General features: G+C 35.6%; 56 protein-coding genes, 1 tRNA gene and 1 pseudogene (2 of these 58 running past the window's edge). 29 read left to right on the top strand and 29 right to left on the bottom strand.

Translation table 11 applies throughout. The features are described from left to right. The 6 genes from gldN to CLU97_RS24135 form a co-directional block, all read left to right on the top strand. Positions 1-445: the end of a gliding motility protein GldN gene (gldN, locus tag CLU97_RS22520; protein ID WP_121490092.1), read on the top strand. 494 nt of this gene lie to the left of the window's left edge; the window shows 445 of its 939 coding nt (coding positions 495-939); the start codon falls outside the window, past its left edge; it ends in the stop codon at positions 443-445. A 139-nt stretch (positions 446-584) separates the two neighbouring features. After that, entirely contained in the window at positions 585-1619 is a 1035-nt protein-coding gene (locus CLU97_RS22515) for an NAD(P)/FAD-dependent oxidoreductase (RefSeq protein ID WP_121490091.1), read from the top strand. A 35-nt stretch (positions 1620-1654) separates the two neighbouring features. Further along, positions 1655-1915 (top strand): SemiSWEET transporter, encoded by a 261-nt coding sequence (locus CLU97_RS22510; RefSeq protein WP_121490090.1) that lies wholly within the window; start codon positions 1655-1657, stop codon positions 1913-1915. A gap of 100 nt (positions 1916-2015) precedes the next feature. Continuing rightward, positions 2016-2447, top strand: coding sequence for a hypothetical protein (locus tag CLU97_RS24145; RefSeq protein WP_228437552.1), 432 nt, complete (start codon positions 2016-2018; stop codon positions 2445-2447). A gap of 14 nt (positions 2448-2461) precedes the next feature. Then, positions 2462-2923: a DDE-type integrase/transposase/recombinase gene (locus CLU97_RS24140; RefSeq protein WP_228437912.1), complete on the top strand. Its 462-nt coding sequence runs from the start codon at positions 2462-2464 to the stop codon at positions 2921-2923. A gap of 2 nt (positions 2924-2925) precedes the next feature. Then, positions 2926-3312 carry an integrase core domain-containing protein gene (locus tag CLU97_RS24135; RefSeq protein WP_228437911.1) on the top strand — a complete coding sequence of 129 codons (387 nt, stop codon included), beginning with the start codon at positions 2926-2928 and terminating at the stop codon, positions 3310-3312. A gap of 60 nt (positions 3313-3372) precedes the next feature. Here CLU97_RS24135 and CLU97_RS22500 read toward each other — a convergent pair whose 3' ends face one another. Further along, positions 3373-3807 (bottom strand): META domain-containing protein, encoded by a 435-nt coding sequence (locus tag CLU97_RS22500; RefSeq protein WP_121490089.1) that lies wholly within the window; start codon positions 3805-3807, stop codon positions 3373-3375. 34 nt (positions 3808-3841) lie between these two features. Next, the gene (locus tag CLU97_RS22495) at positions 3842-4234 is read right to left on the bottom strand and encodes a multicopper oxidase domain-containing protein (RefSeq protein WP_121490088.1); all 393 of its coding nucleotides are present in this window, start codon (positions 4232-4234) and stop codon (positions 3842-3844) included. Positions 4235-4881: 647 nt separating this feature from the next. On the opposite strand from CLU97_RS22495, the gene CLU97_RS22490 reads away from it, so the two are divergent. From CLU97_RS22490 to CLU97_RS22455, 8 genes are all read left to right on the top strand, one after another. Further along, positions 4882-5268 carry a hypothetical protein gene (locus CLU97_RS22490; RefSeq protein ID WP_121490087.1) on the top strand — a complete coding sequence of 129 codons (387 nt, stop codon included), beginning with the start codon at positions 4882-4884 and terminating at the stop codon, positions 5266-5268. 145 nt (positions 5269-5413) lie between these two features. Then, positions 5414-6496, top strand: coding sequence for an efflux RND transporter periplasmic adaptor subunit (locus tag CLU97_RS22485; RefSeq protein WP_121490119.1), 1083 nt, complete (start codon positions 5414-5416; stop codon positions 6494-6496). Between the two features lie 21 nt (positions 6497-6517). Continuing rightward, positions 6518-9709, top strand: a complete 3192-nt coding sequence (locus tag CLU97_RS22480) for an efflux RND transporter permease subunit (RefSeq protein WP_121490086.1) — start codon at positions 6518-6520, stop codon at positions 9707-9709. Further along, positions 9681-11138: a TolC family protein gene (locus CLU97_RS22475; protein WP_121490085.1), complete on the top strand. Its 1458-nt coding sequence runs from the start codon at positions 9681-9683 to the stop codon at positions 11136-11138. Before CLU97_RS22480 ends, CLU97_RS22475 begins: the two co-directional genes overlap by 29 nt. A 710-nt stretch (positions 11139-11848) precedes the next feature. Next, the gene (locus tag CLU97_RS22470) at positions 11849-12193 is read left to right on the top strand and encodes a hypothetical protein (protein ID WP_121490084.1); all 345 of its coding nucleotides are present in this window, start codon (positions 11849-11851) and stop codon (positions 12191-12193) included. Positions 12194-12358: 165 nt separating this feature from the next. Next, positions 12359-13123 carry a type I methionyl aminopeptidase gene (map, locus tag CLU97_RS22465; RefSeq protein ID WP_121490083.1) on the top strand — a complete coding sequence of 255 codons (765 nt, stop codon included), beginning with the start codon at positions 12359-12361 and terminating at the stop codon, positions 13121-13123. Between the two features lie 407 nt (positions 13124-13530). Further along, positions 13531-15063: a M20/M25/M40 family metallo-hydrolase gene (locus tag CLU97_RS22460; protein ID WP_121490082.1), complete on the top strand. Its 1533-nt coding sequence runs from the start codon at positions 13531-13533 to the stop codon at positions 15061-15063. 370 nt (positions 15064-15433) lie between these two features. Next, positions 15434-16129, top strand: a complete 696-nt coding sequence (locus tag CLU97_RS22455; RefSeq protein WP_121490081.1) for a hypothetical protein — start codon at positions 15434-15436, stop codon at positions 16127-16129. Between the two features lie 178 nt (positions 16130-16307). On the opposite strand, the gene CLU97_RS22450 is transcribed toward CLU97_RS22455, so the two are convergent. The 3 genes from CLU97_RS22450 to CLU97_RS22440 form a co-directional block, all read right to left on the bottom strand. After that, positions 16308-18353, bottom strand: coding sequence for a hypothetical protein (locus CLU97_RS22450; protein WP_121490080.1), 2046 nt, complete (start codon positions 18351-18353; stop codon positions 16308-16310). A gap of 299 nt (positions 18354-18652) precedes the next feature. Continuing rightward, complete coding sequence (locus CLU97_RS22445; RefSeq protein ID WP_183084665.1) at positions 18653-19444, bottom strand: DUF2490 domain-containing protein; 792 nt, start codon at positions 19442-19444, stop codon at positions 18653-18655. Between the two features lie 386 nt (positions 19445-19830). Further along, the gene (locus CLU97_RS22440) at positions 19831-20247 is read right to left on the bottom strand and encodes a hypothetical protein (protein ID WP_121490078.1); all 417 of its coding nucleotides are present in this window, start codon (positions 20245-20247) and stop codon (positions 19831-19833) included. Positions 20248-20500: 253 nt separating this feature from the next. On the opposite strand from CLU97_RS22440, the gene CLU97_RS22435 reads away from it, so the two are divergent. From CLU97_RS22435 to CLU97_RS22425, 3 genes are all read left to right on the top strand, one after another. Continuing rightward, on the top strand, positions 20501-22966 hold the full coding sequence (locus tag CLU97_RS22435; RefSeq protein WP_121490077.1) for an EndoU domain-containing protein: 2466 nt from the start codon (positions 20501-20503) through the stop codon (positions 22964-22966). Between the two features lie 2 nt (positions 22967-22968). Continuing rightward, a complete protein-coding gene (locus tag CLU97_RS22430) occupies positions 22969-23307 on the top strand; it encodes a hypothetical protein (protein ID WP_121490076.1) in 339 nt (112 codons plus the stop codon). A 284-nt stretch (positions 23308-23591) separates the two neighbouring features. Beyond that, positions 23592-23807, top strand: coding sequence for a hypothetical protein (locus CLU97_RS22425; RefSeq protein ID WP_105702632.1), 216 nt, complete (start codon positions 23592-23594; stop codon positions 23805-23807). Between the two features lie 123 nt (positions 23808-23930). On the opposite strand, the gene CLU97_RS22420 is transcribed toward CLU97_RS22425, so the two are convergent. Both CLU97_RS22420 and CLU97_RS22415 read right to left on the bottom strand, forming a co-directional pair. Then, positions 23931-24017, bottom strand: a tRNA-Ser gene (locus tag CLU97_RS22420). A gap of 55 nt (positions 24018-24072) precedes the next feature. Continuing rightward, the gene (locus CLU97_RS22415) at positions 24073-25089 is read right to left on the bottom strand and encodes an asparaginase (protein WP_121490075.1); all 1017 of its coding nucleotides are present in this window, start codon (positions 25087-25089) and stop codon (positions 24073-24075) included. Positions 25090-25249: 160 nt separating this feature from the next. Between CLU97_RS22415 and CLU97_RS22410 the strand changes: the two genes are divergently transcribed. Then, positions 25250-25930 carry a TrmH family RNA methyltransferase gene (locus CLU97_RS22410; protein ID WP_121490074.1) on the top strand — a complete coding sequence of 227 codons (681 nt, stop codon included), beginning with the start codon at positions 25250-25252 and terminating at the stop codon, positions 25928-25930. Positions 25931-25980: 50 nt separating this feature from the next. Here CLU97_RS22410 and CLU97_RS22405 read toward each other — a convergent pair whose 3' ends face one another. From CLU97_RS22405 to tsaD, 3 genes are read right to left on the bottom strand one after another with little or no spacing between them, the layout of a single operon-like run. Further along, on the bottom strand, positions 25981-26676 hold the full coding sequence (locus CLU97_RS22405; RefSeq protein WP_121490073.1) for an RsmE family RNA methyltransferase: 696 nt from the start codon (positions 26674-26676) through the stop codon (positions 25981-25983). Continuing rightward, positions 26673-27068, bottom strand: coding sequence for a hypothetical protein (locus CLU97_RS22400; RefSeq protein WP_121490072.1), 396 nt, complete (start codon positions 27066-27068; stop codon positions 26673-26675). The genes CLU97_RS22405 and CLU97_RS22400 overlap by 4 nt, the downstream gene beginning before the upstream one ends. Beyond that, the gene (gene tsaD / locus CLU97_RS22395) at positions 27065-28081 is read right to left on the bottom strand and encodes a tRNA (adenosine(37)-N6)-threonylcarbamoyltransferase complex transferase subunit TsaD (protein WP_121490071.1); all 1017 of its coding nucleotides are present in this window, start codon (positions 28079-28081) and stop codon (positions 27065-27067) included. Before tsaD ends, CLU97_RS22400 begins: the two co-directional genes overlap by 4 nt. Before the next feature lie 4 nt (positions 28082-28085). Between tsaD and CLU97_RS22390 the strand changes: the two genes are divergently transcribed. From CLU97_RS22390 to CLU97_RS22380, 3 genes are all read left to right on the top strand, one after another. Next, complete coding sequence (locus tag CLU97_RS22390) at positions 28086-32876, top strand: translocation/assembly module TamB (RefSeq protein WP_121490070.1); 4791 nt, start codon at positions 28086-28088, stop codon at positions 32874-32876. Positions 32877-33010: 134 nt separating this feature from the next. Beyond that, entirely contained in the window at positions 33011-33481 is a 471-nt protein-coding gene (locus CLU97_RS22385; RefSeq protein ID WP_034696982.1) for an Lrp/AsnC family transcriptional regulator, read from the top strand. 69 nt (positions 33482-33550) lie between these two features. Then, complete coding sequence (locus tag CLU97_RS22380) at positions 33551-33928, top strand: hypothetical protein (RefSeq protein WP_121490069.1); 378 nt, start codon at positions 33551-33553, stop codon at positions 33926-33928. Between the two features lie 84 nt (positions 33929-34012). Here CLU97_RS22380 and gwsS read toward each other — a convergent pair whose 3' ends face one another. The 6 genes from gwsS to CLU97_RS22350 form a co-directional block, all read right to left on the bottom strand. Then, positions 34013-35083: a grasp-with-spasm system SPASM domain peptide maturase gene (gene gwsS / locus CLU97_RS22375; protein ID WP_121490068.1), complete on the bottom strand. Its 1071-nt coding sequence runs from the start codon at positions 35081-35083 to the stop codon at positions 34013-34015. A gap of 58 nt (positions 35084-35141) precedes the next feature. Next, positions 35142-35948 carry a GLPGLI family protein gene (locus CLU97_RS22370; RefSeq protein ID WP_183084664.1) on the bottom strand — a complete coding sequence of 269 codons (807 nt, stop codon included), beginning with the start codon at positions 35946-35948 and terminating at the stop codon, positions 35142-35144. A 249-nt stretch (positions 35949-36197) separates the two neighbouring features. Then, a complete protein-coding gene (gene gwsG, locus CLU97_RS22365) occupies positions 36198-37100 on the bottom strand; it encodes a grasp-with-spasm system ATP-grasp peptide maturase (protein ID WP_121490066.1) in 903 nt (300 codons plus the stop codon). Between the two features lie 57 nt (positions 37101-37157). Beyond that, positions 37158-38048: a hypothetical protein gene (locus tag CLU97_RS22360; protein ID WP_121490065.1), complete on the bottom strand. Its 891-nt coding sequence runs from the start codon at positions 38046-38048 to the stop codon at positions 37158-37160. A 60-nt stretch (positions 38049-38108) separates the two neighbouring features. Beyond that, positions 38109-38309: a grasp-with-spasm system A modified peptide gene (locus CLU97_RS23870; protein WP_183084663.1), complete on the bottom strand. Its 201-nt coding sequence runs from the start codon at positions 38307-38309 to the stop codon at positions 38109-38111. A gap of 601 nt (positions 38310-38910) precedes the next feature. Further along, positions 38911-40761 carry a hypothetical protein gene (locus tag CLU97_RS22350; protein WP_121490063.1) on the bottom strand — a complete coding sequence of 617 codons (1851 nt, stop codon included), beginning with the start codon at positions 40759-40761 and terminating at the stop codon, positions 38911-38913. Positions 40762-40999: 238 nt separating this feature from the next. Between CLU97_RS22350 and CLU97_RS22345 the strand changes: the two genes are divergently transcribed. The 7 genes and pseudogenes from CLU97_RS22345 (at position 41000) to CLU97_RS22320 (ending at position 44738) form a co-directional block, all read left to right on the top strand. Continuing rightward, positions 41000-41320, top strand: a complete 321-nt coding sequence (locus CLU97_RS22345; RefSeq protein ID WP_121490062.1) for a DUF4870 domain-containing protein — start codon at positions 41000-41002, stop codon at positions 41318-41320. A gap of 18 nt (positions 41321-41338) precedes the next feature. Beyond that, positions 41339-41800, top strand: coding sequence for a hypothetical protein (locus CLU97_RS22340; protein WP_121490061.1), 462 nt, complete (start codon positions 41339-41341; stop codon positions 41798-41800). 29 nt (positions 41801-41829) lie between these two features. Continuing rightward, a complete protein-coding gene (locus tag CLU97_RS22335) occupies positions 41830-42783 on the top strand; it encodes a DUF3829 domain-containing protein (protein ID WP_121490060.1) in 954 nt (317 codons plus the stop codon). A gap of 25 nt (positions 42784-42808) precedes the next feature. Beyond that, positions 42809-42985: a hypothetical protein gene (locus CLU97_RS23865; RefSeq protein WP_183084662.1), complete on the top strand. Its 177-nt coding sequence runs from the start codon at positions 42809-42811 to the stop codon at positions 42983-42985. Between the two features lie 97 nt (positions 42986-43082). After that, positions 43083-43616 (top strand): annotated as a pseudogene (locus tag CLU97_RS22330) (DUF4303 domain-containing protein). 146 nt (positions 43617-43762) lie between these two features. Beyond that, positions 43763-44242, top strand: a complete 480-nt coding sequence (locus CLU97_RS22325; RefSeq protein WP_121490059.1) for a hypothetical protein — start codon at positions 43763-43765, stop codon at positions 44240-44242. Further along, complete coding sequence (locus tag CLU97_RS22320; protein ID WP_228437909.1) at positions 44220-44738, top strand: hypothetical protein; 519 nt, start codon at positions 44220-44222, stop codon at positions 44736-44738. Before CLU97_RS22325 ends, CLU97_RS22320 begins: the two co-directional genes overlap by 23 nt. Positions 44739-44928: 190 nt before the next feature. Here CLU97_RS22320 and CLU97_RS22315 read toward each other — a convergent pair whose 3' ends face one another. From CLU97_RS22315 to CLU97_RS22305, 3 genes are all read right to left on the bottom strand, one after another. Then, entirely contained in the window at positions 44929-45873 is a 945-nt protein-coding gene (locus CLU97_RS22315) for a transketolase family protein (RefSeq protein WP_121490058.1), read from the bottom strand. 99 nt (positions 45874-45972) lie between these two features. Beyond that, on the bottom strand, positions 45973-46857 hold the full coding sequence (locus tag CLU97_RS22310; RefSeq protein ID WP_228437914.1) for a transketolase: 885 nt from the start codon (positions 46855-46857) through the stop codon (positions 45973-45975). A 77-nt stretch (positions 46858-46934) separates the two neighbouring features. Beyond that, on the bottom strand, positions 46935-47453 hold the full coding sequence (locus tag CLU97_RS22305; RefSeq protein WP_121490117.1) for a hypothetical protein: 519 nt from the start codon (positions 47451-47453) through the stop codon (positions 46935-46937). 329 nt (positions 47454-47782) lie between these two features. Between CLU97_RS22305 and CLU97_RS22300 the strand changes: the two genes are divergently transcribed. Beyond that, positions 47783-50017, top strand: coding sequence for a reprolysin-like metallopeptidase (locus tag CLU97_RS22300; RefSeq protein ID WP_121490056.1), 2235 nt, complete (start codon positions 47783-47785; stop codon positions 50015-50017). 71 nt (positions 50018-50088) lie between these two features. On the opposite strand, the gene CLU97_RS22295 is transcribed toward CLU97_RS22300, so the two are convergent. The 10 genes from CLU97_RS22295 to CLU97_RS22250 form a co-directional block, all read right to left on the bottom strand. Further along, positions 50089-51648 carry a sodium:solute symporter gene (locus CLU97_RS22295; protein WP_121490055.1) on the bottom strand — a complete coding sequence of 520 codons (1560 nt, stop codon included), beginning with the start codon at positions 51646-51648 and terminating at the stop codon, positions 50089-50091. Positions 51649-51833: 185 nt separating this feature from the next. Next, a complete protein-coding gene (locus tag CLU97_RS22290) occupies positions 51834-52121 on the bottom strand; it encodes a GNAT family N-acetyltransferase (protein WP_171006298.1) in 288 nt (95 codons plus the stop codon). Position 52122: 1 nt separating this feature from the next. Further along, on the bottom strand, positions 52123-52518 hold the full coding sequence (locus CLU97_RS22285; protein WP_121490054.1) for an OsmC family protein: 396 nt from the start codon (positions 52516-52518) through the stop codon (positions 52123-52125). Next, complete coding sequence (locus CLU97_RS22280) at positions 52518-52736, bottom strand: (4Fe-4S)-binding protein (RefSeq protein ID WP_121490053.1); 219 nt, start codon at positions 52734-52736, stop codon at positions 52518-52520. The genes CLU97_RS22285 and CLU97_RS22280 overlap by 1 nt, the downstream gene beginning before the upstream one ends. A 1-nt stretch (position 52737) precedes the next feature. Continuing rightward, positions 52738-53316 (bottom strand): TMEM175 family protein, encoded by a 579-nt coding sequence (locus CLU97_RS22275; protein ID WP_121490052.1) that lies wholly within the window; start codon positions 53314-53316, stop codon positions 52738-52740. After that, positions 53317-53847, bottom strand: coding sequence for an NADPH-dependent FMN reductase (locus CLU97_RS22270; protein ID WP_121490051.1), 531 nt, complete (start codon positions 53845-53847; stop codon positions 53317-53319). 17 nt (positions 53848-53864) lie between these two features. Continuing rightward, positions 53865-54764 (bottom strand): pirin family protein, encoded by a 900-nt coding sequence (locus tag CLU97_RS22265; protein WP_121490050.1) that lies wholly within the window; start codon positions 54762-54764, stop codon positions 53865-53867. Positions 54765-54821: 57 nt separating this feature from the next. Further along, positions 54822-55133 (bottom strand): GNAT family N-acetyltransferase, encoded by a 312-nt coding sequence (locus CLU97_RS22260; RefSeq protein WP_121490049.1) that lies wholly within the window; start codon positions 55131-55133, stop codon positions 54822-54824. Positions 55134-55287: 154 nt separating this feature from the next. After that, entirely contained in the window at positions 55288-56163 is an 876-nt protein-coding gene (locus tag CLU97_RS22255; protein ID WP_121490048.1) for a pirin family protein, read from the bottom strand. 124 nt (positions 56164-56287) lie between these two features. Further along, positions 56288-57671, bottom strand: partial view of an MFS transporter gene (locus CLU97_RS22250; protein WP_121490047.1) — the 3' portion only. The gene runs 20 nt beyond the window's last position; 1384 of the gene's 1404 nt are visible here — the last part of the coding sequence; its start codon lies beyond the right edge, outside the window — the gene reads right to left on this strand; the stop codon is at positions 56288-56290.

The raw sequence follows: 57671 nt of genomic DNA, 5'->3' as shown, positions 1-57671 counted from the left end.
TAAGACCACTACAGACAAAGTAAAAGTTCTTAAAATTATGGGTATGTGGTTTATTGATAAGAGAGACGGGCAAATGAAATACAGACCTCTTGGTATTGCTGCAATGGGACCAGATCCTGCAGTACAGGGAGTTATTGGCCCGGATGGTAAGCCTATTGCAGGTAACGATGAGCTTATTGACCTTTTCTGGATCTATTATCCAAGTGCTCGTGATATCTTAGCAAACAATTTTGTTTTCAACAGAAAAAATTCATCTGCTGATTTATCTTTCGATGACGTTATCAATGCAAGAAGATTCTCTTCTATCATTTATAAGTCTTCAGCTGGTTTAGGAGACGGTACTATTAAGGACTATATCCCTAAAAATGCTGATGAGCAGCTTGAAGAAAGCGATAGAATCAAAGCACAGATTCTTAACATGGAAAATGATATGTGGAATTACTAAATTTCACTTGATATTTATAGAAAACCTGAGTATTTTTACTCAGGTTTTTTTATTATGAAATCGCCCTTTATTTATTGCTAATCAATAATCAGTAATACAGGCGATTACATATGACCTTTAAATAAATGAAATTTCTCATATGAAAAATGTAGAGTATATTATTGTAGGAGACGGATACGCGGGGCTTTTTCTGGCTCATCAGCTGATTAAGAATAATAAGTCCTTTGTAATCTTTTCTGAAGGGAGAAAAAGCGCTTCACAAGTTTCAGCAGGAATTATCAATCCGGTTGTGCTAAAGAAGTTTACCACATTCTGGAAAGCACAGGAGCAAATAGACTTCCTTAAAGATAGTCTGAAAGAAATAGAATCGTATACCGGAGAAAACTATCTCATCAATGCTCCTATTCACAGGATTTTTCATGATGAGAATGAGCAGAACTTGTGGCTGAAAAAATCGGGAAATGACGAATTATCTGCTTTTCTTGATAAAAATTTTGATCGATTAGAGCTTGTAAAAAACGACTTTCAGACCGGAAAGGTGAATCAGTCTGCCAGGCTGAATGTTAATGGATTTTTCACAGGTTTATTCAGTTATTTTGAGAAAAATGATCATTTGGTAAAAGAAAAGTTCGATTACACTCAATTGAACCCTTCTGAATCTGCATATAAAGATATTACTTTCAAAAATATGATTTTCTGCGAGGGAATGGGAGTGAAAGATAATCCATACTTTTCAGAAATTACAGTGAACCCAAATAAAGGGCATCATATAAAAGTGAAGCTCTCACAGCCAATTCCTGAAAACATAACGATCAAGAAAAAACATTTCTTATTCCCTACCGGAAACGGACTTTATTTCTATGGTGGAACATATGACAGGGAACAGCTTCATCATCATATTGACGAATCAGCGGTTGAACAATTAGTGAAAGGACTTTCAGAGTTCTATCCTTATGATTTTGAAGTCGCAGAAGTACATTTTGGCTTCCGCCCCACAGTGAAAGACAGAAGACCTATCATTGGCAGGCATGAAACATGGAATAACTTATATGTTTTTAACGGATTAGGAGCCCGTGGCATTCTGAATGGCTGTTATTTTGCAAGAGATTTATTCAGATTGATAGAAGAATGTATTCCGTTACATGAAGAAGTTTCAATGAACAGATTTCATTAACATATTTTAGTATACCTATCCAAAATATAACATGTATGAATGAAAATATATTAGGTATTATTGCCGGAATTCTTACTTCAGTTTCTATGATTCCGCAGCTGGTAAAAGTGATCAGGGAAAAGAATGTAGAAGATATTTCTCTGCTCATGCTTTTAGTCCTCATTTCAGGGCTTTCATTGTGGGTATGGTATGGTTTTGAAAAGGAAGAATTACCTATTATCTTATCCAATGCATTTGCTGTTCTGGTGAATGTAAGCCTTCTGATCTGCTATATAATTTACAACAAAAAAAAGTAGAGCAGTATTCATAAAAAAGACGCCTCACGAATGGGGCGTCTTTTTTTATTTAAGTGAATGTCTCGTCCTAACATATCGTTACAACTAAAAAAGTAATGTTATGGAACAATTTAATAATCAGTATGTAAAGCGTAGTCAAAAAGATTACAGTTTATCCTTTAAACTAGCCGTAGTGGGTGAAGTAGAAAGTGGTTCGATTGGAAATCGGGCAGCAATGCGCAAATATGGTATCCAGGGACATGGTACTATTACCGAATGGCGTAGAAAATATGGTAACTTTGATCTGGATAACCGTTCACAAAGTAAAGCTATGCAAACCCCGGAACAAAAAATCAGAGAACTTGAAGAGAAGCTAAAACGTTTGGAGCACCAGAATCGATTCTTAGAGAACCGCTTAGTAAAATCTGAAGATAAAGCTTCTATTCTGGATAAGCTGATTGATTTAGCCGAAGAAGAATACCTGATTCAGGTAAGAAAAAACTTCTCTCCCGATCAATCCAATATATCAGCAAAGAAAACAAAAAAGCGATAAGCTATCTTTGCGGATTGGTCGGGATTAGCCGACAGCGCTATTATCGAAGCTTCTGGATTACAGAAAGCAAAAGAGCCAAAGCTGATCAGGTGATTCAGCTTGTCAATAGCTTACGGGTGGTGATGCCTCGTCTGGGCACAAGAAAGCTCTATCATATGCTGGAACCCTCGTTACAGTCCTTACATGTAGGCAGAGATAAGCTTTTCCGTATATTGAAAGCTAATGATATGCTTATAAAGCCTAAAAGAAACTACTGGATAACCACTGATTCCCATCATCGATTCAGAAAACATAAAAATCTGATAGAAGACATGCTGCTGGAACACCCTGAACAGGTATGGGTTTCGGATATCACTTATATTGGGGGTAGAGACCGTAATTGTTATCTGTCTTTGGTCACTGATGCTTATTCTAAAAAGATAATGGGATATGATGTTTCTAATAGTCTGGCAGCTCAGGGGCTCTTAGTGCATTGAATATGGCTATAAAGCAGAGAATGTATAAGGAAAGCTTAATTCATCATTCTGACAGGGGTTTTCAGTATTGTAGTATGGATTATCAGAAAATACTGAAAAAGAAAAACATTAGTCCTTCAATGACCGAGAGTTACGATCCTTATGCAAATGCAATTGCAGAAAGGGTAAATGGGATACTTAAACAAGAGTTTCTATTGGAAGACTATCATGTTAATATACAAACAATGAAGCTATTAGTAGAAGATGCCATCACAATTTATAATACTAAAAGACCACATTGGTCGTGTTATATGAAAACACCTGAACAAATGCACAAACAGAATAGTGTAAAAATAAGAACCTATAAAAACAAATATAGTTGTAAGGATAGCCCTACAACTATATCATAAATATTAGTATTTTTATCTTATTAATCTGTAACGATTATTTAGGACTAGTCAGAAATAATATTATTGAAGAACAAATTTTGCTAAAGGAGCCATTCTTGCTTTATTTAAAGTAAGCGTATTTCCATTTACAGAATAGTTATCTGCTGCAAGGATTGCTTTTGTAAATTGGTTTTCAATATCCAGATCTTCACAAGCCATCATGGTAGACATTCCCTGGTTGAATTTTATTCTCATCATCTCAGGTTTGATCTCGAAAGTTCCTCCCAAACCATTGCATCCTGCATGTCCCTGGTATCTCATACCATTCATATCAAGTTTGAAATAAGGATTGTTCTTAGGATTTTTAAGATCGATCGGCTTTCCGTTAAGCTCAGTAAGCTTCCATGTTTTTCCTGTGATATCATTAGCTGTTTTTTGTGCATTTTGAGTTTTACAGGAAACGAATAAAAACGTTGCGATAACAAGTGCCGATAAATAATAACATAAACTTTTCATAATACTTATTTTTTAATGAATGCTGTTCAATATGCTAATAAGATGCCATTTTCGCCGGGCCAGACTGTTTTTTTGCCTGTTTAAGATGGAACAGGACCATATCTGCATTCTTCTTCAGGAAAGTTATATTTCCCTTAATATCAGAATATTGATACTCTTCATTAGAGGCTGTGTACTCCGGTAGAGCATCACTTTTTTTAAGGTCAAAAGTTTTACCGTTTAAATGTATTGTTGCGGTATTTTTGGTGTTGTTGATGGTTACTTCTATCTTTTCTCCATAGCTGTCAACATACACATTTTTGGAAATGTCGTCTGCATTTTCTGGGGCAGCAGCGGTAAAGGTTTCAGCTTCTTTTCCGGGATGCTTACACGCTGTTAGGGAAACAATGGTCAATCCAAAAAGGACTGGTACTAATAATTTTTTCATAGTGAGATGTGATTTTAAAGTGTTTCATGAATAATGATATTAATGCCTTATAAATTTACAAATATTTTTAATAAATATATGTTAAATTTTCATAAACTAACGGAAAGTATAAATTAAAGTAGATTTATCTCACTGTTTTATGAATCGTTTTTCAGGAAACCAAAAATAATATTTATCGTATAAAAATTAGAGAGATAGGGGTTAATAAGGGATTTTTAAGCGTCTTATTTTCAGGAAGATATTGTAGTTTCTTTTCATTTGTTTGTGTTAATTTTTGGCAAAAGTAATTCAAAAAAGAAAGAGAGACAATAAGTTAATATTAATAATCTGGAATCATGATAAAAGTTAGGTTAAGTTATTTTAATTCAATAATAAAACATACTTCAAATGAAAGGTAAACAGCCTTTAAAAATGTCTAAAAAAGCAATAGATTTATGTCTATAAGTTTTTCAGGATATAAAATTTGGCTTGATTTTTGAAAATTGAAACCTACACAGATGGAATATCACGATTGTTCCTATAGTGCTTGAATAAAGGATTTATTCGCAATTTATTAAATTTTTTATTCAGGTATTTTAAAGGATAGTTAAATTTTGTTAATCCATGATGGAAATATCATAATCTGGGTGTACATTTGCAACTTCAAAATGAGAAACTTCGTAGTATACTTTTTAACCGGTCTTTTTCTGCTCTTTGTAGTAGAAAGTAGAATTGATGTTAAGACTCTTCGAAATGACTATACTGGTCATTCTTCTCATCATATGCCCAAAAGAGTTAACCGCCTGAATCAGACTTTTGAAAAGCTGTCTGTTCAGCAAATGGCTGATAATATAAACACCTCCACCTTTGAACTTACAGAAAATGATTTCCAGTTATCTGATGTATGGCAGGCTATTGTCCTTTTCACAGGAGTTTTCAGTTTGATTTATATTTTCGGATTAAAAAGCTTTAAACGGTCAAAACCGGATATTCATGGCTTTGTTCTTGGTTTGGCGACCAAAAGATTTATTCTTATCCGTTCTATTAGAATTTAAAATTTCTCCGTTCTATTTATTTTCTGCCTGATTCCGGGTAGAAAGAACTTGCGTTGTGTATGCCGGTAATCATCACAACGTACCTTTCTTATTACCGTTTTATTTCTACAAAACATTAACGATTTATATAAACTCTAGAATTATGATAAAAAGAGTTGCTTCGGGAATTGCGCTGAGTGCCCTTCTGTTGGCGGTTGGCTGCAATAAGAAAAAAGAAGAAAAAGAAGAAGTTACCGTATATCCGGTGACGTCCCCTGTGGTAATGGATACCGTAATCAACAAAGAATACGTAGCCCAGATTCAATCTGTAAAAAACATTGAAGTAAGAGCTCAGGAAAAAGGTTTCCTGGAAAAAATCTTTGTAGATGAAGGACAGTACGTACAGGCCGGGCAAACATTGTTCCGAATTATGCCTAAACTGTATCAGGCAGAATTATTAAAAGCACAGGCAGAGGTAGAACAGGCTTCTATTGAGCTGAAAAATGCAAGTACATTGGCAGGAAACAACATTGTTTCCAAAAATGAAAAAGCAATGGCAAAAGCCAAACTGGATGCCGCTAATGCTGAGATGAAACTGGCTCAGATTCACCTTTCATTTACTGATATTAAAGCACCATTCTCCGGCATTATCAACAGGATTCCTTTGAAACTAGGAAGTCTTGTAGATGAAGGAGATCTTTTGACATCCTTGTCAGATAATACCAATATCTATACGTATTTCAATGTTTCTGAGCCTGAATATTTAAGTTATCAGACTCACGCTGCAGACAGAGGAAGCAATCAGGTATCCCTGATCACTGCCAATGGAGAAATGTATACCCAAAAAGGAGAGATCCAGACCATTGAAGGAGAATTTGATAACGAGACCGGAAATATTGCTTTCCGTGCCAAGTTCCCTAACCCTGATAAGCTTCTGAGAAATGGCGAAACAGGAAAAATACAGATGACAGTACCTGTTCATAACGGTTTGATTATTCCACAGAAATCTACCTATGAAATTCAGGATCAGAAATATGTATTTGTTATTGACAAAAACGGAGTAGCAAAATCCAGAAATATTAAAATTGCTTACGAACTGCCGGATCTCTATATTGTAGGTTCAGGAATCTCAAAAGGAGATCAGATTCTTCTGGAAGGAGTTCAGAAGGTAAAGGATGATCAAAAGGTGAAGACAAAATTCCAGGATCCTAAGAAAGTTCTTCAATCATTGAAATTAAAAGCAGAGTAGTGGTCTCTAAAATGAAGCAGTATGTTTAAAAAATTCATTCGCAGACCTGTTCTGTCAATAGTAATCTCATTGATTATTGTATTTATGGGGGTTTTGTCATTGGTAAAACTTCCGGTGACTCAGTTCCCATCTATTTCTCCGCCTAAAGTAAATATTACCGCAGAATATCCGGGAGCTAACAACGAATTGTTGATTAAATCCGTGGTAATCCCTCTGGAAAGAGGATTAAATGGAGTTCCGGGTATGAAATATATGACCTCAGATGCAGGAAATGACGGGGAAGCTTCCATTCAGCTTGTATTTGATCTGGGGACAGATCCCAATGTAGCTGCAGTAAATGTGCAGAACCGTGTATCTTCGGTGGTGAATAAACTTCCGCCTCTTGTAGTGCGTGAAGGGGTAAAGATCACGCGTGAGGAACCCAACATGTTGATGTACATTAACCTGTACAGTGATGATCCTAAAGCTGACCAGAAATTCCTTTTCAACTATGCAGATATCAACGTAATGTCTGAATTGAGAAGGGTAAGCGGGGTAGGTTTTGCCGATATCCTGGGAACCCGTGAATATGCAATGCGTATCTGGCTTAAGCCGGACAGGTTAACAGCCTATAATATCTCAGCAGATGAAGTAATGGAATCTCTGAATGAGCAAAGTTTAGAAGCATCTCCGGGTAAAACAGGAGAAAGCTCCGGAAAACGCTCTCAGTCATTTGAATACATCTTAAAATATTCGGGTCGTTTCAACAATGAAAAAGATTACGGAAACATTATTCTAAAGGCAAAACCGGATGGAGAATCTGTAAGATTGAAAGACGTAGCTGATATAGAATTCGGAAGCTCCATGTATGATATTTATTCTACATTGAACGGGAAGCCTTCTGCTGCAATTACCGTAAAACAATCCTATGGATCCAATGCAAGTGACGTTATTAAAAACGTAAAAGCATTGATGAAAGATCTTGAAAAGAATAACTTCCCTAAAGGAATGCATTACGATATCAGTTATGACGTTTCCAGATTCCTGGATGCATCCATGGAAAAAGTAATTCACACATTATTTGAAGCTTTCGTTTTGGTAGCCATCGTGGTATTCTTATTCCTTGGAGATTGGCGTTCTACATTAATTCCGGCGCTAGCCGTTCCGGTTTCATTAGTAGGAACATTCGCTGTGATGTCCGCATTCGGGATTACGCTGAATATGATTTCCCTCTTTGCCTTGGTAATGGCGATCGGGGTTGTAGTAGATGATGCGATTGTAGTAATTGAGGCCGTTCACGCTAAGATGGAAGAAAAAAATCTTTCTCCATTAAAAGCAACGGAAGAAGCAATGCATGAGATTAGTGGGGCAATTATCGCAATTACGCTGGTAATGGCATCCGTATTTATCCCGATTGCATTTATGTCAGGTCCGGTTGGGGTATTCTACCGTCAGTTCTCTATTACAATGGCTTCATCCATTATCTTATCAGGGATTGTGGCTCTTACTTTGACGCCAGCATTGTGTGCCCTGATTCTGAAAAATAATCATGGAAAAACTAAAAAGAAGACTCTAATTACTATTTTCCTTGATAAATTCAATAATATATTTACAAAAGGAGCTGGAAGATATGAAAAGATGCTGAACAAAACAGTGACGAAAAAAACAATAACGTTACCGTTACTATTAGCATTTTGTGCCTGTACATTCTTCCTGAGTAACTCTTTGCCTTCAGGATTTATTCCGGCAGAAGACCAGGGGATGATCTACGCCATTATCCAGACCCCTCCGGGATCTACATTGGAAAGAACCAATCAGATTGCTAAAGAACTTTTAAGAGAATCTGAAGGTATTGATGGAGTACAGTCTGTTTCATCCCTTGCAGGATATGAGATTCTGACAGAAGGTACCGGATCTAACTCGGGAACCTGTTTGATCAACCTTAAAAGTTGGGAAGAACGTAAAGAGTCAGCTGCAGAAATTATTGAAAAGCTGGAGGAAAAAGCCAAAAATATTCCAGGAGCCAATATTGAATTCTTCCAGCCGCCTTCAGTACCAGGGTATGGAGCTGCGGGAGGTTTTGAACTTCGTTTGCTGGATAAAGCAGGAAGTGGGGATTATCATAAAATGGAGCAGGTAAGTAATGATTTTGTGAAGGAGCTTAAAAAACGTCCGGAACTTGGATCGGCATTTACATTCTATTCTGCGAGTTTCCCACAATATATGCTTAAGATTGATAATGATCTTGCGGAACAGAAAGGTGTAACGATTGAAAAAGCGATGGATAACTTATCTACGTTAATTGGATCTAACTATGAAACGAGTTTCATTCGTTTCGACAGGCCTTATAAGGTAATTGTTCAGGCAGGTCCTCAATATAGAGCCTTGCCGAGTGACCTGTTGAAGCTCTATGTGAAAAATGATAAAGACCAGATGGTTCCTTACTCAGATTTTATGAGATTGGAAAAAGTATACGGATTGTCAGAAATCACGAGACACAACATGTATAATTCAGCAGAGGTGAGTGGAACTCCGGCACCAGGATATAGTAGTGGACAGGCCATCCAGGCCATTCAGGAAGTTGCGGATAAAACACTTCCAAGAGGATTTGGTATTGACTGGGCGGGTATTTCTAAGGATGAAGTAAGCCGAGGAAATGAAGCCGTATTTATCTTCCTGGTATGTTTAGGATTCGTTTATTTAATCCTTTCTGCACAGTATGAAAGCTTTATTCTTCCGTTGCCGGTAATTTTATCTTTGCCAACGGGTATTTTCGGAGCCTTTTTATGTTTAAAACTTTTAGGATTAGAAAACAATATCTATGCACAGGTGGCAATGGTAATGCTTATCGGACTTTTAGGTAAAAATGCCGTGTTAATTGTAGAGTTTGCCGTACAGAAGAAAGCTGAAGAAGGAATCCCTGTAGCAAAAGCGGCTATTGAAGGGGCAGCTATTCGTTTCCGTCCGATTTTGATGACATCATTTGCATTCGTAGCGGGACTGATTCCATTGGTTATTGCAACAGGACCGGGAGCAATCGGTAACAGAACCATTGGTACAGCAGCAGCAGGAGGGATGTTAATCGGAACCATTTTCGGATTGATGATTATCCCAGGATTGTATTATATCTTCGGAACCATTGCTGATAAGTCAAGACTGGCCAGATATGAAGAAGAAAATCCCCTAACAGAACAAACTGAACCTTATGAACATGATGGAAAATTCGAAGACTAAAAATATAATCGCAGCCATTGCCTTATCACTTGTACTTGCAAGTTGTAAGGCGCCCATGGCGACTGTCATAAAAGACGAGGTAAAAGAAAACATTCCTCAGAACTTTAATCAGGAAGAACAGCAGGATGCTAATAACAATAGCGGAACAACGCCATGGAGACAGTTCTTTACAGATCCTAACCTGGTAACCCTTATTGAAACAGCTTTAAAAAATAATCAGGAGCTGCTAATCACTCTTCAGGAAATTGAAATTGCGAAAAGTGGTGTTTTAGCTAAAAAAGGAAGACTTACTCCAACGGTTTCTGCAGGAATAGGAGCAGGACTGAAAAAATCTGGTCGTTATACGAGCGAAGGAGCAGGTGATGCTACCACAGAAATTGAACCAGGAAAAGAAATGCCGGATCCGCTTGGAAATTTCGAAGCAGGATTAAATGCAAGCTGGGAAATTGATATCTGGAAAAAACTCAGAACGGAAAAAGAATCTGCTGTGGCTCATTATCTTTCTACAGTGGAAGGGAAGAACTTCGTTTTGTCTAATCTTATTGAAGAAGTTGCTGATAATTATTATGAACTGTTGGCTCTGGATAACCAACTGGATATCATACAGCAGTATATTAAGCTTCAGCAAAGAGCATTGGAAATTTCCAAAATTCAAAAAGAAGCCGCAGCGGCAACAGAACTTGCGGTGAAGAAATTTGAAGCAGAATTGGCAAAATCCAAGGCTGCAGAATACACCATTCGTCAGCAGATTACTGAAAAGGAAAATGAAATTAATGCTTTGCTGGGAAGATATCCACAACCAATTGTGAGGGCAAAGGAAAACTTTATGTCTACCATTCCTCCTACAGTGTATACCGGAATTCCGTCACAGTTATTGGCAAATCGTCCTGACATTAAACAGGCAGAATTAGAATTAAAAGCTTCAAAATTAGATGTTGAAGCGGCAAGAAAAGAATTTTACCCTTCTTTGGAAATTTCTGCAACATTAGGGCTGGAGGCTTTTAAACCTTCATATCTTGTTAAAATGCCGGAATCTATTGCTTACAATCTGGCAGGAGAACTTGCGGGGCCGCTTATCAATAAGAGTGCGATAAAAGCTAATTTCCAGACGGCAGATGCAAAACAGGTTCAAGCGTTATATGAATATGATAAAACCATATTAAATGCTTATCTGGATGTTGCAAATTTAATGTCGAAGGTTAAAAATATAGATCAGTACTATCAATTGAAATCACAGGAAACCAAGGCTCTGGATCAATCTATTGATATTGCCAATCAGTTATTCCGTAATTCAAGAGCGGATTATCTTGAGGTTCTTTTGAACCAGAGAGATGCGCTGGATGCTAAAATGGAGCTCATCGAAGCAAAACAGAAACAGCTCAGTACAGTAGTCGACATCTATAAAAGTTTAGGTGGAGGCTGGAAATAGAAACATCATAATTCTATCAATAAACAGTTAATGTTTTGGGGTCGATTCTTTTAGGATCGACCCTTTTTGTTTTTTAATACGACATGTTCTGTCGTACCACATAGATATTTTTGCATCAGAATGAAATAGAATCTTATATATTATAAATAAGATTTAATTATTGATTTTTAAGTCTTAAAAGGTGTTAGATTTGCAAAGTTTTTTAATAAACTAGTTCGTAACTCAGAAAACAATATTGAAATGAGAAAACTTATCTCGGTGCATTTATCATATGCATAGGCTTGAGCATGTCTGCTCAGGAAGTAGTTTAGCAAAAAGATATCAATCCTAATCAAGTTAGTGATAAAGCTAAAAAAAACTGGAAATCCTAGTGTTGTAGTCGAAACAGCAATTTGAAAAAAGATAAAGATTATGAAAATTTTAAAAGGAAAAGTTAATACAACACCAACACCTGAATAGTCTACTTCTAATTATTTCAATATTGTTCTCAAATTTATTTTTTTTACAAAAATTAATGGGTTCTGTTGGGGTTACTGGAGGTGTTGGTTATGTGGCAGATTCAAATACGGGGACTTTTGGAGGAAAATTTTATTATTCTTATGGCTGGTCTGTGTCAAATAGTAGTGGTTTCAAAATAAGCCTTCATTTGGAGTTTTAATATCCAGAACATAAACTAGATTTGTTAGCGATACATCTAAAGATTATAAATAATGAATAGAAATAAGAGTTTATTAATAGCGTTAATTATTATTACGGTAATTTTTTTGTACAATCGTAAATTTTCATCAGAAAGTGGAGGTGGTTTTTTAGATGAAGTGAGAGAAAAAGAAATAAAATCCTTAGTCATCAAAAAATATATAAATTATGATAATCATAATATACCATTCTTAGTCTACGGAAATAACGATAGTATAATTATTTATAGAGACTGGTGGGGAAAAATTTTCGTTGGAGATTCAATAATAAAGCCAAAGGGTTCTTTGGAAATAGTTATAAAAAAATCTAGTAGAATCGAAAGGTTTAATTATGAAGATAAATTTGGTTTAAATAATTAGTATCCTGCTGACACGAGCGTCTCGCTCGTTTCCATAAACAAAGTACAAAGTCACTGCAACTGCAGTGGCTTTAATTTTTTATAAATGGATTTGTACAACGGAAATAGCTGTACTGTAATATTTTAATTTCCTAACTTTGTAGTTATCAACAATAATCCAAAAACTATGTCAATCACCAACGAAGATCAGATGCTCGGAATGCAAAAAGTAAGTGAAGCGGTTGCCTTCACCCTAAAGAAGATGATGGATTACGCTGAACCGGGAATGACCACGAAAGATCTTGACGAATATGGAGCCAAAATACTGGAAGGTTTTGGGGCAAAATCGGCTCCTTATCTGACGTATGGATTTCCTGGCTGGACGTGTATTAGTGTGGATAATGAATTTTGCCATGGTATTCCCACTGATCATAGGATTTTGAAAGAAGGAGATCTGATTAATATTGATGTTTCTGCAGAGCTGGATGGATATTGGGCTGATAATGGAAGCTCATTTGTCATCGGAAAAGATATTCACGGACATCAGAAATTGGTGGAGGCATCTAAAGATATTTTGAGAAAAGCAATCGACAACATAAAAGGCGGTGTGAAAATAGCTGACATAGGATATTTAATGGAAACAGAAGCCAAGAAAAGAGGGCTTAAAGTCATTAAGAATCTTGCCGGCCATGGAGTAGGAAAAAGCTTGCACGAGCAGCCCGATGAATTACTGAACTACAGGAACCGCTATGACACCAGACGTTTTAAGAAAAACTCCGTTGTGGCTATTGAAACTTTTATCTCAACTGATTCCAATCTTGCTGTTGAATTAAAAGATGGTTGGACGATGGTGGGAAATAAAGGCGGTTATATGGCTCAGCATGAGCATACTCTTGTAATTACGGATGGAAAGCCAATCATTTTAACCGAAATGAACGGAATCCTGAATTAATTTTATTCAATCCTTTGTAAAGGCAGATATGAATAATCAGGGTACCTGATCTTATTGGTAATTCTATTGCTGAAAATTCTTTGATTTTCTTACATTTTACAATGAAAAACCTTATCTCCCTGTTTTAAACACAAAATAATTAGTAGTTTTTTTATTGATGAAATTTCATCTGATCAGATGGTCGATTCCCTACTTGTTATTTCTTGCCTAAATTCTTACTGTTAAAAACTTTACGTTTATGATCTGTCAAAAAAAATCATAATCACAGATTGATTTTCCCCATTTTTTGAAAATTTTCAATCACTGTCTCATTGATTAAACGGTTGAAAAGTAGGGTTTTAACTTGCTAAACAGCAAATACTTTGTTATATTTATAGAATAAAATCAATTTACAAAACTTATCTTGTATGAAAAAAATTCTTTTAATCCTGTTGGGAATCATTGTTATTCTGGCTGCTGTAGTATTGGTCAAAACCTACACCTATCCGTTTAAGAAAAATAATTTAGGAGCAGGTGAAGGATGGAAGCCCGTAAAAAATGATTCTGCTGTCATGAGATTTTCCGGTGGATTAAAAGTTCCTACCGTTTCTACAGGGAGTTTGGGTGAATTTGATTATGCACCGTTTGATCAGTTCAAAACGTATCTGAAAACCTCTTATCCATTAGTATATCAGAACACAGAAAATGTTGAAGTCAATCAATATGGCTTGGTGTTCAGGCTTAAAGGAAGCAATCCTGGTCTGGAACCTATTTTATTCCTTTCTCATATGGATGTTGTTCCTCCCGGAGATGCTGATATAAAAAATAACGAAGAAAATGTATTCCGTCCGGATGATAAGCCATTGGAACCTGTTTCAAAAGTAGCGGAAGATTGGGATTATGCTCCTTTTTCCGGAGCTGTTGCTAACGGAAGAATCTATGGCAGAGGGGCAATTGACATGAAAGGAATGCTTTTCTCCTTAATGGAATCTATGAATTCCATGATTAAAAACAAGCAGATTCCACAACGTGATATTTATCTGGCTTTCGGTTTTGATGAAGAAGTAGGCGGACAAAAAGGAGCAATGCAGATTGCAGATTATTTTAAGAAAAAAGGATTGAAGTTTGATGCTGTTTACGATGAAGGAGGATTAATTATGCGAAAAGGAAATGTAGCAGGCATAGACAGAGATGTAGCGGTGGTAGGATGTGCTGAAAAAGGATTTCTTTCCGCAAAAATAAAAGTAAAAGGATTGGGCGGGCATTCATCAATGCCTCCTATGGAAAGCGCTATCGGGAAAGCAGCTGTTATCATGCAGCGTTTGGAAGATCACCAAATGAAACCCGTAATTACTCCGTTAATCAAAGAATTTTTTAATAATATTGGTGGAGAAATGCCTTTTGCAACAAGAATGGCGCTCGCTAATCAATGGCTTTTGAAACCTGTTTTGATTTCCCAGCTTACCAAAAACAATACAACCAATGCTTTGGTAAGAACTACCACTGCCCTCACTATGATGAAAGGTAGCGATGGAACCAATGTACTTTCTCCCGAGGTAGAATTTGTCGTTAATTTCAGACTTCTTCCCGGAAATTCAATAAAAGATGTAAGAGATCACATTGCTAAAGCTACTGAAGGGTTTGATGTTGAGGTAGAAGAAATAGATAATAGCAGAGCAGCTTCTGCAATTTCACAGACCAATACTAAAGCTTATAAAATGATAGAAGCGGGAGTCAAAGAAATTCATCCCGGAGCTATTGTTACCCCTTATCTTACACTGGGAGGAACTGATGCCGGTAAATATGAAATTGTAAGTAAAAACGTCTACCGATTTATGCCGATTCAGATCAACAGTGCCGAACAGCAAAGTATTCACAGTACTAATGAATACCTTAGCATAGAAAACTACCTGAAGATGATTCACTACTTTGAGTATGTGATGAAGAATTATGATAAATAAGTGTCAATGGTGAATTCGATTGTGAATTTTTGATTTCGGGTTTCGAGGTGCGTGTTTTTTGAGATTCGGAATATTTTACCGCGAAGCCAGCTAAGATATTTTATTGTTTTTAAGAACGATCGCAAAGTCATTTCACTCAGCCATGGATGATTGATGTCCTAGCTGAACGAAGTGCCTTTGCGAACAAAATATAAACCTTACTAAAAAAACCTTGCGAACATTAGCGTTAATAATGCTTCACAATTGACTTTTCGAAGCAAAAATTGATCTTTCACGGAATAATCATCTAAAATCTTTTTCACAAAAAATATATTGCGTCAAGTTTTGTCGCATTACGCATATAGCTTTGTCATATCAAAATTACAGAGCTATGGAATTACCATTTTACTTAAACTTTAACGACTTTGAAAGTAATTATTACGATAACCTTGAAAAATGGTTTGAGGAATATCACAATACCAGTGAAACAGATTATCTGAAAGCTCTTGCTGAACTTTACAGTCCGTATGTGTATTATAATTTTACAGACGATAGGCTGAAGCCGGATGCTTCCATTGAAGTGAAAGACTGCTTTTTTCCTTATCACGACAAAATCGGGATTTCTTTCTGTATAGATTGTGAAAGCGGAACATCCCCATCCAATGGAATGAATCAGGTTTTTGAATTTAAAAATATATCGATGATGGAATATGCTCAGCATATCCTGGATAAGATCAATAAGTACTGTTCCAAAAATGCTCATGCTCTGGATGGAAGTAAAAATATTCAGGACTATATTAATAACTATGATATTGTAACATCTATGGAAGGAGTGGGATATTGCATTAGCTACAACCGCCATCAGAAAGCAATTCCTTTTTTAAAAGCTTATCTTCCTTACTATGGGCAGACGGTTAATATGGCAATATACAGAGACTTTCTTTTTTCTGTAACTCAGATTGCTGAATTTATTGATCAGAAACTGAAAACAGTACACGCTTTTAAACAGACTATCTATGCACGTTCAAGAGCAGAAGCAAAATTCAATGTGCAGCTGAGCCGACAGTTTCTCACATTGTGCAACTAAAATTTTACACCAAACATTCATACTTAATTATATTGCGGAAAACTTATGTTTTTCAATTAAAATCCCGGTCAGTAATGACCGGGATTTTTCAGCTGGGTAATAAGGGATGATCTTAACATCTGTTAATAAAAAAGCTGCCTCATGATTGGGACAGCCTAAATAAGTGGGATGAACTTTATTAGTTTTGCATTACCCCTGCATTTTTTAATTTTAATAATAAACTGTTGAAATCATTACGGAGAGTATTTATATCAGCAGCTGATGAATCGGCTTGGCTCAATGATTTACTTATAGGTAAATTGATCATCATGGGCTGGCTATTCGTATCATAAGGAGCAGAGATATTAACAGGGAAATCATCAGTGTAATTTCCTAATACTTCAATTACTATATCAAGAACCCACTTTTGATTAATTGAATCCGGACTGCTTTGGGTAAAAGTAAGGGTAGCTTTATTGTTTTTAATATAAATGCCTGTTGAAACCGGAAGTCTTTTGAAATCATCTATCGTACCGGTATAGCTAATCGGTTTTATATCAGAAAGTGAGATAATTTCTTCTTTCACCTGAGTAGAATCCATATCATACCAATATCCTTTTGTAGTTACTTTAAGATAAAGATCTCTGGCTTCAAAGGCACTTGCAAGATTATCAAAGGTTATATCTACAAATTTGTCCTTAGATATATCTGCCAGATGAAAACTTCTCACCAGTTTATCTGCCTGAGCCTTTTTTATAGTGGAAACCATTGGTGGCATTCCGGGAATCTCTATTTTGTTATTGTAGGCATTTTTATATAAGCTTTCAATATTGGTATAAATAAGATTATTAATAGGAGAGTTGGTTAGAAATGCTTCAGTACTATGGAATGTGTTATCATAGAACTCCAGTGTTCTGTCCTGTGGACCATAGGTGAACAGGAAGTTATCTTTAGAGGCTAGATTGATGAAAGTATTATTAAAGACTTTTACACCATCTTTATATTCTCCTATCGTTAATGATCCTGCAACTTGTCCAATAGGTCCGGTTCCAGCTTCTCTTTTAAGATAATTATTATAAATCAATGTTTCACGACATTTTTTATTTTTAAAATGCGGATATTCACAAATTATATCCATATGAAAAGGGTTTTGTGGAGACAAATAAAAGCGGTTACCATAGAAATGCTCGCCGCCACCTCTTAGTTCTGCATGAGAATCATAGAAATTATTATTGAAAATAGTATTATTGCAACTTAAGGCGTCTTTATCTGAAGCAACAAATAAAGGATTATTTTTAAAGATACAGTTAGTGACATTTGCATCACGGGTACCATAATGAAGGGCTAATCCCGCATTTTCATTATTTTCGAATAAAACTCCATCAAAAACAGCATCAGTATTTCCTCTTCCAAAATCAGAAGTTGTACCTTCCTCTGCATCAATTCCCATTTTTGGAGATGTTCCGTAAGTTTTTCCTGTATTGGTATATGATCCGCCAATTACTTTAAATCTTTTACTGTTTACAATTGAGCATCCTTGTCTATAGTTATTATCTGCATGGCAGTTTTTTAGTATTCCATCTTCATTCCAGTTATTGGTTTTTATCTCGGCAAAAAGTTCATCTGAAGAAATAAAAAAACCATCCATACAGCAATTATCAGATCTGCAGTCTGTCAGTTCATATTTTTGAGACGAACTAACCTTGAAACCAGATTGATTATTATACACATTAGGATCTGCACCATCCGGTTTTCTGTCGTTTTTAGAACCATCATAATTAAGGTTTTCTACTTTAAAATTCTTACATCGGATAAATTCAAAGCCACGCATGTTAATAATAGGTGGATTATTCGGATGAGCTTTAATAAGAGCTCCATTACCGTAGATGGTAAAATCGGATTTGTCCGTAAAGCTGAAAAAGAGTTCAGGACCTATATCTGCGTTACCTTCCTCGTCTCCAGTGTAGATCAGAATTCCTGTTTTCGGGTCTTCGACTCGTTCGTATCTCTTGGTGAAACTTCCATCTCCCTGCATATATTTTGCATTTTCAAATACTACGATGAAATCTTTCTGCGGAAGAAAAGAAATCATTCTTCTGATGGCGGGTGCATCATTCGTAACTCCATCACCTACTGCCCCGAATCTTTTTACATAGACGGTACGGTTGGCTAGCCAGTCGACATCCGCGTAATAATCGTTATCTTTTTGTCTATAAATAATGCCATCGGCTTTTGTGGGATTCATTACTGTTCCGTCATGCCATATAGTGACTTTTTTAAAATTTACATTTTCGTTAGTGAAACTATCTAAGCTGTACTAAACTGTCATTGGGATAAGTGCTTCCTGTTACGAAGAAATCATTAGTGTAAATCATTGTTCTTTGTTTTTGGTGTTATATTTTGGGTAGATTTTACAAACTCTTGCAAGATTTTTTGTTTTGATCTACCACAAAAATAAATACCCGATACGACAGAACTTGACGTAATTTAAACAAATAAAAATCTCTTACATTCTGTAAAAGACTTTGGGTTTTTAAGTTGGTTTTATCTCTTTTTATAAGGAATATTCCATACCAGATCAGCGGTCAGATAATGAACGCCACCATGATGAATACTTCTGCTATCTCTGATGAGGTCATCCATATAGCCTATATCCACAGTAAAAGGAGAATTGGGAATAGTGAATATATAATAGGCTGCAATACGCATTTCACGATACCCGAATGAATCCCATTTAGAATCCGGTTCATTGAGATGACTTATAGAGAACAATGCTTCTGCACTCAACGCCAGCTTTTGATTATTTTTAGGAGATAAATTGTAGGTCAACTGGCTTTTGATACGGGTTCTTAATTGAAAATCCTCTTCTACCTGATGAAAGTCTGCATCAAAAAACTTCCTGAATTCCTGTCGTACCGTATTTTTCAGTTTCCATTTTTTTCCAAGATCAAAAGTGTAGGCATATCTTCCGTAAATCCTGAATTCCTGTTCTGTATTTTCCTTATCATAAGGAGCCGTACTTTCATATTGTGGCTGCAGGCGGTAACTCAAAGCATAGCTGTACTGCTGATGTGGAGCAAATGAATGATAAACTTCATGATTCAAGACGATGATAGCTTGTTTTGAAAATAGATTATGATTATCCGGGCTGCTTTTTCTCCCTATTGCAATATAGCTCAAAGCCTGTTTCTTACCCAAAGAATCCAATTGCCGCTTCACTCCAAAGGCTCCCCAGAATGCATTGTTGGCATCTCCCAATCCGGGTGGACTGATCTGCGCCTGCATAGTGGCTCCTATAAATCCCAATAAAAATAATACTGTAAAAAATTTCTTCATGCTCAATAGTGTGGATAACTGTTTTAATGTTAAATGACTGCGAAACCATGAAATGAATATGAATATTGTTGAGACGCAGATAGAATACTTATTGATGTCAAAATTATAGGCTTTGTTCATAAATTGTTTATTCAAAATCTTTTAATACTGTTTAAAAACAAGACAAAGCAAAGACCTGATTTAGGATAAATTTAGGAATAAAGCTTTTTGGACTAAAGGATAATTGTTAATAAAATGTGGATAACTTATTAATAACTTGTGGAAATGTGGACAAGTATTTTTGACTTAATTATAAATAGATTGATTTTCTGATACATAGATGCAATAATAAATTGCCACAATATAAAATACTGTGGCAATTTGGTTGTATGGACTGTTATTTACATTTAGTTCTGTCTTACTCCGCACATAGCATCCCATGTGGTCCAAAAATGAGCATTGATGGCTCCAATAGGAGGATTTGTGCTGTCTGCAACGATGCCTACCATAGAAGCACAGTTGGAATTGCAGCCTATTTCATTATGACTTCCCTGTTGTGGCGGAATCTGACGCCAGGTACCGGTAGATCCACTCAATAATTCTACTTTAATTTCAAAGATCCCGGAAAGATTAGGAGTCTGAATTTGTTTAGTCGGATTCTCACTTGAGATAAAGTCACTCCAGTTTCCCTGTGAGAAAATTACACGCCATGTAGAAATCATTTTTGAGGTATCATTTTGTGGGGAAAGATACACCCAGAACTGTGCTCCGTTTCCAAGTACTAACTGACCTGAAGAATTTGTATTTACACTTGTTGATGTCATATCGATTTGGATTTTAGATGGTTAGGTTGTATTTCAAAGTAACGAAGAACAGAGATTATATGGTATAGTATAAATAACCAATTGTAGGGGTTAGTAGAAATACTTAGGAAAAGATGAAAGGTAAAACTGAAGCCTGATTTGTATTAGTTGTTTTTGCTAGAAATATGACTATTAATTTAATACGTCGAGTTTTGTCGCTCTCACGATAGATATTTGTGTCAAGAAAAATCACATAATATAAAATGAAATACAAATGGATCTTCAGAATTATTTAAACGAAATACAGGATTTTGATGATGCTTCGCAAAAGCAGCTTTTAGCAGAATGGAAAGACGGAGCATTTTTGGATATCCCTTCCATGATGCAGCAAACTAACAAAAGTTTGTTGGACTTTTTTAATACTCAAAATAATATGCCTCTGCCTAATCCATTAGGAGAAACGATAAGAGGGATGAATAATATGAGCCCTTTGCTACAAATAAAACCTCCAAACAATAGCAAAACGTCACAATCTCTTAAAACATCTTATTTTATAGATGCACAAATAGAAAAAAAAGGCAATCTATCTGTAATAAATGATTTAAAAAAAACAGCTAAAGATGGATTTTTATACACTTCTCTGGATGTCTTTTTTGATAAGAATTTAAATGGGATACAAGATCCTGATGAAAAGTTGATGTTTAAAGTTTATTTTTTCTTTTCAGATGACGGGAACAAAGTGCGTGAAGCTTATCAGGTTTCCAGACTAGAGGAGAGTGATATCTATTTCTTTATTGAGGGGGATGAAGATTTCTTTTCTTCCAAAAAATTATATGCAAAAGTTTCACCGGAAGTAAAAAAGCAATTCTATAATAAAGACGGAGAACTGGATGAAAAGTTTTTCAATTCCTCAGTAATGGGTACACTTTCTAAAGAAACGGGATTTGAGGCTGATATTGTAAGAGAACTTCTTGAAAATGGAAATGTTGAGAAAGAAAATGTGAATTTAGAAAAGATGATAACAGCACTTAAACAGGGGCTTGTATATTTTTTTTCTACATCAAAAGCTTTAGGATGGGCATGTAATAAAATCGGGAATGGCTTAGACTATTTAAAAATATCAGATGATTTCTGGGATACTCAAAGTGAAGATTATTTTTTTGACAAAGATAACCTTATCAAAAAAATTATTATTTCAGATGATCTTATTAATAAAATAGATAAACTTTTTGAAAATAAAAAAGGTTTAGATCTGCATGATATTACTCCGAATATTCTTGAGCAATATATTAAAAAGTATTCAGGCGCAATAAAGAGATTTATACAATATTATAATGACTTTGTTACCCGGGAGATAGATGCTGTTTACCAATTGGCAGATGGTGGTATAGGAGAGTTTCTTGCAGGGAAAATGCAATTATGGGTTGCGTTTCGATGTGGTCTGTGGAATGGAATAGTAGATTTTATATCTTCATTATTCAAGTTTGTAGGAGAGATTCTAGAAGCCCCTTTCAATGCCGTTCTTGATTTTCAAGGGGCGATGGAAACATTGGATAATATTTACGATTTTCTGTTTGGGGGGCATTTTCTGGAAAATTTGGGAAATGCTGCTACAGAGATGTATAATAAGTTATTAGACTTTTGTAAAACTCATAATAAAGAAGATTATGATTGGGTGAGGGTTTCCTATATTGCAGGAAGCGGTATTGCCTTTATTGCGAGTTTTTTTATACCTTTTACACAGGTTTTGAAAGCCGCCAATCTTGGTAAGGTTGCTGAAATTATTCAGGCTGTAAATAAAGAAGTAGGAGCAGCTCTCTCAGCAGCATCAAAATATAGTAAGGGTCAGGCATATAAAGCATTAAGTGCTTTGTTGGAACTCTTTTCAAAGGGAGGGAAAGCATTTTGGAATTTCCTGAAAAATGTCTGGGATGAGCTTGAAAAATGGTTTTTGAGTGCAAGGTTTAAACTTTCTAAAGTCGCAGAATTTTTAGGATTTGGCTTTAGTAGAGAAACAGCAGAAACTCTAGGTAATCTTGGATTAAAACCTAAAACTGTTTTTGAACAAACCGGGCTGGGAGCTAATCTTCCTTATGGAAATTTTGTAACCAGATTGGAGTATAAAGGTTTTACTGTATTTAAAGGGAGTAAAAAACAGGTTGCAGCTTTTGCAAAAGAGTTAAAAGGCATGAGCAATGAGGCAGCTATAAAATATCTGGATGATTTATTAGAAAAAATCTTTATTATTGGAGAACGATTTGAAAAGCATATAGAAGATGGACATGTTCGTATAAAAAAATTTAAAGCCGATAATCTGGTTGATGAATATGAATATCTTGCTAGTCAAGGAGGAAGGGCTGCAGAGCGGGGATTTAATTATAGTCCTAGTGTTGGAGGTTTCCATATCTTAAACAAATTAAATAATAGTTTGGTGAGAATTATAGCGAATCTCGGAACAAAAATATTACCTACAGGAGAAACAGTACGTTTAGCACACATAGAATACTGGGTTGAAGAAATGGGTAGATGGAAATTGAAGCCAGATACTCACACTTTCTTTCCTAGTAAATGGGATATCAATAAAATAAAGAAAGTAGTACAAGAAGCAAGTGCGAATATTATTGAAAGAGAAGGTAATAGATATGTTGGCATATCTAAAGATGGAATTAAAATTGAAATGTATATAAATCCAAAAACGAGAGAAATTCAAACTGCATACATAACATTTAAAAAACATTAAAAATGAGTAAAGTAGAATTCAAAGTAATTGATAATGATTATCAGATTGTAAAATCAACTGACGAGAAATATATATTGTTAAGTCTATTTATTGGTAAATTTCGTGAATCTGATAACATTCAAGAAATTATAGATATGCTAGAAGATGTTAAAAATGAAAATAAGACATGGAAAGAAGTTATAGAGCCTTATGGTATGTTTTTACCAATTGGATATGACTCTGGGCACTTTAAATGTGATAAAGAGATAGCATACTTTATTTCGGATCAGCAAGAGTATCAGAATATGGAAATGCCTTTACAAGAACTTATAGATTTAATGAAAGATTGGAAAACATTTTAATTATATAAAGTAAAGATTATTATCAGCAAATTAAAGAAAGATGGAAAAAATGTTTTTGAAGCTTATATAGGGCTTAAACAAACATTATCTCCTTTAGAATCTATGAATGAAATGAGAAAAGAATTCATTCAAATTACTTTTGAAGAAGCAAAAGAAATAATGATAATCTGTATCACAGATTATCATTCAATAGAAGAATATCAAGGTAGTATTTAAATGATAATAAAAAAAATTACAGAGAATTAGGTTTAGCACCTCTTAATATTACTGTTGATAAAGTAAAAATGAAAAAAATAATTATTAAAGAAAATAGTCAAGATATTTTGTTGGCATTAAAAGTTTTATATTCTAATCAGTGTTTATCTTCATTAGAAGATGTTGCTGAAAAGTTAGAATTATATAGAAAAAATGATTTTGTAGAAATTATAGCTGACGAGAATAAAGTTATGGAGTCAAAAAAAATGTTGGACTCATTAAATATTAGTTATGATTTTGAATAGATTATTTTAAAATTAAAAATAATCTATGCTAGCTTTGCTATATCATAATTGTTATATCCTATTTAATGTATTATGAAAACAAAAAAATCCTGTGCTAAACCAGCACAGGATTTTATTTTCTTGCAGAGAGGAAGGGATTCGAACCCTCGATACAGTTACCCGTATACTACCTTTCCAGGGTAGCTCCTTCAACCACTCGGACACCTCTCTTTTTGAGATTGCAAAAATAGTGTAATTTCTGGAATATCCAAATTATTCTTACAATTTAATCTGTAATTTCTCCACAAAGGCTTCTGGTGAAATTATCCGCGAAACTTCCGGAGTAACTTGGGTTATCAATCAGGTGCATTGCTTTGGTAATTGCCGTTTCTGCAGTCATATCTCTTCCGCTGATGGCTCCGATTCTGGAGAAAATATTACTGTTTTCATACTTTCCGAATGAGATTCCTCCTGAAATACACTGACTTACCACCACAATTTCAGTTCCGTTATTTCTGATTTCCTGAAGCGTTTCTTGAGTTTTTGCACTGCTGAAAATAGTTCCTGAGCCAAAAACCTGAAGGATTAGAACCTTCATTTTAGGGATTTCTTTGAAGTGGCTCAGATGCATACCTGGGAAAATTCTCCAGAATAAAATATCCTCAGAAATATGTTCATCCACATGAAATTCTACCTCCGGATCACAACGGAACAGGTTATCTTTAATAATATTCAAATGAACTCCGGATTGTCCCAAAATAGGGTAGTTCGGACTTGAATAAGCATCAAAGTACTCCGCAGAATATTTCAAAGTTCTGTTTCCTCTTAATAATTTGTACTCAAAATATACGGCAACCTCCTGAATAACTGCTTCATCATTCTCATAAAGGCTTGCATAATAAAGACTCGTTAGAAGATTTTCCTTCGCATCCGTTCTTAAATCACCAATAGGAAGCTGGGAACCTGTCATAATTACCGGTTTTCTTAATCCTTTTAGCATAAAACTTAATGCTGATGCCGTATAAGACATGGTGTCCGTTCCATGAAGGATCAAAAATCCATCATAATCATCATAATTTTTTTGAATATAATTAGCGATCACTCTCCATTCTTCAGGACCCATATCTGAGGAATCCAGTGGCTTAGCAAAAGGGTGAACAAATACTTCACATTCCATCAGCCTCATTTCTGGCATTTTTTCAAATATATTACCAAAATCAAAAGCACGGAGACTTCCGGTTTCGTAATCTTTTTCCATTCCGATGGTTCCACCGGTATAGATGAGCAGGACTTTTCGCTTCATGTATTATTTTAATTAAGAATTGGAGACCGATTAGGGTTCATAGGTCAAAATTACGTTAATTTGCAAAGATTTGAAAATGAATGAAACGCTTATCATGAAATTTTATCAAAATAAAATGAACATGGCAGACGTTTCATAAGGCTATTGAAAAAATAACTGAATGCGGATGAAAGACTTAGCGCAAACTTACGAATATTTAAAACAGTTTTTAACCGAAGAAAGACTCGCAAAAATTGAACATTTTTCCCAGGAAAGTTCAGATTTTGTACTTCCTGTTGTGGAAGATGTCTACCAGTTTCGAAATGCAGCAGCCATTGTACGTTCTGTGGAAGCATGCGGCTTTCATAAAGTAGTGGCTTTGCAGGAAGAATACAGTTTTGAACCCAATCTTCGGGTAACAAAAGGGGCTGATACATGGGTAGAGATAGAGAAACTTCCCAGAAATATGGAATCTTTTCAGTCCATTAAAGACAGAGGGTACAAAATAGTGGTTGTTTCGTTGGAGAATAATGCTAAAATGCTGCCTGAATATGAAATTACCGAACCCATTGCTTTGGTTTTCGGAACTGAAATGGAAGGTGTTTCTCAGGAAATTCTGGACTTTGCCGATGAGACACTGGCGATTCCTATGTATGGTTTTACTAGAAGCTTCAATGTTTCTGTAGCCGCATCCATTTGCATGTATGAGCTGAAACAAAAGCTGATAAAATCTGATATAGATTATAAACTGGATGAAGAAAAGCTTTTAAGAATGAAAATCCTTTGGACAGTTAATTCAATCAGGAGCGGACAGCAGATTTTTGAAAAATACCTGCGCGAAAACAATATTGATTGGAAATAATTAATGAGAAATAAAAAAGAGAAGACGTTGAATCTTCTCTTTTTGTTTTTTTATATCATATTGTAATAATTCCATGCAACTACAAAAACGCCGGCAGTTTCTGTTCTGAGCCTTTGATTACCGAGTGAAACTGCTTTTACTTTATTTTCTGCCAGAAATGCAATTTCCTTTTCAGAGAAATCACCTTCAGGACCAATTAAAAAAGTAAGCTGTTCCAATTGAGGAATATTTTTAAGGTCAATTCTTTCCAGATTTTCATGACAGTGTGCTACAAAAGTATTTCCCGGATTAATGTTTTTAAGAAAATCGGTTAGTTTTACAGCATCATTAATGACCGGAAAATGAAATCTCAGACTTTGCTTTGATGCAGCAACAGCCTGCTTTCTGATTTTATCAATATTGATGTTTTTGCGCTCTGTTTTTTCTGTTACGATAATACTGATCTCAGAAATTCCCATTTCTACAGCTTTTTCCACAAAGAATTCAATTCTGTCAATATTTTTGGTAGGAGCAATCGCAATATGAAGTTTCGGATTGAATTCCGGAAGATTTTCTTGGATTTCAGAAATTTCAAGTCCTGCTTTCTTACCTTCTATAACCAGTTTTCCCGAAGCTAATTTTCCTTTTCCATCTGTCACATGAATATCTTCACCATCTTTCATCCGAAGAACCTTTACAATATGCTGTTGCTCTTCATCATTGATGGTGACTTTTTGATCTTCTATTTCTCCGTAAAATAATTTCATATATCCTGGTTTATAAAGGCAACTCCTGTTTTGATGGTTGTATAGATGTCTGTATCACACTCTCTGTAAGAACACATGTATATTTCTTCTATCCAGTTATTGTTAATGAAAATCAGATTTAAATATTCCTGTTTTCTTAAATTATTTTTGATCGATAAAAAATCTCCTTCTTTTGGAGTGTAAGGAAAACTAAAAACATGCTCAGAATTAATTAATTGTAAAACTTCATCTTTGATATCCTGAATATATCCTGTCTCAGAACTTCCGCCGTTAAACTCTGAAAAAGTTTCTGATCCCTCGTGTCTTCCTGTGATCGTTTCTAATACCCAATAATATTTAGAATTCTTTTTAGAATGGGTTCCCAGTATTTTTTCTTCTAAGAGTATTTTCATAAATCATATTTTGCTGTTGCGGAAGTTCTCAAATCTGTAAATTCTCCCCGCTCAAATTTCAGCTTCGCTACCATGGCAATCATGGCTGCATTATCTGTTGTATATTCAAACTTTGGAATGTAAATATCCCAACCCAGTCTTTCTTTATTATCTTCCATGGCTTTTCTAAGTGCAGAATTGGCAGAAACACCACCTGCAATGGCTACCTGATTTACATTGAGGTCTTTGGCTGCTTTTTCAAGCTTATTCATCAGAATTTCAATAATTGATTTCTGTACAGAAGCACATAAGTCATTAAGATTTTCTTTAATGAAATCCGGATTTTTTCTGACTTCCTTCTGGATGAAATATAAAACGGAAGTTTTAATGCCGCTGAAAGAATAATCGTAGTTTTCCAGCTTCGGTTTATTGAATTTAAAAGCATCAGGATTTCCTTCCTTAGCAAGTCTGTCAATAATAGGCCCGGCAGGGTACTCAAGGTCAAAAATCTTCCCGATTTTATCAAAAGCTTCTCCCGCTGCGTCATCGGTGGTTTTCCCGATGATTTCCATGTCGAAATAGTCCTTTACCAATACAATCATGGTATGCCCGCCACTTACGGTAAGACATAAGAAAGGGAAGGTAGGCGGCACAGGATTTGCATCTTCGATGAAATGGGCCAGAATGTGGGCTTGAAGGTGATTTACCTCAATAAGTGGTACATTAAGGCTCATAGCCAAAGACTTAGCAAATGATGTTCCTACAAGAAGAGATCCTAAAAGTCCCGGTCCGCGAGTAAATCCTATAGCAGAGATAGCATTTTGTTGTATATTTGCTTTAGAAAAAGATTTTTCAACAACGGGGATAATATTTTGCTGATGGGCTCGTGAAGCCAATTCAGGGACAACGCCGCCATATTCTTTGTGGATGGCCTGGTTCGCGGCAATGTTTGAAAGAATAGAATTTCCCTTGATGATAGCTGCTGAGGTGTCGTCACAGGACGATTCAATACCTAAAATTATAGAGTCGCTCATAATAATGGCAAAGTTAGAGAATAATAACGAGAATGAGAATAAAAAATCTGTAGCTGAAAACCTAGGGGATCAGGTACAGAAAACTGTTGAAAATGTAGAGGGTAAAGTACGTGAAACAGTAAAAGAAGCATCTGAGCTGGCATCAGATGCCATACATCATCCGGTGGAAACAGCTGAAGAGTTTGGTAAGCAGGCTGTGAAGGATGTTACCAGCTATACCTGGTGGGCAAAACTTCTACTGATTCTCTTTTGGCTGGGTATTTTTCTTGTGGGCGGAGTTCTTATTGCCATCAATCTTCCGGTAACGAAACAATGGGCAGCAGATCAGGCTCTAAAGCTTGTTAATAATGATTTTAAATCTGGATTTACCACAGAAAGTGTAGACGTTAATTACTTCGGTGATGTGACGATAAAAGGGTTAAAGGTTAAAGATTATAAAGGTTTTAACTTTATTACAGCCCGCGAATTCCGTGCAGATTCCGACTGGATATCTCTGGCCGCCAATGCTATTTCAGGAAACAGCAATTCTTTAAGCTTTAACTCTCTGGCTTTGGTAAATGCTGATGTAAAAGTAATTACTTATAAAGGAGACAGTATCTCAAATTTTGTAAGATTTGTAGAGCTATTTGACAACGGGAAGAAAAGAGACCCGAAAAAACCTCCTTTTCAGCTGAATTCCAGAATTCAGATTATTGACTCTAAAGTTTCTATTGTTAATGAAAATTCTCCCGGTGAACAGGGAAAATGGCTGACTGCAACAAAATTTAACTTAAAAGCACCAAACGTAAAAGTCAATGGCCCGAATGTTTCGGCATTAATTAATAATATGTCATTTGTAACCTCAAGATGGGGAAAATCCCATTTTGTAGATACCTTTTCAACAGAACTGTCTCTCACGAAGCAGTTTTTGTCATTAAAAGACCTTACACTCAATACAGATCATAGCTTACTTCAGGGAGATATTAAATTTAATCTTCATGACGGATCCTGGGCAGATTTTGCAGATAAAGTACGATGGGATATGAATATCCAGCAGGGAAGCCAGCTAAGCGGATATGATATCAGTTATTTTGTAACAAACTGGGATAATATTAAACCGTTCAATCTTGCAGGAAAAATGACGGGGTCTTTGAACAAATTCCACCTGGAAAATTTCCTGATCAGAAATCCTGATGTGAATATTGCCACCAAAACCATGAAGGTTGATAATTTACTGAAAGGTCATTTTTCCATAGAAACGAAAGATCTTTCCACAGATTTTACCTACAAAGATTTAAAAGCAATGATGCCTTCCTTTATCTCCAAAAAGATGAAGAATTTTGCAGACGATTTTGGGAAGCTAAAGTATAACGGAACCGCAAAAGTAAATCCGGATCAGATCTATGTGGATAATGGAAACTTAATAACCGGAATAGGGCAGGCTAAAATTTCCAAGCTTACCTTAACAGGCTACAGCAATGCGATGCCGAAATATTCTGGATATCTTGATGTAAAAGATCTTAACACCTCTGTTATTACAAAAAATAAAACAGTTGGATTGATTTCCGGTAAGTTTGATCTTAACGGACAAAGCTTTGATGTCAATACTATGCGTCTGACTACAAAGTCCCAGATTGCCAGTGTTGAAATAATGGATAAAACAATCAATAATCTATATCTGGACGGATTATTGGATCACAAAAAATACAACGGATTGATTACCGTTAATGATGAGCAGGCAAAAGCTACCATCAAAGGATTAATAGATTTCAGTACTTCAAGGGTTTCCATGGATGTGAATGCAGATGTCACTTACCTGAACATGAACTATTTTACCAATAAACCCGGCAGCCAGGTGGTAAGCGGTCAGGTTGAAGGGAAAATGGCCATGTCTTCTATCAACGATCTCACTTTGGATGTGAATGCCAATAACCTGAATTTTGCTACAGCAACTCAAAAATATAATATCCCGAATGCCAAATTAAAAACATTCGTAGAAGCGGGAGGACGTGTGATTGATGTAGATGCGCCGGGAGCAGCTACTGGTAAAATATCTGGAAGATACAGCCTTGCAGACCTTGCCGGAATGGTAGAAAACGGAGTAGGAAGAATTCTGGTAGGTCCACCGCCGAGAAAATTATACCGCGGGCAGAATTTTGCCCTGAAATTTGATGTTCAGCAAGGATTGGTCAATTATTTCTTACCAGAACTGAGATTACCTCAGGGGGCTGTTGTAGAAGGAGAATATAACGGAGATTCAAATAACCTGATCCTGAATCTGGATGCAGCTTCTTTGAAATATATCATGACGAAAGAGGAAGAGATTACCGATGCTGATAAAGCGCTGGCATCTTCCAATCCTGATTATAAAGTTCATGATCGTAGACATAACAGCAGAGACAGTGCAATGGTAGACAGTGTTAAAGTAAGAATTAACACGGCGGATCTTAACCAGCAATTGTATGCAAGGATCAGCAAAGTACTCTATAATAAAAATGTCATCAAAGATTTTGAGCTGAAAGGGAATAATGAAAATGGCAATACACTTCATCTAGCAACTACATTTAAACATGGAAGTCCTGATGATGAATTGAATGAAAAGCTTAAAGAATACGCCATCAATGTAGATCAGTCTACAGATGCAGCCGGTGATTTTGTATTTAAATTTGAACCTACTGAAGTAAAATTCAATGAAGTAACCTGGGCAATAGATACAAGCCCTGAACTGAATCATTCTATTACTTACAGGAAGGCTACCGGAGATTTTGATATCAGAAACCTGAGAGTATATTCCGATAAAAGTGCTTTGTTTGTAAAAGAAGCACAGTTTAAATCAGCAAAAGATTTTTATGTAGATGCAGAAATCAATGATTTTGCAATAGAAAAGCTTCTGGAAATGCAATCCGGAGGAAATACCATGGATATTAAAGGTCTTGCTAACGGAAGTGTCAAGATCAAAATGGATAAAAGTACCTTACAGCCACTCGTAGATCTTAATATTGATGCTATTAAGATGAATGGTAATGATATGGGAGATATTTCTATTTCTGCAACCAACGGTTTCTCTCTGAATGTATATGATATTGACGTAAAAGTACACTCTGCCGGAGTTTTAGGGAATAACAGCCTTAATTTAACGGGAACGGTTAATAATAACACTTCTTCTCCAATCATTGATCTTACCGCAGAAATGCGTGATTTTGACCTGTCATTTACACAGCAGTTTGTACAGACTATTTTCGGGAACCTTCGCGGAAAAGCTACCGGAGATCTTAAAATTAACGGAAAACTGAATAACCTGGATTATAATGGTGATATCGCGTTAAAAGATTTTGGATTAAAGCTTTTATTTACAGGAGTAGATTATTCTTTTGATGATACAGTGATACAGCTGACCAAAGGGCTTGCTATCCTTAACAATATTGAGGTACACGATGGAAGAACCAATTCCAAAGGGAATGTCTCTGGGGCGATTCAGTTTGAAACCCTTTCTTCAATGGGGGTATCTCTCGTAATGAGAGCAGACAACCTTTTGATGTTAAATACTACCCAGAAAGATTTTGACCTGTTCTGGGGTAGAGTTTACGGACAGGGAGATTTGTACGTGGATGGACCTGTTTCAGGATTGAGTATCACAACACCCAATATGAAGGCGCTTAACGGAAGTACCTTTACCTTCAATTCCAGCTCTACTTCCAATGTTGAAGAATTTAAAATGCTGAGGTTCCTGAAAGAAGGAAAAGACGGTTTAATTACCCTGGAAGAAAAGAAAAAAACCGGAGCCAATATGAATATTGATTTCAATCTGGCTGTAGATAAAGGAACTACCGTAAATGTACTGGTAGGAGATGATGTTGGAAATATTACTGTAAAAGGATCTGCAGATCCGCTGAGGTTCCATATGAACAGACAGGGGAATATTGCTATGAGTGGTACTTATAAAGTAGATAACGGAACATTTGTCTCTAAGGCAATTCTTAATAAAACATTCCAGATTGAAAGAAACAGCAGCATCCGATGGGATGGTGATGCGATGAAGCCCACGTTAGATATTAATGCTAACTATATAAGAATGGTTTCCAATGCCGGGGAATATCTGAGTCTTGGGAAATTACAGCCTATCAGTATCTTACTGCAGGCCCACATTACCCAGTCGTTGATAGACCCTCAGATTGATCTTAATGTGACAGCAATGGATGTATCCAGCCAGGTAAGAGAAACCCTTGCGGCGAAAATGAGCCAGGAAGGTGAGAAGGTACTTCAGTTCGGTTCTGTTCTTTTGCTGAGCACGTTTAACGTGTCCAACAGTGGTGGAGTAGAAGTAAATGTAGGAAACGTTGCAGAATCACAGGGGTATAATATGCTTCTGAAGCAGTTGGGATCTGTACTTAATACAATGAGTAATGAATTCCAGATTGACCTGAATTATGTAAAAGGAGACCAGAATTCCAACTTTGGAGACAGAGCCAATGCCGGAGTAAGCGTAGCCCTTTCTCCAAGGGTAAATATAAAAACCGGTTTGGGTATACCATTATCCAAAACAGATGGCGCGCAAAACAATTATCTGTCCACAGAAGGTTCTGTAGAGTACGATTTATCGAAAAAGAATGACGGTACGTTGGTTATACGTGCTTATTCCAAACCTACAAACATTGGAATGGTGAGTACAAACGGTTCTGCTAATCAAGCCTATGGAGGAGGAGTGGTGTGGAGTAAAAGCTTCAATTCTTTGTTTAAAAAGAAGAAAAAAGACAAAAAAACTTCAGATGCAAAAGGTGAAATAAAAACAGATTCTATAAAATCAAATGGTAAATAATTAGAATTTTTTAATGATTTTTGTCATCTGTGTTAATTATTGTTAATATTTGATATGTATTTTTTAGTTAAATTATTTTTCGTAAATTTGCAAAAAATACATAGGTTTTTTAAAGAAATTGTAATTTAACTAATATGAACTATCAACTGGACGAAATAGACAAGAAGATTCTTGATTTCTTAGTAGAAAACACAAGAATGCCTTTTACAGAAATTGCAAAGCAGATGGATGTTTCTGCTGGAACAATTCACGTAAGAGTGAAAAAGATGGAAGATGCAGGTATTATTTTGGGATCATCTCTTAATATTGATTATGGTAAGCTTGATTATCACTTCACGGCTTTCATAGGTATCCTTTTGACAAAATCAAACCGTACTCAGGAAGTATTGAAAGAATTGTCAACTTTACCTAACGTAATCGAAGCTAGTGTTATTTCCGGAAAATATAATATTTTCTGTAAAGTAAGAGCTAAGAATACTGATGATGCTAAAAGAATTATTTATCAGATAGACGACATTCAGGACGTAATGAGAACTGAAAGTATGATTTCTATGGAAGAATTCTTAAGTGACAAAAACAGACTGATTAACGCTATCTCTGTGTAAGTCAAATTTTAAACGAATAATTATAAAAGAACTTATGAAATCTCTCATAAGTTCTTTATTTTTGCAGGTATGGAAGAATACAGCTATTTTGACGAAGATCCGAAGAAAGGATGGGGATTTGTACTGGCATTTGCAGCTTTAATGCTGTTTACCATAATGGGACTGGGAATAGATGTGGATGAATATCTGCAGCATGAATACCTGCAGATCCCAAGGTGGTATTTTTACGTTATCTTTTCAATTGATCTGCTGATGATGATTGGGTTGGTACTGATGTTCTTCTACAGAAAAGCAGGCATATTTATGTTCCCTGCTTTACTGGTGTTGCACTTCTTTATGCACAATTACTATCTGTCTACCTTTTTGTATACGGATGTAACCAATCTTTTCCTGTTCACAGGATTCGGAATGCTTGCCATTATCCCGAAATGGAAGTTTTTTAAATAAGAATAAAATCAATACGATAAAGTAATAAACCGCTTTTAAATTCTATTTAAAAGTGGTTTTTGAATAATACAAAGGAGTAAAATATTATTTAATCGTCAACGAATTGAAAATTTTCTTCTTTAAAGGATTCTTTGTCCAATTCTTCCATTCTCCGGTATAAGGATTGTAGCCACATTTCAAAGGTTTTGAGATATCAAGACCTGCATTATTTTTCTTATTACCTTCTGTATAGGCTCTACAGTCTGTACAGACATAGCGGAATTCGCAGTCTTTGCAGGTTTCTATGTAATCTTTGGTCAGGTCCCAGTATTTTTTGAAACCGGGCAGATTGGTGGCTTCGTCTAGGTTGCTGGTATGAATATTTCCAAAGCTTTCCACCATTAACGGACAGTTTTTAATATTGCCGTTTCGGTCTATCCCTATCTTTTTATACAGGCAGGAATTGTGGTTGATGGATTCTAATACTTTACTGATATTGGTATTGAAATATTTCAGTTCCACTTTTCCACAGGCAGATAGTTGCAGTTCATCTTCAATGAAATTTAAAGAAAATCTAAAATCATTTTTAGCTTTGAAAGGAGATTGAGAACAATTGTAGAAAATGAGACTGTAGATTCTGACTGTATTCTGCTGAATAACCTGTACAAAAGACAGATCCACTTCCTGATGAAAAGGAGAAAATATTTCTATACCGGATAAGACTGAGGCTGTAAAAATTTCATCAATCTCTATAAATTCCTTTGCAGTGAGTGGTTTTAAACTATAAATAACCAAATGTTTGATTCCGAGATTTTCTACAGAGATTTTCAATTGATGAAGTACACTTATTTCTTCCAGTTCTATAAAAAGGTTTGTGATGGTACTTGGTTCATGAAATTCATAGGAAAGCGGAGGAAAATTTCGGTCCCAGTCATTTTTACTGATGAATCCATATTCTTTTTCTAACAGGAGGTTGATGTATTCCTGAACAATTTCTCTGGATTCCTCGTTATAATTTTTCATCAAGTCTTCAATAGAATGAGATTTTAGTTCTACCATAATCTCATACAGCTCCAAAGGATATAATTCTGACACATTTCTCTGCAAATCCGAGATGAGTATCCGGGTTGGTCCTTTAGTGGCTAGAATGTTACTGAATAGATTGAAATAGGTCATAAGCTAATAAATTATATAAAGACAAATTGCTTTTTTAGTAATCTGAATGATCTTAACGTTACTTATACTCAATTTTGTGATTAAGTTCAATCGGATTGTTATTTTTTCTGATATTGTCCTGTTCTTCTTTATTCATTTGCCTGAAATCAATATCAATAACATTTCCATGAGCATCCTGCATAACAGCTTTTTTAGCATTTCTGATTTTTTGTTCCATTTCAGCGTTAGGGTTATCATAATATGATTTTGCCAGTTGACCATATTTATTCCAATCAATCAGTATTGGTTTTGTTCTGGCATTAAATAGGCTTGCAGATTTTTTAACTTGTACGAGGTCAAACTTATAATCTCCACTGAAGTCTGTTACAGAAATAATCAACCCGGGTAAACCGCTGAAAATATATGGACCTTCATTAATGGGAATATCATTAGAAAACCATGCTGTCCATTCTCGATTTCCATAAGTGGCCACAGCTTTTTGAACATTATAAATTCCAATTTTTTTCTTTTCCGGGGATATTTTCCATTGTATAGTTTCGTCAATAGGGAGGAGATAGCAGAATTGACCGTTTGTAATTATTTTTGATATTTTATGATTTGAAAAATCTTTCTTTATGTAAAATTGGTTTTCAAAACCTGAAGAAAGCATTGGAAAGCCATTGTTCAATTTTAATGAATCTGATTTCCAATCCATGCTTTCTCTGAAAATAGATTGTTTATCTACAAAATCTAAAATCATTGTCTTTGTAGTAAAGTCATCAGGTGTTTTATGATTTAACCGATAACTCACCTCATAAATAAAACTCATTTGTTGCCCAAAACAACATGAAGTTAGAAATACAAATATTAAGCTTAATTTATTCATTTTTATAGTCATTATCTATTTTGAGTTTGTAGTTGTAATTCGATAAAGGGTAAATCTGACATTAGAAAATGTTATAATAATCGGTGTAGTGATTTAAGAGGTTTTTCTCTGGGATAATAGATCGTCTGAAATTTATCTGAATTTAAATAGTATAAGGAGTTGCTATTTAATTTGCTGGTATTTTTGGTTTTAAATAGATCAAGATATTTAAATGTTAGCGGTAATTTATTTTTTCTTTATATAATCTTTTCATAAATATTCAGCTAGTTTTTGTTCCAATGCATAGTTACAAGTACGGGATAAGCTTGAAAACTGACCAATGGGGTTAATTTCCAGAAAATAATATTTTTCTCCTGCCTTTATAAAATCCAGAGAGCCGCAATTGATATCTAAAGATTTCATTAAGAATTCTATTTTGTCCTCTACATGCTTTGGGAGAAGATAAGGCACAGTTCTATTAGGTTTCTTTTTATTGTATTTTCTGAAATCTGTTTTGGTTTGTTCATCATGCTGAGAAAAAATAGCCATAGACCAGCATTTGCTATTCAAATAAAAAGTTCTTATTTCAAAGTCTTTTTCTATTTTTTCCTGGAAAAAAGTGATGAAAAAATCATGATTTTCATGTTCTTCAACTATAGTTGTATACATGAACCCGCTGAAATCTTTTTTAATTTCATCTAAAGTCACATTTCCATTAATTGTTTTTATAATAGTTTTATTGAGTTCAACCTGATCTGTATTTTCTGCCAAAAAAAATTCAGGAATATCAAAACCTAGTTCTTTGGCTTTGTCAAGTACAATAAGTTTGTTCACAAGTGAGGTACTTTCTTTATTGATATGCCTTTTAGATTCGAGCGTTTTTTGTATATAATCTTCAAGCCAATATTGGGTTTCATTCATATTAAGAAGGATTGAATGATTATTGTATTTCAACCGATTGAAGTTTAACCCGCCTCTTCTGTACCAAACACTTTCAATTTCATCCATAAAAAACCTATTGCGGCTGCTTTCAATTAAGATTCTTTTTTCAATGGTTTTTATTTCAAATACTTCATCTTCATGCACCCGAATAAACTTTTTTTTCAGTGCCATTAAGTCTCTGATTACATCTATTGTAGCTATTTCATTTTTCTGGGAGAGTATAAGTATCATAAGGTTTTTTCTGAGGAATGTGTATGGATCAGTTTAAATTCTAGTTACTAGGATGTATTATTGTTTCATCTTCTTTTGAAAATCTTTGGTGATATTAGAAGATTCTTTTAGACTGGGAAACCCAACAGCCTTACGATTTCTGTTGATACGTGCAGAATCCGAAGCACTGAAAGCTGAGGTAGAGTAATGAATGAATATCCCATAAATGGATTCGGAGTAGTTAATATATTGATGCTTGTCCACCATCTCTATATATTCTCTGGGAGTGCATTCTCCGGATTTTACATATTCTAATAATTTTACTTTAAAATATTCATAATTCTGAGATCCTGCCATATGATTGAACAGTACGCCCATTGGCATAAATATGTTATTGTTTCCGGCTAATCCAATTTTTTGCTTTGATGGAAAACCATAATTTTTGAATGTCCATAGGAGAAGGCTGGCATTTTTTCTATCATTGGTTTCAACGGCTGGCCCACTTCGCTCATTATACTGATCTCTTTCAAAGGCAATACTGAAGGAATCTATTAATGTTTTATTTAATCCCTTTTTCCATTCGTTAACTTTCTGCTCTACTGTTATGCTGTCAATTCCATATTTTTTATAAAGCTTAAAAAATGAGGTATCTTCTCTTTTGTATTTCCAATATGGAGCTACTTGTGCTATTAATTTATCCAGACTTTCATGCCCTCCGAAATTTTTATTATATCGGTCAGAATATTTAATATAATTTTCATATTCTTCTATTCTTTCATTTTGTGATGGATGGTATTTTTTAAATAATTTTTTATATTGTTTGATAGTGGCAAGAGTGTCTTTATTTACTCTAAGTGTACTGTCTATAGCATATACTTTATTGTAATATTCAATATAATTTAGTTTTTTGCTTGTACAGGAAAAGAGGAATAATACAATAAGGAGTATGAAATTTGTTTTTCTATTCATTATTTAAATTTATTTTCCGGTTATTGGAGAAAAGGAGGGGAGTATTCCCCTCCGTCATATCTAGTCAACAGTCATTGTAGCTACTTGTCTTCCATCGATACAAATTATTGTGTCACCTGTATTACCTGGCTGTCCATTAGGTCCTGTCTCGCAAGTTGACTTTTCATTTGTTGCTCCTCCGCCAATAATGCTTCTTGTATTCGCTAACTTTTTGTTTTCCAAAGAAGAGAAATCTCTCTTCATTCCATTTAATTTTTTCATGTTGATAATTTTTGTTGTTTTATGTAAATCTTCTGTGTCAAATACCCCTGACTTGGGCGAGATAATTCTGCATATTTGTCTTGCACTGTACACATGCCGTTCAAGAATGAGAATGTATTTCATCAACGTTGATGGGATAAAACTAGAAATATTTAGATCACTTTTCCGGGATAAAATGTGTAGATAATTTGTTATTTGCTATTGTACAAAAACAAATTACCGGTTTATCCGGAACAGCGTTTTAGTGAAATATATGAAATTTGAAAAAGTATAAATTAAATTAAATCATCTAGAGAAAACTGCATATTGTAACAGGATGTTGCACGGTAATATATTCTATTGTACAAAAAATCAAATTCAAAATTATAACCAGTTATCTACATTGTTATGTTGAAATAAAATCTATATTTTTGGTGAAATTGTATGTTGTAATTCGGTTTTTTTATTAAATATGATTGTGAGTTTTACGGGTTCCCGTAAATTAAATTCTGATTTTAGATGTGTTTATTTCAGAAAGATCAAAATAAATTAAAAAAGATGAAGCTTTTCAACATCATGTTAAAAAGCTTAGAAGGTAAAACCGTAAAATTATATATACCTTTTATTCAGAAAATACACCCTGAAAAAAAAATTCTAACGCCGTATTTTCATCCAGTCCAAACTTCTTCTTCAGACGGTATTTGGTCATCCTTACACTTTTGGGTTCTACACTAAGAAGATTGGCAATCTGTTTTGTATCCATACCAAGATAGAGGTAGGCACAGTATTTCAGGTCTAAAGTGGTCAGTTTTTGCTTTGCTTTTTCATTGATGTTTTTAAAGAAATCCGGATGGAGCTCCTGAATGGTGAATCTGATCTTTTCAAAATCATTATCCACACGGCTTTCTCCCTTTACAACCTGATGAATATTGATATCTGTATCAGAAAGTTGGGTCTGGAGCTGCTGAAGAACTTCATTCTTATGCTGAATATGAAGCTGGCTGGCCAATACTTCGCTTTGAAGTTTTTGCTGGTGAAGCGTAAGAAGCTCTTGCTCCGCTTTTAATCTGGCCTGTTCTTCTTTCTGAAGTTTGATCTGCATTTCTGCTTCATGCTTTTCCGTATCAAGCTTATTTTCTCTTTCAATAGAATAACGAAGTTTAAAATGGTAGGAGCGGAACATAAAAAATGCACCAATTAGTCCGATAACTCCCAAACCGAGATACAGAAGCTTTTCTTTCTTCAGACTGGCTGTTTTCTCGGTAAGAGCCTTAAGTTCCGATTCTTTTCTCTGAGACTGATACTGAGCTTCCAGTCTCTTGGCGGTTTCGGCCTGCCCTTCATCAAAAAGAATATTGCTGTATTCCGCTAATTTTGATTCATATTCAAATGCTTTCTGGTAATTTTTTTGTTTAGCATAAAGCTGAGCAAGGTCTTTCACCACATTAATCATCACATGGTAGTAAACCGGTTTTTGAGTAAGAAGAATCTGTTCCGCTTTCAGAAGGTATTTTTCTGATAAAGCATCATTATGATCCCGCATTGCAAGATTGCTCAAAACTCCCAGTGCACCGGCCTGCATGCCCTGATTTAGCGTTGTATGTTGGGTAAGGGTCAGTATTTCGTTGGCATTATTTTGAATTTCGGAACGAATTTCCGGAGTCATTACGGGATAATTCAGGTAATAATTAGTGAGATTCAGTAATGCCAAAGCATGGACGTGCGAAGAAACATGCCCCGGAAACTGATGATACAGGGCTACTGCCTTTTTGCACATTTCTATGACAGATTTCAGGTCTTTAAGATCCCCTGTTTTTTCATACCGGAAAGAATAGCATACCGCAAGGGCAGAATAGGCAGAGCTTAGTAAGTTTTTATTTCCCGATTTTTCGGCAAGTTCAATGGCTTTTTTAGCATATTTGGTCGCATTTTCAGCATCATTCCATTCCGTATAAATTCCATAAAGAATATAATTAAGCTTTGCATTCAAAATGGTTTCAGAAGGCTGTTTTTCAACAAGTGGAAGCGTCTTCTGGATAAGTTTGATGGTATTTTCAGGCTTGCCTAAAGCGTTGTAATAATAAATATTCAGATAGTTGGCATATAATGACGCTGTTTTATCATTACTCTTTTGAGCAATGGTATTGGCTGCATCTATGATAGAAGGCACTTTATCGTACTCAGATTGGTTAAGCTTAATGATTCCTTTTTGGGCAAGTGCTTTTACCTGTTCAGAATAATTATTTTCTTTTTGAGCAAGTTCCAGCTGCTGCTGAACATATTTTTCAGCTGTAGGATATTGATCACTCACTCTGTAATATTCTGTAAGCTCATTGTAAATTTTGAATTTTTGTGCAGTTGAAATATCATCTTCGCTCAACTGGCTTTTAAGACCATCAATTAAAGTATTCTGTGCGGGATATAAGGTGCAGATAAAAAGTATACAATAGATAAGTAAGTACTTTAGTTTCATAGGGTGAAAGTACAAAAATTGTAGACACCCGTCAATTACCAATATAAAAAAATGAAAATTGAATTATTGTGTAAGTTGTTGTTAATTAGATGATTGTGTGTTTTTGTAGACGTTTTGTAGTCATTGGTATTTTGGGTTGAAGGTGTTTTGTAGTTGCAGAAGTAGAGGCTGTAATATTTTTCTGATGCAATTTTAAACCAGAAAAAATCAAAGAATATTAATTTAAAATTTTACAGTTATGGACAACAAAACATTATCTATTGTTTCTTACATTACCCTTTTAGGATGGTTGATTTCTTTTGTCATCGGGAAAGAAAAATCGAACAGTCTTTTAAAATATCACCTGAAGCAGTCTTTAGGATTGATTATTTTTTCAATTGTACTCTCCATTATTCTTAATGTTCTGATGATGGTGACCAAAATCGGAATGCTTGGGATATTGGGATTCATTCCTTTGGTACTGATGATCATTGGAATCATTAATGCGGCTAATAATGTTGAAAAACCTTTACCAATGATAGGGAAAATGTTTGAAGACAAATTCTCTTTCATCGGATAGTATCTGAAATTTCTCAATATGAACGATTTTAAACATTTAAAAAAAGAAGGTTCAGTATATCAGGTGAAGCAGTATATGGCATTTCAGCACATTATAGTAGTAGCCTGGGTTTGTATTTCTGTATTTCTGATCATCAATACCATCTATCTGAAAACAGGAATTATTCTGTTCATCTTCTCATTATTGCTCACCATTGTTTCTTTTATTCCGCCAAAAGTTAATTTTGACATACAAAATCAGATTCTTACAGTCACGAGCAGTGGTTTGAACCGGAAAGAATTCATTTACAAAATGGAAGATTTTGAAGGCTTTGAGCTACAGGCATTCCGGTTGGGATTTATACCTATAGGATGTTATCTGTATGCTAATTTTAAAAATGTATCAAATTTTAAACGTCCTTTAATATCACAGTCTTTCAGTAAAAAAATGATGCAGGAGATTACCAATGAACTTGAAGATGTGAATGTGAAAATCAGATAAAAACACCTATTACAATTTAATACAGAACTATGAAAAGATCAATAATTATGGCAGGAATGCTTTTCCTTAGCTTTTCTGTTATCTCATGTGGCAAGCTGGAAAAAATGAAAGAAAAACTTTCGCAGAATGATTCTAAGCAGATCAATCCTTTCAGTGTTAATTCCGGAGATACCAACAGGGATATTATTTCCTTTAATAATAAAGTGGTAAAAATGGATGATGCTCAGTCAGAATTTATCAAAAACTTTAAAAACTCATTAGTCCAGATGGAAGAATTTGTGAACAATGCAGCTGCCAATCCTCAGTTTTCCGGAATTTCGCTCAGTTTCACTCCTACCATCATGTTGTATTCCCATCAGGAAGTAAAGGCTCCGGATGTCTTGGGAAAAGAATTTCAAAGTTTGGTTGATACAATGAAAGATACAACGGCTCAACTTGAAACTCTAAAGAAAGAATTGGAAACCTATAAAGAAGCAGAAGACTGGAAAGATGATAAAGGAAAAAAAGTAACAGAGATCACTGAAAAAGCAAAAAAACTTATCCAGAAAAACCGAACTGCAGCAAGTGAGCTGTTTGCAAAACTTTCACCCAAGGCAGATAAAGCAGAAATAGAAACCCTCAAGGATCATCCGCTTAAAACACAGATCCTTCAATCCAGAGAAACGATGGAGCTGACGCAGAAAATTATTGATGATTCTTACAATGTAACGGATATGATTGCCTACAAAAACAAATTTTCCCAGCAATATCAGCAGATGGAAAAATTATACAACAGGAATATCAAAGAAGAAATTCCGTCTTCGGAAAAACAAAAGGAAAGAAGTTATCAGGTATTCAATAATTCTGTAAATGATTTTCTGGGCAAAATGAGAATTGTACAGCGAAGCCTGAATGAGAATAGTCAGGAGCTGAACAGTAATCTTAATGATCTGGAAAGAGAAGCAGGCTACGTCCTTGGCAGTTATAACACTTTTGTAGACTGATTTACTAATAATTAAACTTAATACTATGAAGAAAATACTTGGAATTATGCTGATTCTGATAGGATTTTGCCTGGTAGTGGTGATTAAAATAGGACCATCCAGAGAAACTTCCTGGCTGTTCAGATATGGAGAATTGCCTCCCATACTCCTTGGCGCAGCTATTTTGATCCCCGGATTGATCCTGTATAATAAAAACAGATAGCTATAATCATGAAATTGAACAGCCTTTCTAAAAATATGAGGTGCTGATTTGACAGGATAAGGGTATTTTTACCGCCCATTTTAAAAAAGAAAGACGTATGGATTTTGAAATTTTGAGACAGCAGATAGAAGAGGCTGCTAAGAAAGCTTTTTTAGAAGTGTATGAAAAGCATGGAGCAGAGGACATATACAGTTTTGCCTTGTACAGTGACGAAGGTGCAATGACGGTGTGTCCTGCAGCCAATACAATGAAAGCCATGGAAAATGCAGATGAAGAAGATGCGCTTTATTATAAATATGAGCCGGCAGAATGGATCTACGAAATGGAAGGAGCCAATGAAGATTTCAATGATATCTGTACTCAGTTGAGAACATAACTTTATAAGCATGATGACGATGATCATTGGTTTGAGGGTTTTCAGACAAAGTTATATTCCATCTGTATTGAAGTTTTGGAAAAGCTTAAAAATGAAAACTTTTTTACCAATATTACAAGGAAGGAGGTGTTCCTGATTTTTACAGTTTCAGATGATGAGTTTGAGAAAAAAGATCTGCAGGATCTCATCATCAGGCTTAATGATAATGAATACAAAAATGAATATCTGGACTGGATGGCTACCTGGGGCAATTAAAAGAATGGGGAACTAAAAAAACACTTTAAATATACATATGAAGCCAGATAAAATAATTGTCTCAGAAGCCTTTTATCAAATACAAACTCCATCAATCACTAATAATATATCTCACACCAAAACATAAAGAACCATCACTTTTAATTATGAACAACTATAACTTTTACAAACAGGAAGGTAGCCAATATATCTTTAAAAACCAGCCGGTATTTATAACCGTGCTCTGTATTATTTTTCTGATCGTTGCAGGATTGATTTTTAACAGTGTAAGAATCGGGAGCTATGTTATTTTTGCTGTAGTAGCATTGATTGTTCTCAATTTTTTCACCAAAAAATTTATCATCGATATGGATCGCAAAACCATTACCGGAAAGCACTCCATTTTTGTTCCGGCAAGAACATATCCTATTGATAATTTCAGAAATTTCCATGTGATAGCAACAAAGTACATGGGTTTTATCACCACCAATGTAATGCTGTCTATGTATTTCGAAGTAGATGGCAAAGAAAAGAAGCTTACCATTGGCCAGGCACTTACCCAGAAAGGAATACAGAAAATGGTCAACGAAACAGAAGATATTTTGAACGTCAATACTCCTGAAAATGGACATCAGAGACCGCTATAAGTTTGAAGAAAACGGAAGCGAAATAAGCTTTATGCCCAATTACAGTTTCCTGCGTACTTTAGTGTGGTGGCTGGCATTGGGAATTATTGCGCTTCCTGTGATTATCTACTATTTTATGGATAAAATGTCCGGAGATCAGTTTATAATCGCAATGGGGTTTTGGTCTGTTTATATGATGTACCTTCTTTTTGATCTGTTGTTCAGAATTCCGGTGAAATTTATTTTTGATAAATCAGAAAAGTGTATTTACAGAAAGCTCCTACTTTCCAAAAAGCTGATGAATTTTGATGAAATGACCTATTTTGTTAATGACGAAAGAGGAGGATATTATTATTCAATCGGAAAAAAACGGAATCAGTTTGTGAAAAACTATAGAATCAGCAATTATTTTTCAGGGTCAAAAGCTTCCAACAAAAGAGAAGATGAATACATCCAAGAAATACTGTGTCCGGTTCTGATTGCCGTAGGAATTCCTCTCAATCAAGTAGAACAATAATAATGAAGGATAAAAACTAATACGATGATGAATGGAGGCGTAAACATTCCCCTCTTTGGAGGGGGTGTCAAAAATTCTTTGAATTTTTGCCGGGGTGGTTTATGCAAGAAACAGATTTCACAAATCTACCAACAAAAACTCGGCGGTTTCGAAGAAACCGCCGAGTTTTTTCTATATAAAATAGCTTATACTAAGCTAAGATTCTCTTTACAGCTTCTTTTACTGCAGCAGAGTCAATTTTGTACTTCTTCATAAGCTCTGCAGGTGTTGCAGATTCTCCGAAAGTATCATTTACTGCTACAAACTCCTGTTTTGTAGGTCTTTTTCTAGCAAGCATACCTGCAACAGATTCTCCTAAACCTCCAAGGTAGTTGTGCTCCTCAGCGGTTACAATCTTACCAGTTTTCTCAACAGATTTTAAGATGATCTCTTCATCAAGAGGCTTGATCGTGTGAATGTTGATAACCTCACAAGAAATACCTTCTTTCTCAAGCTCATCAGCCGCTACAAGAGATTCCCATACAAGGTGTCCTGTTGCAACAATCGTTACATCAGTACCTTCCTGAAGCAAAATTCCTTTTCCGATTTCGAAAGGCATATCTTCCGGAATGAAAACAGGTACTACAGGTCTTCCGAATCTTAAATATACAGGACCTTCAAACTCTGCAATAGCTAATGTTGCTGCTTTTGTCTGGTTGTAGTCACAAGTATTGATCACTGTCATTCCAGGAAGCATTTTCATCATCCCGATATCTTCAAGAACCTGGTGAGTAGCTCCGTCTTCTCCTAACGTAAGACCTGCGTGAGATGCACAGATTTTTACATTTTTGTTAGAATAAGCAATAGACTGACGAATCTGGTCATATACTCTGGAAGTAGAAAAGTTAGCAAAAGTTCCTGTGAAAGGAATTTTTCCTGTAATGCTAAGACCGGCAGCAATTCCCATCATGTTCGCTTCTGCAATACCAATCTGAAAGAATCTTTCAGGAGCCTTCTCAATGAATTTCTCCATTTTCAAAGAACCGATAAGGTCTGCACAAAGTGCTACTACATTGGGATTTTTGTCAGCCAGTTCAGCTAATCCTGCTCCGAATCCTGAACGAGTGTCCTTTTTTTCTGTATATGTATATTTCATTTTTACTAAAGTTTTTGATCATTGATAAATGATGGCAGATTAATAATAGTATAAAAGTTCTGAGGGCATCACTTACCAATAATAATTTATCATTTATAATTAATAATCAGCCGGAGCTTCCAGGTACAATTGCTTCATTGCTGTTTCTAGCTGCTCATCATTAGGAGCTTTACCATGCCAAGCATGAGATCCCATCATATAATCTATTCCATAACCCATTTCTGTATGAAGAAGGATTGCTACAGGTTTCCCTTTTCCGGTTTCTGTTTTTGCTTTCTCAAGAATCGCAATCACAGCTTCAAGATCATTACCGTTCTTTTCTTCCAGAACAATCCATCCGAATGCTTCTAATTTAGCATGAAGATTTCCTAAGCTTAATACATCATCTGTATCTCCGTCAATCTGGCGTCCGTTATAATCAATAGTAGAAATGATATTATCTACCTTTTTAGCAGAAGCATACATTAATGCCTCCCAGATCTGACCTTCCTGAAGCTCACCATCTCCGTGAAGAGTGTAAACAAGAGACTGATCACCATCTAATTTTTTACCCTGAGCAGCTCCAAGTGCTACAGAAAGTCCCTGTCCAAGAGAACCTGAAGCAACTCTGATTCCCGGAAGACCTTCGTGAGTAGTCGGGTGCCCCTGTAATCTTGAATCTAATTTTCTGAAAGTACTCAGTTCTTCTACAGGGAAGAAACCAAATCTTGCTAAAGTAGAGTAGAATACCGGAGAAATGTGTCCGTTTGATAGATAAAAATGATCCTCATTCTTACCTTCCATTGTGAAAGGAAGCTTGTAGTTCATTACCTTTCCGTAAAGGGCTGTAAAGAACTCTGTACAACCTAAGCTTCCACCAGGGTGTCCTGAATTTACAGCGTGAACCATTCTTAAAATGTCTCTTCTGATCTGCGTAGTAAGAGTTTTTAACTCTTCGATACTTTTACTCATTATATCTGATTTATTTGCATGCGAATTTACAATTTTTTACTGGCTTATGGAAATGCAAAAATCCGGATGTAAAAACCCGGATTTTGACTGAATTGAATATTTTTCCGCTTTTAACAGCCTTCATTGAGGTAAACGGAGATTTCCGTCACAATATTATTAACAAATTTAAAGCTTAATAACGTTCCAGCCTGGCTGTCTTCAAGATTAAAATATCCGGTATCTTTAATCGGTTTTCCATTAGAATCCCAGTCCGGGCGTACACTGAAGTTAGCATAATTTTTATAGGCATTGATCAGATCATCCCTTGTACTTCCCACGCCGATTCCGCTTTTCGTCTTAAATTTTTTGCTCGAAGTTGTCATGTAAGTAATAGAAGGAACGCTCGGGTTGGCCTCATTAATATAATTGTCAAAAAGATCAATCTGAATAGTTTCCCCGTTATATTTTACCATATTTTTTTTCTCTCCGTTTGAATTGGCCAGTTTGGTTCCTGCTATTTTTTCAGCCTCAACTTTAGGCATGAAAACTTTAAAAGGTCCGATTCGTAAGGTTGATACTTCAAAGTTTTCCTGAGCACTCGTGAATCCAAATGTTAATGAAAACAGGAGAATTGAGATTAGTTTTTTCATAGTTTTTAAGTTTCTGTTTTTTTGTTTGATCAATTTTGGATAGTGTTGATATTTTTACACCAAAGATAATCAAAACGGAAAGCCTATAAAATCAGTTATTTTACGGAAAAAAAGAAAAAAATATTTATTGAATGGAATGCTTTGCCCTAGCCGGATCATTGATTTTTTTGTAATTGAATTTGGACTTTTTTTGAATTTTAATATGTAATAATTGAATTAATTTAACTAATTTTATAATTCTATAATATTTGAATTATTAATATTTAACTAAATATTATTTAGTTTTTGGACTTAATATTTGAATTAATAAAAATTACATACCATTATATATGAAAATTAAACAATTATTTTATCTGGGGATATTTGTGATATCCATTTCCTCCGGGAAAGCCCAGGACTTTTTTACGGTAATCAGTGAGAGGTCCATTAAAGCAGATCCTAAAAACAGGACAGTACAACCGGAAAAGTCAATGACCTACACATTGGATGTAGCTGGAATGAAAAGTTATTTTAATTCTGTTCCGGAATTGAAAGACAGTGACCGTAAAGATAACGCTCCAATTATTGTTTTGCCAATGCCTGATGGTACGAAAGCAAAATTCAGAATCTGGAAATCTTCAGTAATGGCTCCAGGATTAGCCAGTCAGTTTCCTCAGATTGTTACCTTTACCGGGCAGGGAATTGATGATAAATATGCCACTATCAAACTGGATTTTACAGAACTGGGTTTCCATGCGCAGATCAAATCTGTGGTAGCTGGTGATACCTATATTGATCCTTATGCAAAACTGGATGTAAACAATTATATCATTTACAAGAAAAGTGATCTGATTGATAAAAATCCGAGATCTTGTGGTGTAAAAGATGAGGATGATACGGCGCTAGGAAAAAAAAACGCTCAAAAAACCACAGCTCCAAGCGTAGGAACTCAAATTAGAGTTTTCAGGCTTGCTGTTGCATGTACAGGAGAATATGCCGTAGCGGCAACGGGAACAGCTACTCCTACTGTTGCTCAAACACTTTCTGCCATTGTAACTTCTGTAAACAGAGTGAATGGAGTGTATGAGCAGGAAGTTGCTTCAAGATTAGTATTAGTAGATAACGAGGCCAATGTAGTCTTTACCAATGCTGCTACAGATCCGTTCAACGGAAATGATGATGCCTATACACTAATTGACGAAAGCCAGACTCAGATTGATTTATTGATAGGCAATGCCAATTATGATATTGGGCATACTTTCAGTACCGGAGGTGGCGGATTAGCCGGATTAGGTGTAATCTGTAACACTACCAATAAAGGAAGAGGAATCACGGGTTCACCTAACCCTGTGGGAGATCCTTACGATATTGATTATGTAGCCCATGAAGTAGGACACCAGTTTGGAGGTCCGCATACTTTTAATGCTACTACAGGAAGTTGTAGTGGAAACCGCAGTGCAGCCAATGCTGTAGAACCGGGAAGCGGAATTACAATAATGGCTTATGCGGGAATTTGCGGCACTACCAACAATTTAGCCAATAATAGTATTCCCATTTTTCATACCAAATCATATCAGTCTATCACCACAAAAGTTCAGTCAACAACATGTCAGGTGACTATTCCTTCCAATAATTTTGCTCCTACTGTAAATGCGGGAGGTGATTATACGATCCCTAAGAGTACCCCATTTAGACTGGAAGGATCTGCTTCAGATATAGACAACAATCCACTTACATACTGCTGGGAGCAGAATGATGTGGGCCCGGCAAGTAACTGGAATGTTCCTACAGGAAATGCGGCTATATTCAGATCGTTTATGCCGGTAACCGTTCCTTACAGATATTTCCCTAAAATTACAGACGTTATTAATAACACAGTATCTAAAGGAGAAATTTTACCATCTTACGCCAGAACGATGGAGTTCAGACTGACGGTAAGAGATAATAATGCAGGCTGTGCGGGTGTTTCAAACGATGATGCTATTATTACCGTTGATGGAAACTCAGGGCCGTTCACTGTAACAGCTCCTACTACGGCAGTAAGCTGGGCAGGTAATTCTACCCAGACTATCACATGGAATGTTGCCAATACAACTGCATTTCCAGTGAGTGCAGCCACTGTTAATATTTACCTTTCAACAGATGGTGGTCTTACTTATCCTACTTTGATTTTAGCTTCTACTCCGAATGATGGTTCTGAAACCATTACCATTCCAAACGTGAACACAACACAGGCCAGAATTATGGTAGCTGCAGAAACGAATGTTTTCTATAACATTAACCCTATCAACTTTACGATCACTCAAACATTGGGCGTAAATGAAGCTGGGGTAAACAAAGATGTATTCGTGGTGTATCCTAATCCAAGTAAAGGGCTTCTGAATATCAAATTTACCAACTCAAATGAAGTGTTTGATATTACTGTATATGATGTAAGCGGAAGATTGGTATTTACTCAGGTTGATAATAAACTGGACCATGATAAAACAGGTACTTTTGACTTATCTTCATTGGTTAAGGGAGATTATCTGATCAAGATTAAGTCTAAGAATTTAGAGAAAACAATCAAGTGGATTAAAGAATAATCCATTCTGTTAATTCCAATAAAAAAGGCTGTCTCCATTGAAGACAGCCTTTTTCTATTTTTTATAAAGATTTAAACTACTTTTAAATATTGTTTGTTTTTTACCAGCCAAAGGCCTATAAAAGTGAGCAGTCCGTTCAGAACAATCAGTTCAACCCCGATTTTATAATCTGTATAAGTTGTAACTGCCATATTGATTAAATAAGTCAATACAGGTGCTAAAAGAGTCACCGTAAGAATTGAATACTTTTTTGAAATCTGAAACTTCGTGAAAATTCCAAAGGCGAACAATCCTAAAAGCGGTCCGTAAGTATATCCTGCAATTTCCATGATCAGATAAACGATAGATTTGTCATTCAATGCTTTGAAAACCATAATAAGGATAAAGAAAACCACAGTGAAAGTCAAATGCACTTTCATACGAAGACGTTTCTTCTCTTTTTCAGTTTTGGTTTTATCTTCATTAAGGTTTAATAAATCTACACAATATGAACTTGTTACAGCCGTTAAAGCACCATCGGCGGACGGGAATAATGCAGAGATCAGTCCGATAATGAAAATAACGGAAATAGCCATCGGGAAATACCCCTGAAGTGATAAAGCTGGGAAAAGGTCGTCTCCCATCACGTTTTTAATGTTTCCTGCTGCATCTTTAAATCCGAAAATATTGGTTACTGTTTCAGCTTTTATCGTTCCATATTCTGCTCCGTGCTGCAATGCGAAAAGGTATAATAACCCTCCCAGGAATAAGAAGGCAAGGTTTACGATAAGAAGTGTTCCTGCAAAAGTCAGCATGTTTTTCTTGGAATTCTGAAGATTGTCCACAGAAATATTTTTCTGCATCATCTCCTGATCAAGACCTGTCATAGCAATGGTGATGAAAATTCCGCCCAAAATAGTTTTCAGGAAAAAGGTTTTGGAATTCGGATCAAAATTGATGAAATGGGTATAGTTTTTCTGTTCAAGAATGGTATAAGCTTCACCGAATGATAAATTCAGGTTAGATAAAATATAAGCAATACAAGCCACAAGACTGATGATCATGAAAGAAGTCTGCAATGTATCTGTGATCACAATGGTTTTTACACCTCCTTCAAAAGTATACAGAAGCACCATCAATAAAAGAACAAGGGAAGTTGCCCAAAACGGAACTCCCAAACCTTCAAGCAAGAATATCTGTAAGACATTCACTACCAGATATAATCTTGCTGTAGCACCAATTGCCCTTGAAATAATAAAAAAGATAGAGCCAATCTTATGAGCTTCTACATTGAATCTTTTTCCCAGATAGGTATAAATAGAAGTCAGATTCATCTTATAATAGAGTGGAAGCAATATTGCAGCAACGATAAAGTATCCGATGAAGAACCCGATTACCATCATATAATATTCGAAACCACCGTAGATATATTCGGAGTCGGTCATCTTTCCTACCGTTCCAGGAACGGAAATAAAAGTAACCCCGCTTAAGCTGGTTCCTATCATCCCAAATGCAACGAGCCACCATTTACTCTTTTTGTTACCGATAAAAAATGACTGGTTATCAGAATTCCGGCTGGTGAAATATGAAATGATCAAAAGCCCGATAAAGTAGACGAAAACAAATAGCAAAAGGATAGTTCCTGGATTCATGCTTGATTTTTAAATTTTAGCAAATATATAAAAAAGATCAGTCGTGAATCATGAATTTGAAATCCTGTTAGTTTCAAAACAAGTTGTAATTATTAATTTGCTTTAAATCAGTGTTTTCCATTGAAAACAAAAACCTTTCAGAATGATCTCTGAAAGGTTTGTATGGTAAGGTTAGAATACAGTGACTAATTCACTAAAACATCCTGAAGTTCCTCACTTTTCTGGAAACTTGCCTTAGCAAAAGGGCAGAGGGGAATAATCTTCTTATCATTTTTTCTGGCAAAATCTACAGCTGCCAGAAGCATTTCCTTGCCTACGCCTTTTCCGTTGTAAGCTTCTTCCACCTCGGTGTGGTCTATAATAAATCTTTCTTCTCCTGCCCAGGTATAGGTCATCATTCCTGCGCGTCTTCCATCTATGAAAGCTTCAAAACTTCCGTGTTTTTCGTCGTTGTTTTGTTTTACTTCGATCATGTTATGAGAATTTAGTTAGTATTTCTATGTCGTTGGTTAATATTTTATGAACTGGGCATGCATCCGCAATGGTGTGCAGTCTTTTACACTGCTCGTCATCCAGAATACCATCAAAACTGATGTCTCTTTTGAAAACTGCTCTTTTGGTTAATGGGAAATTTTCAAGCTCTACTTCTACATTGATGTTTTCCACATCCCATTCCTTTCTTTCAATATACATTCTCAATGTAGCTGCTGTACAGCTTGCCAGTGACGTAGCCAGAATTTCCATGGGATTAAGACCTTTATTCTGTCCGCCTTTATCAATCGGTTCATCCGTAATGATTGTATTTTCTCCGGCAGTTACTTCTGTATAATATTTTGTTTTTCCTAAATTTGCTTTTACTGTTACCGCCATTATTTTGCTGTATTGAATTGATAACTTAATGCCCCTGACGGGCATAGATCTATTTGATTTTTAAGTTCTTCAGGACTTGCGTTTTCTGCTTTTATCCAAGGTCTGTCTTTAGGATTGTAGACTTTTGGAAGTGTTTTTACACAGATGGCAGAATGGATACATTTTTTAGGCTGCCAGATGACAGTGATGTTTCCGTTAGGATATTCGTGTGTTTCCATATCAATTTTCTTTTAATGTTTTTTCGATTCTTCTGTCGGGAATCAGCCATATAAGAGCCACTAGATAATAAAAACCTATGGCAATATAAGGATAAAAAAATGAAGTAGCGATTCCCAGGACATAAAATACAATAGAGATATATTCTTTATATTTTGAATGAATGGCCTCTTTCAGCTTAGAATCTTCTCCCTCGCACCGGATGATGACATGCTCCAGAATGGTATAAGCAATGGCGGACATGATAAGCCCGATACCATAAACTGCAACAGGATTCTTGGCGAAATTCGTAGTTCCAATCCACTCTGTAGCTACAGGCATCAGGGAAAGCCAGAACAGAACGTGAAGATTAGCCCAAAGGATACTTCCATTTACTTTCTTTACAGTCTGAAACAGATGATGATGATTGTTCCAGTAGATTCCTACATAGATAAAGCTGAAAATATAAGCCAGAAACTTAGGAAGGAGAGGCTTGAGGCTTGTCCAGCTATTTCCTTCCGGTACTTTCAGCTCAAGTACCATAATCGTGATGATAATAGCAAGAACACCATCACTGAATGCTTCCAGTCTTCCTTTAGTCATTTATTGTACCTGATTTTTAAAGTTCTGTATTTTGCCCTTCAGTTCGCTTAGCATATCCGGATTGATGACTCCGCTTTCCAGATCGAAATTTTCGTAAAACTTCGGTAATGAAAAAGTATCTTTGATATCTGCTGCAAACTGTGGGAAAAATGTTTTTGCCGTATTCATTACATTTCCACCGCCATAACCTCCGGGAGAAGTGCTCATCAGAAGCATTGGTTTATTTTGAAATACTTTTACATTGATCCTTGAAGACCAGTCAAAAACATTCTTAAAAGCGGAACTGTAAGAACGGTTGTGTTCTGCAAGAGAGCATATAATCACATCACATTCTTCAATCGCTTTTAAAAACTGATGGGCTTCATCCGGAAACCCTTTCTTTTCAAGGTCTACAGAGAAAACGGGCATGGTGTAATCGTTGAGGTCTATCAGGTTGATTTCCTCATCCTGAAAATCTTTCAGAACAAACTTGACCAGTTCTCTGTTAATCGAAATGGAAGATGTACTTCCGGCAAATGCTAATATTTTCATGTTAATCTGAGCTGAAATTATTTTCTGTTTAAAATAGCTTTAGGAAGCGGGACATATTCGTTTTCATCGCCCGGAACCAAAGGAAATGCTTCGTGATTCTGGTCATTCCAGTTTACTTTTGCCTGGTCAATTAATTCCTTATCAGAATTTACGAAATTCCAGAAGATAAAACGTTCCTCATCGAATGGCTCGCCACCGAAAAGATAAACCGTTCCGTTTTCACTCATCTCGAATTCGCAAAGCTTAGTGTCTTTAGCAATCATCAACTGTTTTGAACCATAAGAATTTCCTTCTGTGGTCACCGTTCCATCCAGAACATACATGGCTGCTTCTCCATAAAGATCTTTCCCGATGCTTATTTTCTTAGCTTCTTTTGTTTTGATCTCAATGAAAAATAACTTGCTGTGTACCGGAACTGCAGATGTTCTTCCAAATGCTTCTCCAGCAATTAATTTATACTGAATACCATCTTCTTCCCAAACCGGAATCTCATCTGCTTCAATATGGTGAAAAGTAGGCTCAGACTGTTCAAGATGCTTTGGAAGACCTACCCAGATCTGGAATCCGTGAAGTCTTTTATCACTGTGTCTTAAATATTCAGGTGTTCTTTCTGAATGTACAACCCCTTTTCCGGCAGTCATCCAGTTGACAGCGCCCGGTTTAATTTCTATAGCGCTTCCAAGGCTGTCTCTGTGGAAAATAGAACCTTCCAACAGATATGTTAACGTAGATAAACCAATATGCGGATGGGGCGGAACATCAAGATTCTGATAATCTTTTAATTCTGAAGGTCCCATATGGTCAATAAACACAAAAGGGCCAACCGCTCTTTTCTCACGGAAAGGAAGAAGTCTTCCTACCAGAAAATTTCCGATATCTGCTGATTTTTCTTCTATAATAAGTCCAATATTTGACATGGTGATGTGATACTTTTTAAGATGTTATTTAAATAAATTGATAATTGCTGATGAGGTTTAAAGCTTGTCGTATCCTTCAAATCTCTCATCCACAATGCGTTTCCATTCAGGATTTTTCCTGATAAAAGCGAAAACATAAGGACAGAATGGAAGAAGTTTTTTTCCACTTTCTTCAATATAATTAAGTGTTTTCTCTACTACGGCAGCTGCTGCACCTGTTCCGGCCAGTTCCGGCTCTGCTTCCGTATGGATTAAAGAAATCTGATGTGTGGTTTCACGGTAGTCTATAAATGCATAATGTCCGTTGAACTCTATTTCGAATCTTTTTTCTGCTTTTACAAGAGGTGTATTTTCAAATTCTGGTTTCATAATATTTGTACTAAGGGTGTATGGCTTCCTGTAAAATAGGAAATTAATCATTAAGATAATTAAACCTTATAGGTTTTTAAAACCTATAAGGTTTGCCATTATATAAAGTTAATAAAAAAAGGAATAATTGAAGATTAAGATAAATTTAATTCTTTTAATCTTCCAGGTATCCGAATTTTCCGGTATTAAAATCTTCGAAAGCCTGCATAATTTCTTCTCTTGAATTCATTACGAAAGGCCCATGAGGATAAATAGGTTCGTTAATAGGTTCTCCACTGATGATTAAAACAACAGCATCTTCTTTTGCTTCTATAGTGAACGTTTCCCCTTCATTTTTAAATAAAGCAAAATGATCTGCTTTAACAGTTTCTTCTCCATTAATAATCACATTCCCTTCAATCACTAAAGCTGCAGTATTGAAATGAGCCGGGAAATTAAATTCTGCTTTTCCCCCTGCCTTAAGTTTTGCATTCATCATATGAACCGGCGTGAAAGTACTGGCGGGTCCTTTATGACCATTGTATTCTCCGGCAATCACTTCTACAGAACCATTTTCACCCAGATCAACTCTTTCCATTTTAGAGTTTTCAATAGCCTGGTATTTTGGGCAGCTCATTTTATCTTTTGCAGGAAGGTTCACCCAAAGCTGAACCATCTGAAAGATGCCTCCTTCTTTTGCCCATTCGGTTTCATGATATTCTTTATGAAGAACACCTTTTGCGGCGGTCATCCACTGTACATCTCCCTCTCCAATAACGCCACCACCACCAGCACTGTCATGATGCTCTACTTTTCCGCTATAAGCTATGGTTACGGTTTCAAAACCTCTGTGCGGATGTACTCCGACACCTCTTGGAGTATCTGATCCATTGAAATGAAATTTTGAATTGTAATCAAGCATAATGAACGGGTCCATTCTTTTCATATCCAATCCGGGTACTCCCGGAATGAAATTGTGAACCCTGAATCCGTCGCCTACAAAGTGCGCAGGTTTTGGAGATACTACGATTTCTATTTTTTTAGTTGCCATCACATTGTTGATTTATGTAAACAAAATTACCATTGTTCTATGCGAAAAGCATTGATCTGTGTTAAGTTCGTAGCAACTGTTAAATACAGAGGAGATGAGAAAGTGAAATTATGATTTGATTTGCTTAATCTTCTTTTGATTTCATATTCTTTCCATCTGAGATATGCAGTCTTCTGAAAACAAATCCTGATAAAATCGTTAAAATTCCTACGGTAAGGAAGGTATACCGGAATGCATTGTGAATTTCTCCATTAATAAGATCTGTGTTTTCAAATAATTTTAAAACAATCAATCCGAATGCAATTCCGAAACCGATGGCGAGCTGTTGATTCACCGAAATTAAAGAGTTACCGCTGCTGGTCTGGAAATTTCTCAAGTCAGCGATAGAAATAGTGTTCATAGAGGTGAACTGTATAGAGTTGAAAAAACCTAATACTGCAATAATGGGAACAAACCAATATAAAGAAGTATGTATATCAGGGATGGCAAGAAGACAGATGAGTGTTCCGATAATGAATGTATTCACCATCAAAGTCTGGCGATAGCCGTATTTATCTAAAATTTTAATAACTGATGATTTTCCGAAGATAGCGGTTAAAGCCATTGGAGCAATAATCCAGCCCGAAGTTACGGCTGACTGTTTATAAGCAATCTGAATCATCAGCGGAAGCAGTAACGGAACAGAGCTGATTCCCAATCTTGTGGCTAGATTTCCTACAATACCAACTCTGAAAGTTCTTACCTGAAACAAGTTTAGAGGAAAAATAGGATGTCCCCCTTTTTTAGCATGTTTGTAGTAATAATAAAGGAATAAGAAACCAAGGATAAACACGACAAGAACCGGAGTGATATTCTGCATATCTCCAAAAAGTTCCAGGGAAACAGAAAGAAGGAGAGAAGCTGCTGCGAAAATTAAAAATCCTTTTAAATCAAAATCAACATCATCGGATTTGTAATTGGGCATAAATTTTAATCCTAAAATAATTCCTAAGAAACCAATGGGAATGTTAATCAGGAAGATCCAGTGCCACGAAAGATAATCAACCATATAGCCTCCGACTAAAGGTCCCAGTACAGGTCCGATAAGTGCAGGGATAATAGCGAAATTCATGGCTTTGAGCAGTTCATTTTTATCAAATGTTTTGATTAAGGCCAGTTTTCCAACAGGAGTCATTAAACTTCCTCCAACACCCTGAATTACCCTTGAAATAACCAAATGTGTAAGATTTTGAGACATGGAGCAAAACAACGAGCCTAAACTGAATAGTACTAACGAAAATATAAATACCTTTTTTGTTCCAAAACGATCTGCCAAAAAACCGCTTGCAGGCATGAAAACCGCTAATGTGAGAACATAACTGATGATAGCATTCTGCATATTAAGCGGAGATTCTTTCAGGTCTTTTGCAATGGAGGGCAGGGAAGTATTCAGAATGGTAGAATCCAGCATCTGCATAAAAATAGCGGTAGCCAGAATCAGGGGAAGTATTTTCTTAATGGATGTCTGT

Source organism: Chryseobacterium sp. 7 (genome assembly GCF_003663845.1).
Classification (GTDB): Bacteria; Bacteroidota; Bacteroidia; order Flavobacteriales; family Weeksellaceae; genus Chryseobacterium.
The sequence above is the reverse complement of the archived record's forward strand: the minus strand, read 5'-3'. Positions and strand labels throughout refer to the sequence as shown.

Coding starts and splice junctions, on each gene's coding strand:
- CLU97_RS22515 (WP_121490091.1), top strand. CDS start 585: ATGAAAAATGTAGAGTATATTATTGTAGGAGACGGATACGCGGGGCTT.
- CLU97_RS22510 (WP_121490090.1), top strand. CDS start 1,655: ATGAATGAAAATATATTAGGTATTATTGCCGGAATTCTTACTTCAGTT.
- CLU97_RS24145 (WP_228437552.1), top strand. CDS start 2,016: ATGGAACAATTTAATAATCAGTATGTAAAGCGTAGTCAAAAAGATTAC.
- CLU97_RS24135 (WP_228437911.1), top strand. CDS start 2,926: ATGGCTATAAAGCAGAGAATGTATAAGGAAAGCTTAATTCATCATTCT.
- CLU97_RS22500 (WP_121490089.1), bottom strand. CDS start 3,807: ATGAAAAGTTTATGTTATTATTTATCGGCACTTGTTATCGCAACGTTT.
- CLU97_RS22495 (WP_121490088.1), bottom strand. CDS start 4,234: ATGAAAAAATTATTAGTACCAGTCCTTTTTGGATTGACCATTGTTTCC.
- CLU97_RS22490 (WP_121490087.1), top strand. CDS start 4,882: ATGAGAAACTTCGTAGTATACTTTTTAACCGGTCTTTTTCTGCTCTTT.
- CLU97_RS22480 (WP_121490086.1), top strand. CDS start 6,518: ATGTTTAAAAAATTCATTCGCAGACCTGTTCTGTCAATAGTAATCTCA.
- CLU97_RS22475 (WP_121490085.1), top strand. CDS start 9,681: ATGAACATGATGGAAAATTCGAAGACTAAAAATATAATCGCAGCCATT.
- CLU97_RS22470 (WP_121490084.1), top strand. CDS start 11,849: ATGAATAGAAATAAGAGTTTATTAATAGCGTTAATTATTATTACGGTA.
- map (WP_121490083.1), top strand. CDS start 12,359: ATGTCAATCACCAACGAAGATCAGATGCTCGGAATGCAAAAAGTAAGT.
- CLU97_RS22460 (WP_121490082.1), top strand. CDS start 13,531: ATGAAAAAAATTCTTTTAATCCTGTTGGGAATCATTGTTATTCTGGCT.
- CLU97_RS22455 (WP_121490081.1), top strand. CDS start 15,434: ATGGAATTACCATTTTACTTAAACTTTAACGACTTTGAAAGTAATTAT.
- CLU97_RS22450 (WP_121490080.1), bottom strand. CDS start 18,353: ATGAATCCCACAAAAGCCGATGGCATTATTTATAGACAAAAAGATAAC.
- CLU97_RS22445 (WP_183084665.1), bottom strand. CDS start 19,444: ATGAAGAAATTTTTTACAGTATTATTTTTATTGGGATTTATAGGAGCC.
- CLU97_RS22440 (WP_121490078.1), bottom strand. CDS start 20,247: ATGACATCAACAAGTGTAAATACAAATTCTTCAGGTCAGTTAGTACTT.
- CLU97_RS22435 (WP_121490077.1), top strand. CDS start 20,501: ATGGATCTTCAGAATTATTTAAACGAAATACAGGATTTTGATGATGCT.
- CLU97_RS22430 (WP_121490076.1), top strand. CDS start 22,969: ATGAGTAAAGTAGAATTCAAAGTAATTGATAATGATTATCAGATTGTA.
- CLU97_RS22425 (WP_105702632.1), top strand. CDS start 23,592: ATGAAAAAAATAATTATTAAAGAAAATAGTCAAGATATTTTGTTGGCA.
- CLU97_RS22415 (WP_121490075.1), bottom strand. CDS start 25,089: ATGAAGCGAAAAGTCCTGCTCATCTATACCGGTGGAACCATCGGAATG.
- CLU97_RS22410 (WP_121490074.1), top strand. CDS start 25,250: ATGCGGATGAAAGACTTAGCGCAAACTTACGAATATTTAAAACAGTTT.
- CLU97_RS22405 (WP_121490073.1), bottom strand. CDS start 26,676: ATGAAATTATTTTACGGAGAAATAGAAGATCAAAAAGTCACCATCAAT.
- CLU97_RS22400 (WP_121490072.1), bottom strand. CDS start 27,068: ATGAAAATACTCTTAGAAGAAAAAATACTGGGAACCCATTCTAAAAAG.
- tsaD (WP_121490071.1), bottom strand. CDS start 28,081: ATGAGCGACTCTATAATTTTAGGTATTGAATCGTCCTGTGACGACACC.
- CLU97_RS22390 (WP_121490070.1), top strand. CDS start 28,086: ATGGCAAAGTTAGAGAATAATAACGAGAATGAGAATAAAAAATCTGTA.
- CLU97_RS22385 (WP_034696982.1), top strand. CDS start 33,011: ATGAACTATCAACTGGACGAAATAGACAAGAAGATTCTTGATTTCTTA.
- CLU97_RS22380 (WP_121490069.1), top strand. CDS start 33,551: ATGGAAGAATACAGCTATTTTGACGAAGATCCGAAGAAAGGATGGGGA.
- gwsS (WP_121490068.1), bottom strand. CDS start 35,083: ATGACCTATTTCAATCTATTCAGTAACATTCTAGCCACTAAAGGACCA.
- CLU97_RS22370 (WP_183084664.1), bottom strand. CDS start 35,948: ATGAATAAATTAAGCTTAATATTTGTATTTCTAACTTCATGTTGTTTT.
- gwsG (WP_121490066.1), bottom strand. CDS start 37,100: ATGATACTTATACTCTCCCAGAAAAATGAAATAGCTACAATAGATGTA.
- CLU97_RS22360 (WP_121490065.1), bottom strand. CDS start 38,048: ATGAATAGAAAAACAAATTTCATACTCCTTATTGTATTATTCCTCTTT.
- CLU97_RS23870 (WP_183084663.1), bottom strand. CDS start 38,309: ATGAAAAAATTAAATGGAATGAAGAGAGATTTCTCTTCTTTGGAAAAC.
- CLU97_RS22350 (WP_121490063.1), bottom strand. CDS start 40,761: ATGAAACTAAAGTACTTACTTATCTATTGTATACTTTTTATCTGCACC.
- CLU97_RS22345 (WP_121490062.1), top strand. CDS start 41,000: ATGGACAACAAAACATTATCTATTGTTTCTTACATTACCCTTTTAGGA.
- CLU97_RS22340 (WP_121490061.1), top strand. CDS start 41,339: ATGAACGATTTTAAACATTTAAAAAAAGAAGGTTCAGTATATCAGGTG.
- CLU97_RS22335 (WP_121490060.1), top strand. CDS start 41,830: ATGAAAAGATCAATAATTATGGCAGGAATGCTTTTCCTTAGCTTTTCT.
- CLU97_RS23865 (WP_183084662.1), top strand. CDS start 42,809: ATGAAGAAAATACTTGGAATTATGCTGATTCTGATAGGATTTTGCCTG.
- CLU97_RS22325 (WP_121490059.1), top strand. CDS start 43,763: ATGAACAACTATAACTTTTACAAACAGGAAGGTAGCCAATATATCTTT.
- CLU97_RS22320 (WP_228437909.1), top strand. CDS start 44,220: ATGGACATCAGAGACCGCTATAAGTTTGAAGAAAACGGAAGCGAAATA.
- CLU97_RS22315 (WP_121490058.1), bottom strand. CDS start 45,873: ATGAAATATACATATACAGAAAAAAAGGACACTCGTTCAGGATTCGGA.
- CLU97_RS22305 (WP_121490117.1), bottom strand. CDS start 47,453: ATGAAAAAACTAATCTCAATTCTCCTGTTTTCATTAACATTTGGATTC.
- CLU97_RS22300 (WP_121490056.1), top strand. CDS start 47,783: ATGAAAATTAAACAATTATTTTATCTGGGGATATTTGTGATATCCATT.
- CLU97_RS22295 (WP_121490055.1), bottom strand. CDS start 51,648: ATGAATCCAGGAACTATCCTTTTGCTATTTGTTTTCGTCTACTTTATC.
- CLU97_RS22290 (WP_171006298.1), bottom strand. CDS start 52,121: ATGATCGAAGTAAAACAAAACAACGACGAAAAACACGGAAGTTTTGAA.
- CLU97_RS22285 (WP_121490054.1), bottom strand. CDS start 52,518: ATGGCGGTAACAGTAAAAGCAAATTTAGGAAAAACAAAATATTATACA.
- CLU97_RS22280 (WP_121490053.1), bottom strand. CDS start 52,736: ATGGAAACACACGAATATCCTAACGGAAACATCACTGTCATCTGGCAG.
- CLU97_RS22275 (WP_121490052.1), bottom strand. CDS start 53,316: ATGACTAAAGGAAGACTGGAAGCATTCAGTGATGGTGTTCTTGCTATT.
- CLU97_RS22270 (WP_121490051.1), bottom strand. CDS start 53,847: ATGAAAATATTAGCATTTGCCGGAAGTACATCTTCCATTTCGATTAAC.
- CLU97_RS22265 (WP_121490050.1), bottom strand. CDS start 54,764: ATGTCAAATATTGGACTTATTATAGAAGAAAAATCAGCAGATATCGGA.
- CLU97_RS22260 (WP_121490049.1), bottom strand. CDS start 55,133: ATGAAACCAGAATTTGAAAATACACCTCTTGTAAAAGCAGAAAAAAGA.
- CLU97_RS22255 (WP_121490048.1), bottom strand. CDS start 56,163: ATGGCAACTAAAAAAATAGAAATCGTAGTATCTCCAAAACCTGCGCAC.